The following is a 56,258-nucleotide window of genomic DNA, read 5'->3' on the forward strand; positions in this document are numbered from 1 at the left end:
CCGTGATGGGTTGCACGGACAACCCCGCGATCCAGGACGGCACGGGCGGGGGCTTCCCCTTCCCCCCGAGCACGTCGACGGTCTGGACGGGCGCGGCCAGCAGCTCGAGCAGCGCATCGACTGCCGGTGATGGCGGCGCAGGTAGTGGTGCCACCGGCAGCGGTGTGGGTGGAGGCGTGGTTGATCCGGGCGATGGCTGCCCTGGCTGCGCGCGGCTCTCCGTGCCGCTCACGAGGGCGGGGCAGGCCACGCAGTTCATGATCTTCTTCCACGACAAGGTCGACCTGACCGGCGCGACCGTCACGTTCCGCGTGAGGACCCGTGCCGGCACGAGCGGCGGTCTGCAGCCGTTCGTGCAGAACGGGGGTGAGCTCGGCTATGCGAACATCGGCTACTCGTGGAACCCGCTTGCCGAGCTGGGACAGTGGAAGGAAATCAAGATCGATGTCGATGCGCTGGCTCCGACAAATGGAAGCTTCAAAAGCACCGTGGTGGAGATGATCGGGGTTCAGGTCACGGCGGGCAACACGGGGCCCTGGGCCAATCCGACCGTTGTCGATGTCGACTACGTCACGGTCACGAGACCCGGCACAGGCGAAGGGGCTCCGAGCAGCCAGCGCTTCTTCTTTGGCCGTAGAGGGGAGCGCGGCGATGGCGGCGCCGGGGGCGATGGCGGCGCCTGGGGCGATGGCGGCGCCGGGGGTATGGGCGGCGCCGGAGGCGCGGGCGGCACCAGCGGCGATGGCGGCGCGGGGGGTATGAGCGGCGCCGGGGGCGCGGGCGGCGAAGGCGGCGGCAGCGTGAGCAGCAGCAGCGTGAGCAGCAGCAGCAGCGCGAGCAGCAGCAGCAGCGCGAGCAGCAGCAGCAGCAGCAGCAGCAGCAGCAGCAGCAGCAGCGCGAGCAGCAGCAGCAGTTCGAGCAGCAGCAGCAGTTCGAGCAGCAGCAGCTCGAGCGGCGGAGGCGGCGGAGGCGGCGAAGGCGGCGAAGGCGGCGGAGGCGGCGAAGGCGGCGGCTCCAGCGTCGATGTGATTCATGTGATGGGTCCGTACGAGTTCACGACGAGCGAGGAGCCGATGGTGGTCAACGATTACCAGCCCGTGGAAGGCTCGACGGTGACCCACGTCGCCAAGTGACCCTGGCTATCCCGTGGCGTCCGCTGTTCCCCGTCAGGGAGGTCCACGAGATGTGTTGAAGCATCAATCTGCGCTGATCTGACGACGATTCCGGGCGCGACGGCGAGGGGCTCGGCACGCTCGACGCGCCGAGCGCGCTGCCGCGTCCGGAGGTGCCTCGAATGAACGAGGTGCGCTGTCGGTGGCGTCGTCGCGGCGACGACGATCGCTGATGAAGCGATTGGCATGAGAGAGCGCTGATTTGCGCTCTCGGGATGCCGCGCTGTGCTCGGGCTCGACTCCGCAGGTGGTCTCATGTGGCTGCCGCGCCCCGCTTTGCTCGACTCCGTAGGTGGTCGTATGTGGCCGCTGCGCCGCGCTCGGGCTCGACTCCGTAGGTGGTCTCATGTGGCTGCCACGCTTGCAGCGTCGCCAGCGTCGATGAACGACAAACGCGTCGAGGCCCGGTGACGGATTCTCCCGTCCGGGCTGTTGAGAAAGTCTTCTGTCCAGGATAACGTCGCGATGTACGGGGCTGGCTCGGAAGAGCTCCAGTGCTGTAGGAGCCGCGGTGGCGAACGGCGACATTTGCCGCGCGGCCTCGCGGGGGTCTATCCAGGAGGGGTCCGAATGAGATCGGTACTTTCTTTTGCTGCGTACGGGTTGCTGGTCGGCGCGTTCGCCCTGACGGGTTGCGGTGACGACGAGTCCACTGGCAGCGGCGGCGCTGGCGGGACGGGCGGCGGGAGCTCATCCAACTCCAGCACGTCGTCGAACTCGACCAGCTCGGGCTCTGACGGCGGTGGCGGCTCGGGTGATGGCGGCTCGAACGCGGATGGCGGCGGCGGTTCGGGCGGCAGCGGCTCGAGCGACGGCGGCGGCGGTTCGGGCGATGGCGGCAGCAGCCCAGGTGTCGGCGGCGGTAGCTCGGGTGAAGGCGGCGGCAGCTCGGGTGAAGGCGGCGGCAGCTCGGTCCCGGAGGAGCATTGCTCCGGTTGCGCGCGGCTGTCCGTTCCGTTCACGACCGCGAATACGGCGACGCAGTTCTTCATCGAGTTCGCCTCGCCGGTCGATCTGACGGGGAGCACGGTCACGTTCCGCGTGAGATCCCACGCCGGCACCAACGGCGGCGTGCAACCGTTCGTGCAAAACGGGGCGGACCTGTTCTATGCGAACATCGGCTATTCGTGGAATCCGATCGCCGGGCTGGCAGACTGGCATGAGATCACGGTGGATGTCGACGCCTTGGCCCCGGCTCGTCCCAACTTCAACCGCACGCGGGTGAAGTTGATCGGACTCCAGATCACGGCGGGCGGCACCGGGCCCTGGACCAACCCGACCGTCATCTACGTCGACTCCATCACCGTAACGAAACCCGGCAGCTCGAGCGCCGCGCGGCGCGCCGGAGGCCCGAGCAGCGAGCGCGGCGAGGGGGAGGGCGGCGCCGGCGGTGCGGGCGGCGCCGGCGGGTGGAGCGGCGATGGTGGCGCTGGCGGCGAGAGCGGCGTGGGCGGCGCCGGTGGAACGAGCGGTGACGTCGGCGCCGGCGGTGAGAGCGGCGTGGGCGGCGCTGGTGGAACGAGCGGCGTGGGCGGCGCTGGTGGCGAAGGCGCCACGACCGGTGTCGGCGGCGCGGGCGGCGAAGGCGGCTCGGCCGGTGTCGGCGGCGCGGGCGGCGAAGGCGGCGGCTCCGGTGGAGAGGTGATCCACGTGGTGGGTCCGTTCGAGTTCACGACCGGTGCGGAGCCGATGGTGGTCGGCAACTACATGCCGGTGGCCGGCTCGTTGCTGACCCACATCGCCGAGTGATCCCGGGCCAGCCGGGGAGCGCGCTGCACCTCGCGCAGCGAAACGCGCAAGGCGCGCCAGAACATCGAACAGCCTGATCTCGTGACAACTCCAGCCGAGGGAGCGGGCATCCGGCCCACGTCACGGCTCACCGAGGCGAGCAAGCCGGCGATCCTGGCGCTGCTTGTGGGATGTCGGCGGATCATGCTATAGCCCGCATGGTGTGGGTGGTCCTCCTGGGTGCGCTCCTCTTCGCGAGCGCGTGCGACAGCACCGTCATCGTTCCCGAAGACGGCCATGGCGCGAGCGATGGCGGCGGCGGCGGAGGAACGTCAGCACCAGGCGCCGGAAGCAGCGACACCAGCAGCTCGTCGTCATCAGCCGTCTGGACGGTGTCGCCGGATCGGACCTACAGCCACATCGATTGCGGCGACGAGCTCGCCAACCCGACGCTCTTCGTGGAGATCTGGCCGGACGGCTCCGGCTGTCTGGCCCCGGCGAGCATCGAGGACGATGTGCTCGTGTTCGGGATCGTGAGGTGGGACGGGCAACCGGGAACGTTCACGCTCGGTGTCGAGACGCCGCACGGGGTGGCGCAGGCCGGCAGGGGCTTGCAGCCCGATCCCATCACCGGCACGCTCACGGTCGAGCCGTACGTCGGTGCGCCTTCGGCGATCGCGTGGGATCTATCCGTGGGCGCTGGCCGCACCGACCTGTCCATCTGCGGCCACTTCGACGGCTTCCCGTGCCGGTGAGCCTCACTCGCCTGTGACGCGGACGCGGCGGCGCTCTGGCGCACCTCTGCCTTCTTGCTCGCCCGAAGACGAACGGACCACGGGCAGCATGTCGGACCTCGCCTGGGGTCGTTTCTGTGTCGACTGGTTGCGCTGGCGCGAGCGTCGCGATGAGAATGGCCTCGACGCGCCGAGGCCCGGCGCTCTCGATGGACCGACCCACGGCGAGCTCAGGGCAGCGTCTCAGGGAGGATTCGAATGAGAAAGATCGTCTATGACGTCGCGGTGACGGTCGACGGCTTCATCTCGCACGAGGACGGCTCGGTGGATGGCTTGGTGATGCAAGGAGAGCACGCCATCGATTACGTCGAGCGCCTGAAGGGCTACGACACCGTCGTGATGGGGCGAAGGACGTACGAGTGGGGCTATCCCCTCGGGCTCGTCCCGGGGAAGCGAGCCTACCCGCACATGGCGCACTACATCTTCTCGAAGACCCTCCGCTTCGGCGAGGGCGCCGAGGTGGAGGTCGTGGGCCATGACGAGATCGCGGCCCTGAAGCGGCTGAAAGAGGGCGACGGGGCCGATATCTATCTCTGCGGGGGCGGCGCCTTCGCCGGCTTCCTCCTCGAGCACGACCTCATCGATCGGCTCGTCCTCAAGGTGAATCCCATCGTCTTCGGGCACGGGATCCCGCTCTTCGGCGACAGCTCCACGAAGGTCGAGCTGGCGCTCCTCGGCGCGACGTCGTACGCGAGCGGCGTGTCGCTCCTCCGGTACGACGTGAAGCGCCGGGGCGCGGCCTGAGGGGCCGCCCCGGCGAGGGCGTGTCGCACGATTTCGCCGCGGCGTGGCTGTCGAGCCCGCCGCGGCGCTTTCGTCCGGCGGACTCGACAGCTGCGCCTCGATGGGGCCGAGCTGGTTGTCGGGCTCACACGTTCGGGCTGTTGAGAAAAATTTCTGCCCAGGGTAACTTGCGCCACGCGGCTGGCTCGGAGGAGCTCGTGGGCGGTGGCAACCGCCATGGCGAACGGAGGCCCGGGCTGCGTGGCCTCGTGGTGCACATCAGGAGAGGGTCAGGATGAGATCAGTTCTTTCTTTGGCAATGTGCGGGATGTTGGTGGGCGCATTCGCCATGACGGGTTGCGGTGATGACGAGACCACCGGCAGCGGCGGTGCGGGCGGTGCGGGCGGTGGGACCGCTTCCAGCACGACGTCGAGCTCCAGCAGCAGCTCGGCGAGCACGGGCGGCGGCGAAGGCGGCGCGGGCGGCGGTGAAGGCGGCGCGGGCGGCAGCGACGGCGGCGCGGGCGGCAGCGACGGCGGTGCGGGTGGCGGCGACGGCGGCGCGGGCGGCGGCGCCCCCGACATCGGTCCCGGTCCGGACGAGAGCTGCTCGGGTTGCGCCCGGCTGGCTGTGCCGCTCACCACGGCTTCCACGGGGACGCTGTTCCAGTTCGACTTCTCTCAGCTGGTCGACCTGACCGGCGCTACCGTCACGTTCCGTGTAAAGGCTCAATCGGCCACCGGCGGCGGTCTGCAGACGTTCGTGCAGAACGGCGGTGCGCAGAGCTGGGCGGGCGTCCCCTGGGCGTGGACGAGCTTCAACGATCTGAAAGAGTGGACCGAGCTCACCATCGACGTCGATACCGCCGCTGCGGCGTCCACGACGTTCAACAAGACCCAGGTGAAGCGCATCGGCGTCAAGGTCGACGCAGGTGCCGAGGGGCCCTGGGCCAACCCGACCATCGTCTATATCGACTCCATCACCGTCACGAGGTCGGCTAGCACGAGCGGTTCGGGCGGCGCCGGCGGCGCCGGCGGCGCGGGTGGTGCCGGCGGCGAGGGCGGCTCGGGCGGCATGAGCGGCGAGGGCGGTTCGGCGGGCGCCACCGGCGAAGGCGGCTCGGCGGGCGCCACCGGTGAGGGCGGCGCTGGCGGCACGAGCGGCGAGGGCGGTTCGGCGGGCGCCACCGGCGAGGGCGGTTCGGCGGGCGCCACCGGCGAGGGCGGCGCTGGCGGCGCGAGCAGCGAGGTGGTTCATGTGATCGGTCCGTTCGAGTTCACGGACGGCCTGCAGGGCTTCCTGCTCGGCGACTACCAGCCCGTGCTGGGCTCGAGGCTGGATCCCCTCGGCGAGTGATCGACGAGGGCCTGCGGCGCTCGCTCTCGCGCTGCTGCGCGGAGCGAGCGCCCGGGCCGCCTCATCGATCATCGAGGGCGCGCTTCCCGGTGCGCTCCAGCTCGATCCGGCTCCCCCGTCTCACGTGATGGCGGGGGTGAGGGCTCTGGCCGAAGGCGGGGTCTCTTGAACCGCCAAGCGCGCCAAAGACGCCAAGCAAAACACAAAAATCATGGCGTCTCATGGCGCCTTTGCGGTTCCATCCTTCCGGCAGGGTGGGGGAATTCCCCCGCTACCCGCTACGCTGCTGCCCGGCATGATCCGAACCGTCCACACGACCCGCTACGTCACCCCGCTCCGCGAGGGCGGGTCGCTGCCGGCCCTCGTCGAGGCCGATGACGACGGGCTCTATGTCCTGAAGCTCCGCGGCGCCGGCCAGGGGCCGAAGGCGCTCATCGCGGAGCTCGTCGCGGGGGAGATCGGGCGCGCGCTGGGGCTGCCGGTGCCGGAGATCGTCTTCATGGAGCTCGACCCGGCCTTCGGGCGGGCCGAGCCGGATCCGGAGCTGTCCGACCTGCTCTCGGCGAGCGCCGGCCTGAACCTCGCCCTCGACTACCTGCCCGGGTCGCTCGCCTTCCAGCCGCTCGCCGGCCCGGCGATCGACCCGGGGCTTGCGGCCGCCGTCGTCTGGTTCGACGCCTTCACGAGCAACGTGGACCGGACGCCCAAGAACCCCAACCTGCTCCTGTGGCACCGCCGCCTCTGGCTGATCGACCACGGCGCGGCGCTCTATGTCCACCACGCCTGGACCGACGCGACCGACCCGCGCGCCGACGCCCACGACCGCTTCCCGCTCATCAAGAGCCATGTCCTGCTCCCGTTCGCGGGCGATCTCGCCGCGGCCGACGCCGCGCTGAGCGCCCGGCTCACCCCCGAGCGCATCGCGGGGATCGTCGACGCGATCCCGGACGCGTGGCTGGCCGATCAGGACCCCCGCGCCCGGTCCTCTGGCGAGCGGCGGTCCGCGTTCTCGCCCGACGCGGCCGAGGCGCCGCAGCCCGACGCCGCGCCTGTCGCGGCGCGCCGCGCGGCGTACGCCGCCTACCTGACCCACCGCCTCGCGCCGCCGCGGGGCTTCGTCGAGGAGGCGCTCGATGCCGCCCGTGCCCGGCGGTAGCCCTTTGGGCGCGCCCGCCGCGCCCGCCGCCGCCGACCCGTTCGATTACGCCGTGCTGCGCGTGGTCCCGCGCGTGGAGCGCGGCGAGCGCGTCAACGTCGGGGTGGTCCTCTTCTGCCGCGCCCGGGGCTTCCTCGACGCGCGCTTCGAGCCCGACGAGCGGCGCCTGCTCGCCCTCTGGCCCGATCTCGACCTGGAGGCGGTCCGCGGCCACCTCGACTTCATCCGCCGCGTCTGCGCCGGCGATCGGGCGTGCGGGTACGTCGCCGAGCTCCCGCAGGCCGAGCGCTTCGGCTGGGTGGTGTCCCCGGCGAGCACGGTCGTCCAGCCCTCGCGTGTCCACGCGGGCCTCGGCGCCGATCCGGCCGCGGCGCTCGATCGGCTGCTCGCGGCCCTTGTGCGGTCCGGACAGGGCTGACCTGCGCGGCGCGAGCCCGCGCTCCAGGCGGCGGGAGCCCGCGCTGCAGGGTCAGTGATCGTCCTTCTCGCGCGTCATCGCCTGCTTCACCGCGGTCACGACGCCCAGCACGATCGCGCCGGCCGCGACGCCGACGACCATGTTGGCGAGCGACGGCACCACCGCGCCGAGCACGGCGCCGGCGCCCTGGGTCATGTCCTCGATGTGGTGGTGCAGCCACGGCACGCCGTGCGTCAGGATGCCGCCGCCGACCAGGAACATCGCCGCCGTGCCGGCGACCGACAGGCCCTTCATCAGCCACGGCGCCGCCTTCAGGATGCCGCTGCCCAGCGACTGCTGCAGAGCGCCGTCCTGGCGGCTCAGGTAGAGGCCGGCGTCGTCGAGCTTCACGATGCCGGCGACCAGGCCGTAGACGCCCACCGTCATCAGCACGGCGATGCCGCTCAGCACGGCGACCTGCGTGCTGAACGGCGACGCCGCCACGGTGCCGAGCGTGATCGCGATGATCTCGGCCGACAGGATGAAGTCGGTGCGCACCGCGCCCTTGATCTTGTCGCTCTCGAACTCCACGAGGTCGATCTTCGGATCGGAGAGCGCCTGCACGCGCTCGGCGCGGTGCGCCTCGTCCTCGTGCTTGCTGTGCAGCACCTTGTGGGCGACCTTCTCGAAGCCCTCGTAACAGAGGAAGGCGCCGCCGACCATCAGCAGGGGCGTGACGGCCCAGGGCGCGAAGGCGCTGATCGCCAGCGCCGCCGGCACAAGGATGGCCTTGTTGAGCAGCGAGCCCTTCGCCACGGCCAGCACGACCGGCAGCTCGCGATCGGCGTTGACGCCCGTCACCTGCTGCGCGTTCAGCGCCAGATCGTCGCCCAGCACGCCGGCGGTCTTCTTGGCGGCCACCTTCGTCAGCACGGCAACGTCGTCCAGCACGGTGGCGATGTCGTCGATCAGGGCGAGCAGGCTGCTTCCGGCCATGGAGTGAGGTCCTCGTCGGGTGAATGGGGTGGGAGCGTGGGAGCGGGGAGCGTGGCGAACGTCACTGGCGGCGCCGCACGGCAGCCGTCGCGTGGGCATCGTAGCGGGCGTCGGCGGCCTTCGGGTCGAAGATCCTGGGCGCCCACGTCGATCGGCCAGCCTGGCCGGCGACGCTGCGCCGCGGCTCACGCGCTCTCTTCGATCCCCGACGGCGACTCCAGCCCCGGCGGCTCTTCCAGGCTGATGCGCCCGAGCCGACCGGCGCGGAAGTCGTGGACGAGGATGTCCGACGCCTTGTGCAGGTCGACCGACCCGCCGCTGCGCAGGCAGCCGCGGCGGCGGCCGATCTCCTCGATCAGCGCGGCGGCCGTCTCCGGCAGCTCCTTCAGCTTGTAGCGGGCGACGAGGAGCTCGGGGTAGCGCCGCAGGAAGTACCCCGCCGCGAACAGGGCGACGCTCTGGTAGTCGATGGCCGTATCGGGGATCGCCCCGCCCACGCCCAGGCGGAACGAGGCCGACTCGTCGTCGATCTTGGGCCAGAGGATCCCCGGGTTGTCGGAGATGGCCATGCCGGTCTTCAGCGTGACGAGCTGCTGGCTCTTCGTGACCGCGGGCTCGTCGCCGACCTTGGCCACCTTGCGCTCCATGAGCGCGTTGATGAGCGTCGATTTGCCGACGTTGGGGATCCCCACGATCATGGCCCGCACCACCTTGCCCGGGCCGTTCTTGGGGGGCGCGAGGCGCTTGCAGAGCTCCGGGATCCGGCGCCGCGCCTCGGACGACTGGCTCGCGGAGATCGCGATCGCGAGCACCTGGCCCCCCGGCGAGGCGCCGCGCTCCGCCTCGTCAGGAGGCGCGGCGCGCTCCGCCTCGAAGTAGCGGAGCCACGCCGTGGTGACGGCCGGGTCCGCCAGATCGCTCTTGTTCAGGACCTTGATGCACGGCTTCTGGCCGCGCAGCTCGGCCAGGACGGGGTTCTCGCTGGCCAGCGGCATCCGGGCGTCGAGCACCTCGATGACGACGTCCTGCGACGGCATCGACTCGGCGATCGTGCGCCGAGCCTTGGTCATGTGGCCTGGATACCATTGGATCGACATCGGCCGCGCAGCTCTATCACGCCCGGCGGCTCATGCGCACCCGTCCGGGCCGCAGGCCGCCCCCTCGGCGAACGCCTGCTCGGGCGCGTCGGCCGCCTCGTCCCACGCCTTCTGGAGCACGCCGAGGAGGGCCTCGGCCGGCTGCGCGCCGGAGACGCCGTACCGCCCGCCGAACGCGAAGAAGGGGACGCCCGTGATGCCGATCTCGCGCGCCTCGGCCTCGTCGGCCCGCACCTCGCGCGCGTGGGCGTCGCTCGCGAGCGCCGCGCGGACCTCGTCCGGGTCGAGCCCCGCCTCGCCGGCGAGGCGCGCGAGCACCTCCGGCTCGCCGATCGCCTCGCCCTCGGTCATGTAGCCGCGGAGGAGCCGCTCCTTCACGGCGTCCTGCACGCCGCGCTCGGCCGCGAGGTGGAGCACGCGGTGCGCGTCGAAGGTGTTGCCGGGCCGGACCTTGTCGAAGCGGAGATCGAGGCCGTCCGCCGCGCCCACCTCGGTCATCTGCTGGATCATGGCCTCCGCCTTGGCGACGGGCACGCCGTACTTCCTCGCGAGGCGCCCGGCGTAGGACACATCGGTGTCGAGGACGCGCTTCGCCGAGGGGTCGAGCTCGAACGCGCGCCAGACGACCTCGACGGCATCCCGGCGCGGGAACCTGGCGAGCGCGGCCTCGAGCCGGCGCTTGCCGACGTAGCACCAGGGGCACGCGATGTCGGACCAGACATCGATACGGAGCTTCTTCATGGCGATCAAGGTAGGGCGCAGGGGCGCCGACGGCCAGGCGGCGTGCGTTGCGGGCGGGAAGGGCGCCGGCGCGGCGGTCGGGGAGGGGTCGAGCTCGCCGGGGAGAGCTGAGCCATCCCGTGTGCGCCCGCCTGGGGGAGGCCGTCGCCTTCGCGGTGGCGGATTGCTCCGGGCAGTCACGCGCAGGTCGACTGGATGAATCTGGCCGGAAGGTGTTTGTGCACCCAGCCGGATCATGGCGCCGCATGTCCATAGCGGTGCTTGGCGAAGGGAATCGGATGGTTTGCACTCGCGGCGAAAGCACGTTTCTGACGCGCCACGCCCCCCTCCTGGAAAAATGACACTGCATCAACGACTTATCCATGCATTGAAGGAGCTGCCTTCTCCACAGCCTGCGGGAGCGCCCCGCTGCGCTTGTGCGCCATGGAGCACTCTGGTTGAATGCCCCGAATCTTCTCGAAGGCGGCAGGGTGTTCCGTCAGGAGTGGGGAAAATGTCCAATCGTCGACTCGCTTCGATCGCTTCGGTGGCCCTGGTGCTCGGCGCGAGCGCGCTCGCCGCGGCCGGGGACCCGAGCCCTGCCGCGCCCGCCGGGGCCGCGGCCGGAGCGGCGAGCGCCGTGCCCGCGGGGGCCGCGCAGCCGGCTGCGGCGGAGCCATCCGGCGACGCGGCGCGGGAGCCGACGGCGGAGGAGATCGCCGCGGCGATGCAGAAGTTCGATGCCGAGCTGAAGCTCCAGAGCGGGAAGGTCACGGTCGGCGACAACCTGGCCGAGCTCGACGTGCCGGAGGCGTTCCGCTTCACGGGCCCCGAAGGCACCAGGAAGGTGCTCGAGGCCTGGGGCAATCCTCCGGGGTCCGAAGCGCTCGGCATGCTGTTCCCGGCCGGCCTGAGCCCGATCGCGGACGACTCGTGGGGGGTCGTGATCAGCTACGTGGAGGAGGGCCACGTCGACGACGATGACGCGAAGGACATCGATTTCGGCGAGCTCCTGGCCGAGATGCAGAAGGACACCGGCGAGGGGAACCTGGAGCGCCAGAAGGCGGGCTTCCCCGCCGTGCGCCTGATCGGCTGGGCCGAGCCGCCTCACTACGATCCGGCGACGAAGAAGCTGTACTGGGCCAAGGAGCTCGAGTTCGTGGGCAACGAGCACCACACGCTCAACTATTCGATCCGCGTGCTCGGGCGCAAAGGCGTGCTCGAGCTGAACGCCGTCTCCGGCATGAAGCAGCTCGCGACCGTGCGGGGCGAGATGCAGAGCGTGCTGAAGTTCGTCGAGTTCAAGCCCGGCAACCGCTACGAGGACTTCGACGAGAAGATCGACCAGGTGGCCGTGTACGGCATCGGCGCCCTGGTCGCGGGCAAGGTGGCGGCCAAGGCGGGGCTGTTCAAGGGGCTGTTCGCCCTGCTGCTCGCCAGCAAGAAGCTCGTCGTCGCCGGCCTGGTGGCTGTCGCGGGCGGCGCCAAGGTGCTCTGGGAACGGATCCGCGGGCGCGCTTGACCTTCGGGGAGTTCTCGAAAGCCTTGCGTCGTTCGAAGGCGCATACGAGCAGCTCCTTGAACTTCGGGGGAACTCCCGCCATCCTGCCGGAATGATGGAACCGCCAAGACGCCATAAGACGCCAAGATTATTATTGTTTTCTTGGCGTCTTATGGCGCCTTGGCGGTCAAAAGAACACACCTTCGGCCAAAGGACCCCACCACCGGGCGACGCGGCGCCGTCTCGCCCTCGCCCGGTAACCCCCGCTTACCGCCGCTCCTCCACGCCCATCAACGTGGACAGGCTCTGCCGCTGGCGGCCCGCGCCGTCGAAGTTCGATGGATCGAGCCAGCGCTCGAACGCCGCCTTCGCCGCCGGCCACTCCTTGTCGATGATCGCGTGCCACGCGGTGTCGCGGGTGCGCCCCTTGACCACCGCGGCCTGCCGGAACACGCCCTCGAAGCGGAACCCGAGCCTCGCCGCCGCCGCCCGCGAGCCCGCGTTGAGCGCGTCGCACTTCCACTCGTAGCGCCGGTAGCCGAGCTCGTCGAACGCCCGCCGCATCATGAGGTACATGGCCTCCGTCGCCGCAGGCGTCCTCTGAAGGAGCGGTGAGTACCTGAGGTGTCCGACCTCGATGACGCCGTTCTTGGGGTCGATCCGCAGGTAGGCCGCGACGCCGATCGCCCGTCCTGTCGTCGCGTCGATGATCGCATGGAACAGCGGATCATCGCCCAGGCACGTGGCGTCCATCCAGGCGCGGTAATCCGAGAGGGTCGCGAAGGGGCCATAGGGCAGGTAGGTCCAGCCTCGCCCCTCCGCGTCCATGAGGTTGGCCGCATGGAGGTCCGCCGCCTGCCTCTCGGGATCGATCGGCTCGAGTCGGCACGTGCGCCCGAGCAGGATCTCGCGCGGCGGCAGCGGCCGCGGCGTCCAGCCGGGGAGGGGGTGGCCGATCGGCTGCATCAGAGAATTCATGTGCTCCACGGGATCGCGATCTCCGCAAGGTGGTTTGCTCACGGCGCCGGCCGCGGGCGCCACCAGCCGCGTACTACTGCGCCCGGATCGTCGCCGCCACCTTGTCCTCGATCCCTTCCCACGTCGCCGGCCGATCCGCCGTCGCGTAGGCCTGGAGCATCACCTCGCGATCCCCGAGCACGACGACGTAGCTCACCATCTGCACCCCGTTCTTGAGCCCGTTCTTCACGCTCACCGCAGGCCGCCCGCCCAGCGTGATGCGCGACGCCGGGCCCTTCGTGACGGTGTTCGCCGGCCGTTGCTCGTCGAGCACCTTGCGCTCCTGCTCGAGGAGGGCGTCCAGCTGCTCGGGCGGCACCGCGCCCTCCAGCGGGAAGACGGCGACCTGGAACACGACGGGCGTCCGGGGCAGCTGCCCGTACGCGTGGAAGCGGACGCCGGCCAGCTCCTCCACGGACGCGGCGCTCGCGAGCGCCTCCGGCAGGTCCAGGGCGACGCCCGTGTCCGCGACCGCGGTGCGCGTCAGCACCGGCGGCGCGCGGAGCTCCCACGGGCGGCCGGCGGCGAACGCCGTCGCCACGGACAGCGCCATCGCCGCGGCCGCCAGGGCGGCCGCCGCCGTGAGGAGGGGGCGCTGCCTCGGCTCGGCGTCCGCCGCGCGCTCGCGCTGGTCCACGGGCGTGAGGCCGCGGGGGAGGACCGTGACGACGAGCGCGAAGCCGACGACGCCGCCGCCCAGGTGCGCGAGCAGGTCGACGCCGGGCTGGAAGCTGTAGACGAGGTTGAGCCCGAGCGGCAGCCACGCGCGGCTGCGCATCTGCGCGATCATCGCGGGGGGCAGGAGCCCGTGCGGCCGGAGCGCGACGCCGATGCCGGCCGTCATGAGGCCCCAGATCGCGCCCGACGCGCCGACGCTCCACCGGTCCTCCAGCATCGCGCTCGCGAGCGACCCGCCCAGCGCCGAGGCCCCGTAGAGCAGGAGGAAGCGCCGCGGGCCGAAGAGCGCCTCGAGCATCGGGCCGAACGACCAGAGCGCCAGCATGTTCACGAAGAGGTGCATCGGGTCGGCGTGCAGGAACGCCGAGGCGAGGAGCCGGTAGAGCTCCCCACGGCGCACCGCCTCGCCGCTGTTGGCGCCCATGCGCCACAGCGCCGCCTCGTGGGTGCCCGAGCCGAAGGCGTAGCTCACGGCGAGGAGCGCGGCGCACGCGATCATGAGCGTCGCCGTGACGCGGCGGCTGCCCCTCAGCCGGTCGACGATCGCGCGCTCCTGCTGCGCCAGCGCGTGCCCCTCGGCGAGCGCCTCCGCGAGCGCCTCGGGCTCGATCGGGCCCACCTCGGCGAGGCGCTCGTAGGCCCGCTCGAGGGCCGGCAGGGCCTGCCCCTTCACGCGCGCCAGCTCGCCCGCCGCGTCGAGGTGGTGGAAGCCCATCCGCACGGGCTGCACGAGCGGCGCCACCTTGGCGAGCGCGGCCCGGCCTGCGGCAGCGCCGCCGCCCACGAGCACGACGTGCGTCGGCGGCCCGCCGGGCTGCACCGCCTTCACGAGCGGCTCGAGCAGGGCGTGGATCTCGTCGGCCGAGAGATCCCCTGGCGCCGTGACGAGCGCGATCTGGAGGGGCGCCGCCCTGCCGGCGAGGAGCGCCAGCCTCGCGTCGCAGCGGAGCAGCACGAGGGCGTCCGGCCCGCGGAGCAGCGCGGCGAGCAGGCGGTCGCGTCGCGCCGCCGCGTCGTCCCGGGGCGCACGGTCCATGATCGGCGGATCCACCACGCTCGCTTCTCCTCCTGCTCCCTCCTGCGAGAGGTCGCGCGGCGAGCGTAGCCGAAAGGCGGCGCGTCAGGAGAGCTCGGCGATGACCGCGTGGTGGTCGGACGCGGCGCCGACGTCGATGACGTCGGCCTGCGCGAGCCGGCCGGCGAGCCGCGGCGACAGCAGCACGTAGTCGGTCCGCGTCTCCACCTGCGCGCCGTCGCGCCCGCGCAGCGCGGTGAACCAGCGCGAGGAGCGCGGCCTCTGGAGAAGGGCGTCGGCCCAGCCGAACGCCTCGATCGAATCCATCGTGTCGAACCGCGGCGGGCTGCCGTACTTCTCGATGCCGGCCGCCGCGAGGCGCGCGCCGAGGTCCGCGGGGTAGGGGTCGCGGCGCGACAGCGCGTTGAGGTCACCCGCGAGCGCCCAGAGGCCCGCGGCGAACCGGGCGGGGGGCACGAGCGAGAGCAGCCAGCGCGCCTCGGTGAGCCGGCGATCCTCGCTGCCGGCGTTGAGGTGGGTGCCGAGCACCACGAGCGGCTCGCCGTCGAGCGAGAGCTCGACCTCGACGAGGCAGTGGGCCAGCGTCTCGGGCGCGTGCACGCGCGCGCCGGCGAGCGGCGCCCGGCTGACGACGGCGACGTGGTTGCGCCTCCCGTTCGGCCGCGGGTTGGCGTTGCCCAGGACGGCGTGCCGCTCGCCGGCGGGCGCGCCGATCGCCTCGGCGACGGCCCGGAGCCGGGCGCCGTCCTCCCAGCCCACGCACTCCTGGAGCACGAGCAGATCCGGGCCCGCGGCGGCGACGATCGCGAGGATCGCCTCGAACCGATCCTCGCCGCCGAAGAGGATGTTGAAGGTCATGATCTTCACGGTCCGATCAGGCTAGCTCTTCCGAGGTCGGGGCGTCTGCGGAGAGCAGCCAAAAGGCGCGCTGAATCGGGTGGACGCGCCGCCAGGGACGGCGCACGAAGCGGGCATGGCCGGCGACGTCCTCCCGATCCGCAGCGATTCGCCGCTCTACGCCGGCGCGCTCCGCCTCCGGCGCGAGGTCTTCGTCGTCGAGCAGTGCGTGCCCGAGGACATCGAGATCGACGAGCTCGACGCCGTCGCGCGGCACTTCGTCGTCCTCGACGGCGGCGAGGTCGTCGCGACGATGCGCATCGTGCCGTACGAGGGCGCGCTCAAGGTGGGCCGCGTGGCCGTCAGGAGAGACCTTCGCGGCGCGGGCCTCGGGCGGAGGCTGATGGACGAGGCGATCCGCGTCGCCGGCGCAGAGGGCGCGCGCGCGCTGATCCTGAACGCCCAGGTCTCTGCAGCGGCGTTCTATCGCAAGCTCGGCTTCGTCGAGGAGGGGCCGATCTTCGACGAGGCGGGGATCCCGCACACGAAGATGGTCCGACGGATGGCCTGAGCCCGCGGGCGCTGGGGATAGAGGTCCGGCCGGGGAGGGCGACGCCCATCTGCATGGTGCCTGGCGCGCCGCAGCAGTACGCGACCTCTGCCGCTCCATCTGCAGCCGGACGGACACCGCCGTTTCGCTCGGGCTGCCCCTGCACGAATCGCAGACCCGATGATGCCAAAAACTCGTAGAGCGCGGCGCTGGGAGGCGTGACGAGAGGGCAGCGGGCGACTCCTCGCACGTTGCGCATCGCGGTGTTCGAAGACAATCTACCTGATCGATGGCGTCGAAAGCGGGCGGGCGAAGCAGCGGACTGGACGAGCCTGGCTGCCCGCGCGCGCTTCGTGGTCCACCTCTGCTCGACTGGATTGGGATCATCCCACGAGCCGCGAGCGCCATCGCCGTCGTGACCGCTGGGGCCGTCCTGGTGGGCTGGTGGCTCGATGTTCAGGTTCTCAAGAGTGTCCACCCGACATTCGTGACCATGAAGGCGAACACGGCGCTGGCCTTCCTTGCCGCCGGCGCGTCGCTGTGGCTCTACTGCCGCGCGGGCTCGAGCTTGCGGAGGCGCCGGCTCTCGCGGGCGTGCGCCGGCGGAGTCGCTCTCATCGGGCTGCTCACGTGCCTGGAATACGCGCTGAACAAGCCGCTCCATATCGATCAGATTCTCTTCCGGGAAGGGCCGGGCGCCGTCGGCACCCCTCACCTCGGCAGAATGGCTATCACGACGGCCCTCTGCTTTGTCCTCCTCGGCTCGGCGCTGTGTCTCCTCGACGCGAAGGCGCGGCGCGTGCGCCGGCTCTTCTTCGCGATGGTCGTGCTCATTGCGTTGCTCGGGCAGCTGGCGGTGCTCGGATATGTGCTCGGGGTCGGGTATCTTTATGGCGTCGGAGCGACGACCGAGATGGCGTTGCATACGGCGCTGCTCTTTCTGGTGGTGTCTGCCGGCGCCCTGTGCGCGCGGCCCGAGCTGAGCGGCGTCGAGCTGTTGAACAGCGCGGGGGCCGGCGGCGTGATGGCGCGCCGACTGCTTGTCGCCGCGTTCGGCGCGCCGTTCATCCTCGGCTGGGCGATCGTGAAGGGGCGGACGCTCGGCCTCTACGATTCGGCGTTCGAGTCGTCGCTCCTCGTCGTCGGCTGCGTCGTCCTCATCGTGCGCCACATCTGGAAGAGCGCTGCCGCGTTGGAATGCATCGATCGGGCTCGGGGGAGGGCCGTAGAAGATCGCGGCCGACTCGCTCTCCGTGAGGAGGCCGCCCAGGCTGCCGTCCGAGAGAGAGACGAGTTCCTCTCCATCGCGTCCCACGAGCTCCGAACGCCGATCGCCGCGCTCCAGCTCACGCTGCAGGCGCTGCAGCGCAAGCCTGGCGGCGGCGAGCCAGCGACCCTCCAGAACGACCGCACCGCCCGAGCGGTGGAGGGGAGCCTTCGACAGGTCGCGCGGCTGACGCGGCTCGTCGATCAGCTGCTCGATCTGTCGCGCATCAAGGCGGGTCGTCTCGAGCTCGAGCCGGAGAGGGTCAATCTCGCCGAGGTGGTGCGCCAGGCCGTCGAGCCCCTCCAGGTGGTGCTGGCGCAGGCGGGCTGCTCGCTGTCTCTGCGCGGCGAGCGCGAGATCCTCGGTCGCTGGGATGCGCTGCGGATCGAGCAGGTCGTGACGAACCTCGTGTCCAACGCGCTGAAGTATGGCGCGAACGCCCCCGTCGAGATCAGCGTACAGCGGCGCGGGGACGCGGCCGTGATCGCGGTGCGCGATCACGGAATCGGCATCGCCCCGGAGAACACGGCGCGGATCTTCGAGCGGTTCGAGCGCGCCGTGTCGTCGCGCGACTACGCCGGCGTTGGCATCGGTCTCTTCGTCGCCAGGCAGATCGTCGAGGCCCACGGCGGCTCGATCCGGGTCGAGAGCGCGCTCGGCGCGGGTTCGACTTTCTTCGTCGAGCTGCCCATCGAGCACGTGGTGAGCTGCGCCGTCCCCTTCCGTGGGATGATGGCGTCATGAGATCCCTACGCCGATCCCTCACGCGCGCCCGTTCTGTCCCCATCGTCCTCGCGCATCTGGTCCTCGCGGCGTGCGGTGGGGAGCCGGGGCCAGGCGTCGAGTCTGCCGAGGAGATCGGCGTCGTCGAGAAGGGGGCGTGGATCGAAGGGCGCGACGGTGGAGACAGCGCTGTCGTGTGGGGCAAGTCGGTCTGGGTCTATGGCGATACCGTTCTCACGCAGGCTGACGAGGCCGGGACGAACTGGCACCATAACTCGTTCGACATCTCGGACGATCTCGACGCGTCCGACGGCATCGGTGGCTTCTCCTCGCCGGCCGACAGCGTCGGGGCGCCGGGGTACTTCATCGCGCCCACCGCGGACGAGCAGGCGTTCAACGACGCTCACGCCGGCGATGACTGCGCCGAGGCGCCGTGCGGCGCCCGCTGGGCCGTGTGGCCCGGGGCGCCGGTGTTCGATGCGGCGCGCGACCGCGCTTTGATCCCGTATGGCCTCATCTATGCGGAGCCGGGCGACTTCAATTTCCGCGGCGTGGGCCAGTCGTTCGCGATCTGGGAGGGCCTCGACGAGGCGCCGGAGCGGCCGATCGTGGACGCGAGCGCGGAGCACCCCGACCTGCTCTTCGGGGAAGGCGAGCCAGGCTGGGGTGCCGCGCTGGTCGCCCACGGCGACGACCTGTACACCTTCGCGTGCGACGGCAGCCTCTCCAAGCCGTGCCGCCTCGCGCGCGTGCCGCTCGAGACGCCCGTCGACCGAGGTGCCTTCCGCTACTTCGACGGCGATGGCTGGAGCGACGACGCCGGGGATGCCGCAGCGCTGTTCGACGGCGCGCCCATCATGTCCGTCTCGTACTGTGAGCACCTCGGGGCGTGGCTCGCGGTCTACTCGCCCCCGTTCGACCACCGGATCGTGGCGCGCACCGCCCCTGACCTCACCGGCCCTTGGTCGGACGAGGCCACGCTCTATACGGCCCCCGAGGAGCGCGCGCCGTACGACTCGGTTCACCACGCGGAGTACGAGGAGGACGGCGGCCGGGTGCAGTACATCACGTACTCGCGGCCGACGAGCGGCTGGTTCGGGTCGGAGTTCGCGCTCGTCCGCGTCGTGCGGAACTGACGGGGGCGCGCTCGCCGCTGTCTGCTCCAGAAGAGCGGCCTGGCTGTCCGTGGCCAGACGTCTGGCTGTCCGTCACGGCCCAGAACCTCCCATCTCCTCCGGGAGCTCAGCGGGTGAAGCGGCGGATGGCGTGCCGGATCTGCTCGGGCGCCATGGGATCCGTCGATAGGGCGCTGTGCAGCACGAGGCCCTCGATCAGCGCGTCGAGCTCCCGCGCGGTCACCGGGTCGAAGTGGATCTCCAGCGCGCGCCGGCTCCGCAGCATCCAGGCCTGGGTGACGGCGCGCAGCGCGGGTTTCCGGGCGGCGGCGACGTAGAGCTCGACGCTGAGCACCAGGTCGCGCTCCGAGCCGAGCAGGGCCGTGGTGAGGTGCTCGACGAGGAGCTCGACCGCGGCCTCGCGGTCGCACGCGGCGCGCATCTGCTGCTCGAAGCGGGTGGCCACGCCGTCCGCGTGCCGGGTGAACGCCGCGGCGAGCAGCTCGTCGATCGAGGCGAAGTGGTACGTGGTCGAGCCGAGCGGCACGTCGGCGGCCCGGGCGATCGAGCGGTGGGACGCGCCGGCGACGCCCTGCTCGGCGATCACGTCGAGCGCGGTCGCCACGAGCCGCTCCCGGCGCCCTGGGTCGTGGCGGCGGGCCCGCCGCGCGGGGGCGGCGCGCCTCGCCCTGGCAGCGCTCATCGCGCCTCCGTCACCCTCGCGCCTCGCCCGGCGCCGGCGCGGCGCCCGCGGCGTCGAGGGCGCGGATCACGCGGGCGGGATTGCCGACAGCGACCACGTTGGCCGGCAGGTCGCGCGTCACGACGGAGCCCGCGCCGACCACGGTGTTGTCGCCGATCGTCACGCCCGGAAGCACGATGGCCCCGCCGCCGAGCCACACGTTGTTCCCGATCGTGATGGGCTTCGCGGCCTCCCATTTCTGCCGCCGGGGCTCGGACTCCACCGGGTGGGTCGGCGTGAGCAGCTGCACGTTCGGGCCGATCTGCACGTCGTCGCCGATCGTGATGGGCGCGACGTCGAGCGCGACCAGCCCGAAGTTCGCGAAGCAGCGCGCCCCGATGCGGATGTGCGAGCCGTAGTCCACGTGGAACGGCGGGCGGATCTCGGTGCCCTCGCCGATCGCGCCGAGCAGCTGCTCAAGCAAGCGGCGGCGCAGCGGGCGTTGCCGTACCGACGTCGCGTTGTAGGCCGCCATGAGATCCAGCGCGGCCGCGCTCTGCTCGGCGATCTCGGGATCGTCGGCGATGTAGAGGTCGCCAGCGAGCATCCGCTCGCGCATGGAACGGGGATCGTGCGGGGTCGACATATGGACGAGTGTACACTCTATAGGAACTGGTGTCCACATCGACGGGCGGGACGAACGCGTCGGGGGCCATGCGCGGCCCTCGCCCTGCGCCTCGAGCTTCGCGGGCAGATGGGGCAAGGCTCCTCCGCGGTGATCGGCGCGCGCGCGCGCACACACCGATCACCGCGTTCCCGCGCGCTGCTTTCGGGACGCCGCGGGCCAGATGCCCTGCTTGCCCGGCGACAGGATGCCGTTCGGGTCGAGCGCGTCCTTCAGGGTCTCATTCAAGCGCCGGAGCGCGTGCTCGTTGAAGCTGAACTGATCGCCGATCAGGTCCATGAAGGCCAGGTGCGCCCGGTACTCGCCGATCCCCTGCCTCCCCATTTCCCTGATCAAGGCGTCGAGCAGCGCGGCGGCGCTGCTCGTCTGCTCCGCGTCGTGCTTCTCGTAGAGGATCGTGAAGACGTGGTTCAGGTGGCGCACGCCGGCGGTGAAGCCGGCCAGGTAGTCGATCCCGTGTTCGCGGGCGCGCGCCTTCACGTGGTTGTAAACCCTCGCCGCCTCGCGCCCGCTGGACGCCACGATCGGCGAGAAGTCGAGGTGCCCACAGTCGTCGCCGCGGAACTTCAGCGCGTTCAAGGAGAAGAACCCCGGGACGCCCGCCAGCCGGCCGGCCGGTCCTTCGACCTCCCAGGCGTGGAGGCCGTCCGAGCCCGAGGCGAGATGCTCATGCCCCGTGATCTCGGCGCCGGGAATCCTTGAAAACTCTCGCTGGACGATCCTGAACCGAGCGCCCAGCAGCTCCTTGTCGCCGTAGAGGCCGAAGCGCAGGATCCACCACCATCCGATGCCCAGATCCCGGCGGACCCCTTCGAGCACCTCGTCGGGCATGGCGCCGGGGCCGTCATACCAGCGCGAGCGCGGATAGCGGTGCGCCACGTCGCGCAGGACATTGCCCAGCTGGGCGTTGCTCTGGATGATCTCCCGGCGGCGCAGCGACGCGAGCACATCGACGGCCGCCTCGAGGTCGGACTCCCTCTGAAAGCGCACGGTGCATGACATCATGCCGTCCGGCTGAGGCATCAACCAGAGCCCCAGCTTGGTCACGATCCCCAGGTTCGACTGCAGGAACAGCCCGTCCAGCGACGGGCCATACCCGCCCTTGTACATCTGCCAGGTGGTGGCGCCGGGCAACGCTCCCATGCCGGTGCGGACGACGTCGCCGTTCGCCAGGACGACCTCCATCCCGCAGATCTGGGCGGCATGATCGCCGTACGGGGTGTAGCCGATGCCCCGCTCCAGGGCATTGCCGACGACGCTGCCCCAACCGAGCGATGGCGCGGACATCCAGAGCTTCAGCCGATGCTCGCGGAGATGTTCATAGAGGTCCACGAACCTCACGCCGGGCTCGACGAGGGCGTAGGCGTGCTCCTCGTCGACCTCCAGGATCCGGTTCATCCGCTGCATGTCGAGCACGATGGCCCCGCTCACCCGCGGCGCCGCGCCCCCGTACCCGAGGTTCCGCCCGGTGGATACGGTCCAGATGGGAATGCCGTGCTGATTGGCTATGGCCAGGACGGCCTGCACCTCCTCCACCGATCTCGGAAGCACCGCCCCGGAGCACCGGAAGTCCTCGGAGCTGCCGAATGCATAGGGGTCCTCGTAGGCCGAGAGATCCGAGCCCGGGCCGAGCACCGCGTCGTCGCCGAGCGCCGCGGCGAGGTGCCCGTAAGCCGCGTCGATCCGCCCGGATGAACCGGATGGACGAGATGCCTTGTGCGCCGCGTCCTCCCGGGGAAGGGGAGCCGCCCCCGGTGAGGAATGATGGCGTCGGGCAGCGCTCCTCATGCCCCGCTCCGCGGGCCATCGCCGTCGCCTCTGCCGCGCGCGCCCGGCCCTAGGCTCTCCTCGATCGTCACGAAGTTCAGCGCATAGAGCTTCTGCAGAATTCGACAGCAATCTCGCTCGACGGCGCGCCGCGCGGCGCTATCGGTCTGCGGCTCGATGATCTCCGCGAGGATCTCCCGGGTGGGCTTCCCGCCGACAGCGCGGGTAAGGAACGACCTAATCATCCGCCCCACGCGGGCCTTCTGCACCCGGTCGGTCACCGCGATCCTCCCGAACAGGAGCAGCGTCGGCGTGGGCTCCGGCTCGGGCGGCGCCTTGCCGTCGACGAGCGCCTGGATGAACGGCAACACGTCGCACGAGAACTCGCGCAGCGCGACGTGTCGGCCCGCGCGCACGGCGCCGTCGAGCAGCTCCTCCTCGGTGACGCTCGGCCTCGATGCGTTCCGCGACTTGAAATCGTTCGAGCTCTCGACGCACGCGGCGTCGGACCACACAATGAACTCGGCGAGCTCGCAGCGCATCACGTCCATGAGGTAGGGGAGCCCGAGCTCCCCTTGGCCGACACGCCGCTCGATGAGCTCGGCGAACCAGAGGGCGTCTCGAAACGCGCGAATCAGGTGCTCGGACCTGATGGGGCGGTAGGTCGCGATGAAGCTCCGCCCCACGCTCGACAGCGCCTTGTTGCGACGGAGCAGCGCGAACGTGGCGGGGAAGTACGTCTCGACGAGGTAGAAGCGCTTGAGGCCCAGCGAGCCCGAGATCCAGCGCAGCCGTTCCCTGTCGAGCGACTGGAGCGCGGACATCTGCCCGGCGCTCAGCGCGTTCTCCTCGGCGAAGCGCGCCGGGTCATCGTAAAAACGCTCGAACGCCTGAGGATCGGTGAGCAGCCGCGCGAACGCGGTCTGAAACGCCGATGTATCCGTGCCCGTCGCCCGCATCTCCGCTGCGCGCTCCATCGTCCGCTCCTTTGCTATGTGATTCATGACACGTTCCATGGTCCTCCCTCCGGCTGCGCGAGGAACGCCTCACGCCCAGATAGCCCTCGCGCGCTCGACCTCCGCCAGCATCTCGCCGAAGTCGTCCGGCGGATTCGCGTCGCGCTCGATGAGGACGCCGCGCACGGGCGCTCTCCGGCAGAGGTAGTCGAGCAGGTCCCAGACCTCGGGATGGCTGTCGACCGGGTGGTCGTGCGTGTCGACCCACATCCCGTCCTCGTACGTCCCGCCGGCCAGGTGGACCTGCACGACGCGCTCGAGCGGGATCTGGTCGATGAACTCATACGGATCATAGCGGAGATTCCGGGCGTTGACGTAGAGGTTCGTGAGATCGAGCAAGATGCCGCAATCGGCGTCGTTCACGACCTTGCTGAGGAACTCCGCCTCTGTCATGGCGCCTCCGGGGATCCCCATGTAATAGGCGATGTTCTCGAGCAGCAGCGGGACCCCCAGCATGTCCTGGAACTGCCGGGCCTTCGCCGCGCAGCGCGACGCGGTACGCTCGGTGAACGCGATCGGGGTGAGCTGGCCGAGCTCGATCCGGGAGACCTGCGTGAAGCAGAGGTGATCGCTGTACCAGGGGGCGCGGACCGCTCTCGCGAGCTGCGCGATATCATGGCAGTAATCCATGTCGAGCGGCGCGTCGGTGCCGATGGACAGCTCGAGGCCATGAGGCGCTATGGGCAGACGCTCGCTCAGCTCGACGGCACGGGCGACCCGCCCCTCTGTTCGGTAGATGTAATGATCCGCGCAGATCTCGATCCAATCGATCCGGTCGCGGTGTTGCTCGATCCCGCGGACGAACCAGGGGCGGTAGGCAAGCCCAACGCCGATGCACGGCAGATCGAATCTCGGCTTCGTGGACATGAAAAGCTCCTCGCGCGCAGGTAAGATGAGACGCCGAGGCAGCGCGGCGAGCGCCGCCTCGGCGCCGGCGGCGAGGGGCGCGCCCCCCCGCCGCTCATGTTACTCGTCGTTCACGTAGCCGCAGCAGTGGCAATGCAGCGCGACCTCTCTCACCTCGAGTTCGGTCGGGTCCTCAGGGGTGATCATCTCGAAATCGAATCCACTCTTGTCGGTATTCATCCTGTTTCTCCTTCATCGGAGGCAGCTTGGCCGCCTCGGTTGGTGACGCGTCGGCAGGCGTCTCATGGGGCGTGGTGTCCGCCGCGTCTCGCCCGCCGACCCGCCGTCTGCGCAAAGATCCAATCAAGAGCCGTGCCGCTCGCGCGGTCGGCAACCCAGGGTTGTCACTCGTCGTTCACGTAGCCGCAGCAATGGCAATGCAGCGCGACCTCCCGCACCTCCAGCTCGGCCGGGTCCTCAGGGGTGATCATCTCGAAATCGAATCCACTCTTGTCGGTATTCATCCCATTTCTCCTTCATCCGAGGCAGATTGGCCTCCTCGGTCATCGACGGATCGGCAGGCGTCTCATGCGGCGTGATGTCCGCCGCGTCGCGCCCACCGTTCCGTCCTCTGCGCACAGGCCTAATCAAGGGCTGTGCCGCTCACGCGATCGGCATACCAGGCGTGCGCGCGGAGCCGCGAAGACGCGGCCCTGCTCGGCGGCTCACGCACGGCGGGGCGGCGGTGAAATGGCCGGGAAACCGCTGGAACGGCCGGGTTTCACTGGCTGAGCGCGCACGAGCGACGCTCGGGCGGCGGTACGGAGGTGACGAATGTCGCTGTGGCCCGCTCGCCCGTTGGGGCCCTGTGAGAAGCGCAACGACTTGCTCCGGAAGGCAAAACCCCGCTGGCGGAAGGTAACGTGTTGCTCTGTAAGGCCGGCTGAGCGTCGTCGTCGGGGTGATCACGCGGCCGCGCGCGCATGCGTCAGCCGGACCCGGCCGCGCGAGCGCCGAGCGCGCCCGCTGCGAGGGCGCGCTTGGCGTCGCGCCCAGCGCATCGCGCCCAGCGCAGCCCGGCGGCATGGGCGCGGCCCGGCCGCGCGTGCGGCGGGAGCAGCTCCACGTCGCCCCGCGGAGGTCGGGGCCCGCGCAGGAGCGCAATCAGAGCAGATGGCGCGCTTTGATCTCGAGATACCGGTTGATGAGCTGCCCGGTGAGCTGGCCGGGCGCGACGTCGAGCACCAGCGCGCCGTGGTTCTTGAGGTCGCGCACGAGCCGGTCGCGGAAGCTCGAGAGCTCGGCGGCGGCGCCGCGCGTGTAGGGGTCGACGTCGCCGCCCTCGACCAGCGCGTCGATCTCCACGTCCCGCAGCAGCACCATGAGCGGCAGGTGGCGCGGCATCACCCCGCGCATCAGGCGGAGCAGCTCGCTCGCGGCGACGTCGTCGACGACCTGCGTGAAGAGCACGATCAGGCTCCGCTTGCGCACGCGCAGGCCCACGTGCTGGAACGCCGAGCCGTAGTTGGTCTCGACGAGCTCGGGGTAGAGGTCATACCCCGCGGAGAGCACGTGCTTGGCCGCGCCCGCGCCGCTCACCGGGGGCGCGTAGCTCTTGATGCCGTCGGCGAAGGCGAGCAGGCCAACGCGGTCGCCGCCGCGCGCGGCGACGTGAGAGAGCATCAAGCTGGCGTTGAGCGCGTGATCGAAGAGCGAGAGCCCCTGCGTCTGCGCGGTCATCAGGCGGCCCGCGTCGAGGAGGAAGAGGAGGTTCTGGTTGCTCTCGAGCTGGTACTCGCGGCTGATGATCTTCTTCTGCCGCGCGGTCGCCTTCCAGTCGATGGAGCGGAACTCGTCGCCGCGGCGGTACTCGCGCAGGCGCTCGAACTCGCTCTCGCCGCCGCGCTTGCGCGAGGCGCGCAGCGCCGCCGGATCGCGATCCTGGCGCGCCATGAGCTCGAAGGTGCGCACCGCCTGCACGTCGGGGTACACCTTGACCGGCGTCTCCGCCGGCACCGTGACCTGCCGGATCCAGAGGCCGAACGGGGAGAGGTAGCGCACGTGGTGATCGCCGATCGTGTGCGCGCCGCGGCGGGTGGGGCGCACGTGGTAGCGGGCCGTCGCGCGCTCCCTGGGCGGGAGCTCGAGCTTCACGGGCAGGTCGTCGCTCTCGGCGTGATCGAAGAGGTCGTCGGCGACCTCGATCGAGAGCTTGCGGCGGGAGAGCGAGCGGATCTCGAGCGTGATCAGGTTGGCGCGCCCGATGGAGAGCACCGCGGGCGCGTGGCGCTTCACCGTGACCAGCGGCCTCCGCGCGAGGAGCGCGTCGATCGCGGCCCAGAGCGCGATGCCCGCGTCCGCGGCGAGCATGGGCAGCAGCAGCGTGCGATCGACGAGCGTCGCCACCGCGAGCCCGAGGGGCACGATCGCGAGCAGGACGAGGGCGCGCGAGGGGATCATCGCGCTCAGGCCGCCGTCTTCGGCACCTTGGCCTCGCGGAGGATGTCGTCGACGCAGTCGTCGGCGCTCACGCCCTCGATCTCGGCGTCGGGGTGCAGGATGAGCCGGTGGCGCAGGACCGCGGGCGCGAGCGCCTTCACGTCGTCGGGGATGACGTACTCGCGGCCCTCGCTCGCGGCCAGGGCGCGCGCGACCGCGAGCAGGCCGATCGACGCGCGCGGCGAGGCGCCGAGGTACACCGAGCGGTGCACGCGGCTCCGGCCGACGATGTCCGCGATGTACTCGATGATGCCGTCGTCCACGCGGATCCGCGCGAGCCCCTCGCGCATCTCCACGAGCTCGGCGGCGGTGGCGACGCGCTGGATCTCGAAGCGATCGAGGCGCGCCGCGTGGAAGCCGTTGACGTGGTTCTTGAGGATGAGCCTCTCGACCGCCTGCGAGGGGTGCTTGACGTTGACCTGGATCAAGAAGCGGTCGAGCTGCGCCTCGGGGAGCGGGTAGGTCCCCTGCGACTCGATGGGGTTCTGCGTGGCGATGACGAAGAACGGATCCGGCAGCGCGCGCGTGATGCCGTCGGAGGTGACCGCGAGATCTTGCATCGCCTCGAGCAGCGCGCTCTGCGTCTTGGCGGGCGCGCGGTTGATCTCGTCGGCGAGGAGGAGCTGCGTGAAGATCGGCCCCTCGTGGAAGACGAAGCGGTCTTCCTTCTGGTTGAAGACGTTGCCCCCGGTGACGTCGCTCGGCATCAGATCGGGCGTGAACTGGATGCGCTTGAAGGTGGCGCCGAGCACGTGCGCGAGGGTGCGCACGAGCAGCGTCTTGCCGAGGCCGGGCACGCCCTCGATGAGCACGTGACCGCCGGCGAGGACGGCGACGAGCGTGTGCAGGATGAGATCGTCCTGGCCGAGGAGCACCTTGCCGGCCTCGCGGCGGAGGAGATCGAAGCGATCGCGGAATTCAATCGGGTTCATGTCGTCTTTCGATCGGAGGTTCGCTGACCGGTCGCGTCGAGGAAGCCCTGGAGCTCGCGCACGAGCTCGAGATCGGCGGCGGCGCCGTCGCGCGGGCGAGGCGAGGGCCGCGCGCCGCGCGAGCTCTGCGGCGCGCGGAGCGAGGAGGCGGGCGCGGCCTCGTCGCGGGCGCCGGAGGCCTCGACAAGCACGCGCATCACCTCGGGCTCGGGGCGGCCGGTGCGCGCGGCGATCGCCTCGGCGAGCGGGATGAGGCCCCGCCGGCCGGACCGGTGCACGCGCTCGCGCAGGCGATCGAGCGCCCAGCTCGCGTAGAGGCCCGCGGCGTGGCGCGAGGCGCGCGCGCGCCGGTAGGCGAGGCCGAGCGCGCGCGCGTGATCGGCGAAGGCGCGGCGGCCCGCGGCGGGCGGATCGCGGAGGCGCGCGAAGGCGCTGCCCTTCCAGAGATAGAGGAGCGCGAGGAGCAGGAAGAGCTGCGCGATCACGGGCCAGAGGTACGCCTCGCGCACGGCCGCGAAGGGCGTCTCGGCGCCGACGCCGGTCCACTCGTCGACGATCTCGACCTCGGCCGCGGGGGGCGTGAACCGGAGCAGATCGAGGAAGAGCTGCGCGTTGTCGGGGGCCGCGAGCGAGACGTTCGACACGAGGCGATCGTCCGCGACGACGACGACCTTGCCCTTGCCGAGGCGGCGGACGATGCCCGCGGTCGAGGACGATTCGCCCCGGAGGATCATGAAGGACTCGTCCGGCTCGTCGCCGTCCGCGTCGACGAGGCGCTTGCCGGGCGGGAGCGAGGCGCGGAGCCCGCGCGACCAGTCCGCGGCGAGCGCCGTCGACGTCTCGGCGTCCTGGGCCACGCGCAGGCCGAGCCCGACCTCGTCGGGCAGGCGCGGGAGCCCGGCGAGGAAGAGCGTGCCGCCCTTGTCGTCCACCCACGCGAAGAGGTCCCTCCACGTCGCGTCGTCGATCGTCGCGCCCGGCAGGACCACCAGCGCGAGCGCGCGATCGGGCGCCGCGAGCGCCTCGCCCCGGCGCCGCGCCTTGAAGTCCTGCGCGCCGAGCACCTCGAGCACCGCCTGGGTGCCCGAGGGCGAGCGGTCGCCGCCGCCCTCGTCGCCGCCCGCGTGCGGCGTACAGGAGAGCGCGGCGGAGAGGCCGAAGGCGACGAGCGCGAGCGCGAGCGCGCGGCTCACGAGCGGGACGACGCGGTCCATCACCGCGCGGAAGATCGGCTCGGAGGGCGGCGTGACGCCGAACTGCACGCCCTCCACGTCGCGCACGATCGATCGCATCGCGCCCTTGAGATCGGGCCGTTCGCGCAGGCTGCGCACGTAATCGCCGTTGGTGCGAGAGGGGTGGATCTCGATGAGACCATCCCCGTCGAGGCGGCGCAGGAGCGCGGCGTACGCGTCGTCGATCGCGCGAGCGTGGTCGCCGCGCGCCGCGTGGCCGCGCGCGCGCGCGAGCAGGCGCTGCACGTCGGTCTCGACCTCGCGCTTCGCCGCCTCCTCGGGCGTGGGGCCGCGCGCGGGCGCCTTCTCCTCCTTGGCCTCGTCGGCGGGGGCGCGATCGCGGAGCAGGTTCTTCAGCAGCGCGTGGATCACCCCTCCGAAGAAGACCACGAGCAGGCCGATGAAGAGCACCGACGCGACGACGCTCATCCCCGAGAGATCGACGCGCCTCTCGGGTCCGGGGCGGCGGCGCTCGTCCTCGCTCGGGCCGCGATCGGCCGGCTTGCCGCTGGCGGGATGGTTGCCGGACGCGTCGCGACCGCCGCGGCCGCCGCGGCGGGACACGACCGACCGCGAGAGCTCGACGGCGGGCAGCTTGCACGCGGCGGGGAGCTGCGGGCACACGTCGCTCGATCCGGCGATGATCGGGCACCACGCGTGCTCCTCGGGGGTGAGCGGGTAATCGTCCTCGTGGCAGAAGCGGTAGCGATCGTCCTCGAGGACCTCGCGCACGCTCCAGTGGACGTTTTTTTGCGCGTCCTCCGCCCGGGCGTCCCGCGCGAGCGGCGCGCCCGCGGAGAGCGCGAAGAGGGCGAGGAAGAGGCGCCTGCAGCGGATCACGCGGCGGCCCTCCTCTCGCCTTCGCGCGCGGCGATCGCGAGGAAGCGGAGCTGGATGTCCCAGCCGTCGGCGCGCGTGCGCGCGTCGATGTAGTGGAGGAAGCGCGCGGTCGCGACGTACGGGATGCCGGCGAAGAAGCCCGCGAGCGCGAAGGGCGAGCCGCCATCGTCGAGGAGCGCGCCGAACGGCTGGCCGAGCTGGAGGATCGCGTCGACGATCGACTGGCCGAGCAGCTCCAGCACGAGCGCGATGCCGGCCTGCGCGAGGAGAAGCGCGATCAGCGCGCCGAGGACCGCGGCGACGCGGCCCGCGACGAAGCGGCTGCTGCGCTGGATGGCGTCGCCGGCGCGCGCGGCTTCGAGCAAGCTGGCCTCGTGGACGAAGACGAGGCGCGGCCAGGCGAGGGGGAGGCCGAGGAGCAGCGGGAGCGCGGCCGCGATGAGCAGGAGGCGGCTCAAGAAGAGCATCCACAGGTACGACGCCAGGCGCTTTCCGAAGAGGCGGAGCACCTGGCCCGCGCCGAGCTCCTCCGAGAAGAGCAGGCGCCCCACCGCCACGGTGAACACGCCCTGCGCGACGCCGCCGAGCGCGATCGCGGCGCCCCACACCTCGGGCCACGACCAGCCCGCCGCGTACCGCAGCGCGAGGCAGCCGGCGAGCATCGGGAGGAAGAGGATCGCCGAGAGCCGCGCGTAGAGGCCGAACGCGATCGACATGCAGAGGCGGCAGGCGAGATCGAGGATCTCGGCGAGCGGGCGCGGCCGCAGCACGATCGCGGAGGCGTCGAGGTTCATCGCGGCGCCTCCTCCGCGGAGCGACCCGCGAGCGCGAGGTAGAGGACGATGAGCAGCGAGAAGACGCCCGAGGCCGCCCACTTCACCGGCGGGGGGAGCCCCGAGGGGGACCAGAAGCCCTCGATCCCCGCGGCGATCAGCAGCATCGCCGCCGCGCCGAGGACCTGGCGCACGATGGACGGCGCCGCGCGGCGCAGCGAGCCGACGCGCGTGCGGCCGCGCGTCTCGACGAGCGCGTAGCCCATCTCGAGCCCCGCGCCGCCGGCGATCACGATCGCGGTGAGCTCGAAGGGCGCGTGGCTGCACATGAACGTCCAGATGTTGCCGCCGTGGCCCACGCTCATCACGTGGCCGACGACGGTGCCGGTGAAGAGGCCGTTGTAGATGAGGAAGAAGATGCTGCCCGCGCCGAAGAGCACGCCGGTGGCGAAGCAGCGGAAGGCGATGCCGACGTTGTTGAAGACGTAGAACCCCGCCATGCCCGTGTCGGTGCCCGCGTCTCGCCCGCTCGGGCCCTCGCTGTACATCTGGGCCATGCCCTGGAGCACCGAGCTCGGGAGCACGTGGGTGGCGAACTCGTCGGAGGCGAGCGCGCCCGCGATGCCGACGAGCGAGGGGAGGAAGAAGAGGGCGCAGGCGATCGCGAAGAAGCGGGCGTTCTGGCGCAACGCGCGCGGGAAATCGCGGGTGAAGAAGGAGACCACGTCCGGCAGGCGGAAGGGCTCCGCGCCGTAGAGCGTCGCGTGCGCGCGCGCGGCGAGCGCGTCGAGGTACGCGGTGAGATCGGGCGTGTAGCGCGCCGCGCGCGCGCGCATCAGATCGGTGCAGAGCGAGCGGTAGAGCGCGGCCAGGCGCGAGATGGCGGCGCCGTCCTTCTTCGCGAGCGAGTCGCCGCCGTCGAGGAGGATGTGATCGAGCTCCTGCCAGTCCTGCCTGCGGGCCGCGACGAACTCGTCCTGGGAGCGGGCGCCGATCACGCGCTCACCTCCTTCTTGCGGCGGGGCCTGGGGCCGCTCGCGGCCCCCTCCTGACCGCGGTGCGCGTGCGCGCGGCAGTGGAGGAGGCCGAGGAAGCGCGTCGCGTCCTTGTAGCGGACGCCCATGCGCCGCGCGAACACGGGCGCGGTCATCTCGGCGAGCTCGTTGGCGCGCGCGGGCGAGAGGCGATCGAGGCGGCGGAGGAAGAGCTCGATGGCGTCGAGCTCCTCGCCGGAGAGCGGGAGGCGCGCGGGCAGGCTCGCGAGCTCCGCGGGGCTCGGCGCAGGGCGGAGGGCGAACCGGCCGGCGACGCTGTGGCGCTCCTCGACGATCACGAGCGTGCCGCCCACGAGATCGCCGAGGCGGCGGAAGCGCGGATCACGGCCCATGACGGCGAGGCCGACCGCGTACGTGCCGAGGAACGAGAGCGGCTCGATGAACGGGGGGAGCAGATCCGCGGCGCGCAGCAGGTTGCGCAGCAGGCTGTCCCCGAAGCGGAGCGGCTGGCCGCCGTCGGTGACGACGCGCAGCGAGAGAGCGCGCTTGCCGGGCGTGCGGCCGCTCCAGAGGGTCTCGAAGAAGACGTAATACCCCCACTCGATCGCGAAGAGGACCAGCAGCACGAAGCCCGTCGACGCGCCGCGCAGCGCTGGCCCCACGGCGATGCCGCCTATCGCGGCGAGCATCCCGACCGCGAAGACGATGATACCGCGCACCACCAGATCGATGAGGTACGCGAGCGCGCGCCGCGCGGGGCCCGCGATCTGGTGGCGGAACCGCACGTGCTCCGGCGTCTCGATCTCGGCGCTCGTGTCGAGCGGCTCGCGGAGCGTTTCGCGGTGGATCATGCGGCGACAGGGCGATCAGGGGCCCGCCTTGGGCGGGGCGAGGACGACCTCGGTGCCGGCGATGCGATCGTGCAGGCAGCGGCGATCATCGCTGACCCGCTCGGCGAGGATGTGCTCGTCCGGCTCGTCCTCGCCATGGGGGCGCGCGTCGTCGGTCGCCGGTGCAGCGTACGGGTCGTACTCGTGCCTGGGATCGTCGAGCTGCATGCCCCCTCCTCCTCGCCGGAATTGCATCACCCGAGCGACAGCGCGTCAATTGGCCGAGCCGCTCGGCCCCACGCGGCGCACGCGCGGCGTCGCCCGGCCACGGCCTCCCTGAGAGACGAGCACCGTCGGCGAGCCCAGGGCCGTCCCTCCGGCGGTTGCCGTGCACGACCTGCTGACTCCACCGCGTGGGATCACGTGCTGAGATCGTCGACGAGTACAGAAGGCGTCGATCGGCCCCGCCGGCTGGGGAGACTCAATGGTTCATGCAACCACGGAGTCCTTCGCGTGGAACTCCGTGCCACGGCAGCGGGAGCGCCACGCGGGCCGCAGCGTGCGACTTGCGTTCTGCGCCTGCCAGGGCGGATATCGGTCGGGCGCGCTCACCCCTTGCTCCGCCCACCCCGCGACCTCCGGTACTCGTCGAGCTCCTCGCGGCCCGCCTTCCCGTTCCGCTCGAGCGTCTTCAGCCAGCCGTCGCGGTATTCCCGCATCGTCTCCGCCACGGTCTCGGCGACGACGAGGTTGCGGTACCACTTCGCGTCGGCCGGCACGATGTACCAGGGCGCGTGCTTGGACGAGCAGCGCCGGAAGACCTCGTCGTAAGCCTCGGTGTACTCGTCCCAGCGCTCTCGCTCTTTCCAGTCGTTCACGTTGAGCTTCCACGCGGTCGACGGGTTCTCCTCGCGCTCCAGCAGCCGCTCCTCCTGCTCCTTCTTGCTGATGTGCAGGAAGAACTTGATCACGATGGTCCCGTGCTCGGCGAGCAGCTCCTCGAAGTCGTTGATGTGATCGTAGCGCTCCCCCCACAGCGACTCGGGCGCGAGGTCGTGCACGCGCACGACGAGCACATCCTCGTAGTGAGAGCGGTTGAAGATGGCAAACTCCCCCGCGCGCGGCGCCTGCCGGTGGATACGCCACAAGAAGTCGTGCTCCCGCTCCTCCTTCGTCGGCACGCCGAACGAGCTCACCGCGACGCCGCGCGGGTTCAGCGCGCCGACGACGTTCTTGATCGCCCCGTCCTTGCCGGCCGCGTCGCGGCCCTGAAGGACGATGAGGACGCTGTGCGTCCTCGCTCCCCACATGAGCTCCTGCAGCTCGAGCAGCTCGCCGCCGAGCTCCTTGAGCCGCTCCGCAGCCTCCTGCTTCGTCGCGTCTCGAGGCGGATCGGTCGAGACGTCATCGAGGCGAAACTTCGAGTCAGGCTTCGTGAGTCGCGTGATGGGCATGCCCGCGAGCCTACACGATCCCGCAGCGCCGCCGTCCCCGGAGTGACGCGCGACGTCATGGCGCCGCGGCGCGTGGACCCGTCGACGCGTGGACCCGTTGACGCGTGGCCCTGTTGACGCATGGACCCGTTGCCGTTGACGCGACAAGCAGACAGCCACATCGGCGGTGGGCGAGGAGAATCCTGTTGCAGAAATGAAATGAACTACGTACCGTCGAGGTCGGAAGGGCATCGCCGTGCGCCTGTCCTCGCCCCCTCGGGTGCCTCCGATGGTGCGCCTGGCGAAGCTCCTGCCGTGGAGGGGCGCGGATGACGCACGCTCTTGGATTCGACCATTTCTTGGCTCGGATACGGCCTGCCGCGCCGAGCGCGTGATGCTGGTCTCTGCCCCTAGTCCCCGGCCGCGCTCTGGCGTTCACCTCGGCATCGGCGTCAAGCTCGCTGCAGCGACCGTGGTGGTCCTCACCAGCGTTACCGTGCTGGTCGCCAATCAGGTGATCCAGAAGACACGGGATGACCTCGTGTCGGCGAAGGCGAACGCCGCATCGATGATGGCGGATCTGCTCTCAGGGTCCCTGACCGCGCCGCTCGACTTCGGCGATCGCGACACGGCGCAAGGCGACCTCGACCAGCTCCGGTCGAACCGCGCGCTCATCGCCGCGGTCGCGTGGGGCAGCGACGCCGAGCCCGTCGCCAAGATCGGTCAGCCGGAAGGCGGCCTGTCGGCGTTCACCGCGCGGGGCGCCGAGAACCAGGTCCTGGAGCGCGAGATACGCGTCGCCCGCCCGGTCCTGCGCGACGACGGGCGGCGCCTCGGGACGCTCGTCCTCGTCTTCTCCCTCGAGGCCGAGAACGCCGCGTTCGCCGCGGCGCGCCGCAACATCCTCGCGTTCGCGGGGATCGTCGGCGCGATGACGGCCTTCCTGCTCCTCGCGTTCGCGAGGTGGCAGATCGTGCATCCGCTCTCGCGGCTCGTCGACGCCGCGCGGCGCGTCGGGGAGGGAGACCGCGCCGTCCGCGTGAACGTCCGCAGGAACGACGAGCTCGGCCGGCTCGCCGACGTCTTCAACGCGATGAGCTCGGCCATCCTCGAGCGCGAGGCCAAGCTCGAGATGGCCACGAAGAGCCTCCGCGAGCTCTTCGACAACATGCGCGAGGCCATCGTGGCCTTCGGCCCCGACGGGCGCCTGGGCAGCGAGGCCTCGAAAGAGGCCAGGCAGCTCTTCGGCGACCGCGCCGCGGAGGGCAACCACGTCGCGGAGCTCCTCTACCGCGGCGGGCCGCTCTGCGTCGAGAGCCAGGCGCTCCGGCAGTGGGTCGACGCGGCGTTCGACGCGGAGGTCGACGCCTTCCCGGAGATCGCCGAGCTCGCCCCGCGCGAGGTGTGGTTCGAGCGCGCGCCGGGCGACCGCAGGTTCCTGCGGATCGAGCTCTGCCCCATCGTCTCCGGCCAGAAGATCGCGCGCATCATGCTGCTCGCGACCGACCAGACCGAGCTCAGGCGCCTCGCGGACAGCGTCAAGACCAAGGACGAGGAACACGCGCGCCAGATCGCCGCCATGCGCCGCCTCATCGCCGGCGGCGGCCAGGTCTTCGTCCGCTTCATCGAGATCTCGCGCGAGCGCGTGGCCCGGTGCAGCGAGATCCTGAAGCCCGGCGGGGAGCTCTGCCCCGCGGACATCGACGAGCTCCTGCAGCAGCTGCACACCATGAAGGGCGAGGCCCGGTCGTTCGACCTGGAGCGCCTCGCGGACGAGATCATGGCGCTCGAGGACGAGCTCTCCATGGTCCAGGCGCGCGCGCGCTCGGAGGACAGGCCCTCGGTCGAGGGGCACTCGGCGTCGTGGCGGTCGCGGCTCACCCGCGTCGCGGACGAGCTCACGCGCGCGCAGGAGACGTTCGTCGACGCCTCGCCCGTGGGCAGCGCGATCCTCGATCAGATCACGGTCCGCCGCACCGACGTCGCCCGGCTCGGCGAGCTCGTGGGCCCGCAGGGCGGCGAGGCCGCCGAGATCGTCCGCCGCCTCGCGGCCCGGCCGTTCGGCGAGGTGCTCGCGCCGCTCGTCGAGCGCGTCCCCCGCTGGGCCGAGCGGGAGGGCAAGCGCGCCTGCCTCGAGATCGACGGCCGCGAGGCCTCCATTCCCTCGGATCTCGCCCGCCTGCTGCCGGGCGTGCTCCTCCACCTCGTGCGGAACGCGATCGCCCACGGCATCGAGACCCCCGAGGCGCGCGTCCGGGTGGGCAAGCCCGAGGTCGGCGTGATCCGCGCCAGCTGCATCGAGGATCGGCCGCTGCCCACCCTCCTCGTCGAGGACGACGGCCAGGGCATCGACTTCGACGCCCTCGCCACGCGCGCCGGCGTCGATCCGAAGGATCTGCGCCGGACTCGCGAGCTCCTGTTCACCCCCGGCGTGAGCACGAAGGGCGACGTGAGCGACCTCGCGGGCCGCGGCGTCGGCCTCTCCGCGGTCCGCGCCGATCTCCTCTCGGTCGGCTGGCTCATCGAGGTGGACGCGTCGCGCCGGACCGGCGCGGCGTTCGTGATCCGCCCCCAGGCTGCCCCTCTCAGCAACGGAGAATGACTCGATGTCTCAAGGCGGACGCATCCTGGTGATCGATGACAGCGAGATCGTGCTGATGCGGATCCGCGTCGAGCTGGCGAGCGCCGGCTACGAGGTGGTCACGACGACGCAGCTCGTGGGCACGGCCCGCCACCTGCGCGGCTGCGATCTCGTCATCGTCGACTTCTTCATGCCGGGCCTCGACGGCGCCGCCGTCCTCCGCTCGCTCAAGGCCGCGGTGCCCGAGGGCGACAAGCCGCCGCTCTTCTACCTCTACACAACGGACGCCGAGGCCGGATCGCGGTACGCGGAGCTCGGCTTCGACGGCGTCTTCAGCAGGAAAGGCGATCTCCTCGCCCTCACCCCGCAGGTGCAAGCCGCGCTCCGCATCCGCAAGCTCGCCGGCCTGTCGCGCGGCAAGGAACGCAGGACATGACGCCTCGCCGGCGCGCCCTCGTGCTCGGCCTCTTCGTCGCCGCCGCCCTCGTCCCGTTCCATGTCATGGCGGAGCCGGCGACGGCGCCCTTCGCCGTGCAAGCGGAGATCGTCACGCGCATCCTGCCGTACGACAGGGGCTTTCCCGAGCGGGTGAAAGGACAGGTCTCTTTCCTTTTGCTCTCCCGGGCGGGCGACGCGGACTCGGCGAGCGCCGCGCTCCAGATGAGGAGGGCGCTGAACGACATCGGCAAGGTCCGTGACAAACCGATCCGCGTGGAGAGCGCCGAGTACTCGAGCGCGTCCGAGCTCGCCGCGGCGTGCCGCGCGCACGACATCAACGTCGTGTACATCTCCTCGGGGCTCGGCAGGGAGGTCGCCGCGATACGCGGCGCGCTCACGGACACTGGCATCCTGAGCTTCGCGGCCGTGGAGCCCTACGTCTCGCAGGGGGCCGTGCTCGGCGTCGACGTCGCGGACGGCAAGCCGCGCATGAGCATCAACCTCGCGCAGGCCCGGGCCCAGCACATCGACTTCCCCGCTCCCATCCTCAAACTGGCAAGGATCTATTGACGTGAGCTCGACCCGTCTCGCACTGCTCTGCGCCGCGTCGATCGCGTGGTCGACCACCTCCTCGCGGGAGGCGCGGGCCGAGGACGTCAGCTCGCTCCTCGAGATCCTCGAAGAGAACGTCGTGTCCGGCGCCTCGCGCTCCGCGGAGCGCGAGAGCGACGCGCCCGCCATGTCGTCGGTGATCACGGGCGCGCAGCTCAAGCTCTTCGGCATACGGCGCCTCGCCGACGCGCTCACCTTCCTCGCGAGCGGCGTCTTCGCGCACGACCGCATGTCGGTCCCGGAGGTCGGCGCGCGCGGCGTCGCCCTGACCCGGGACTCGAACAGCCACGTGCTGATCGTGCTCGACGGCATGGTCGTGAACGAGCAGGGCGGCGGCGCCGTCTTCCTGCACGATATCCCGATCGAGATCGTCGACCACATCGAGGTGGTCCTGGGCCCTGGCTCCGTGCTCTACGGCGCGCAGGCCATGCTGGGGGTCATCAACGTCGTCACGAAGAAGGCCGCCGATCACCAGGGCCTGCGCGCCTCCCTGACGCTCGGGGCGTCGCCGCCGCTCGACGAATCGGGCAACATCAGGGCGCCGGACGTCGAGCGCATGGGGGGCGAGGGCACGGCGGCGCTCGCCTTCGGGCGCCGCTTCACGCTGCTCGGACAGCCCGCGGGCGTGGTGGCGGCGGTCGACATGCACCGCTTCGAGGGGCCCGAGGTGAGCTTCCCGAAGCAGCGGCTCCCGGTCCTGGCGGACGGCGTGTCCGTCATGGATCTCGGCTCGCACGCCGAGCCCGGCTTCTGGGGCGGCACGGTGGAAGAGCAGTGGTTCCGCCGCAAGGCGGGCGCCTTCGTGCGCCTCGACGCCGGCGACCTGAGCGCCGTCGCGCAGGCGACGCGCTCGTCGTGGGCCGCGCCCTTCATGGATCTCCACGAGAACCGCGTCGGGGCCTTCGACGACGCGCGCAACGACAACACGCAGACGCTCGTCCTGACCAGCGTGCGTTATCGCGCCCGCCTGAGCGAGCGGCTCGAGGGCGTGGCGCGCGGGTACTTCGGCTTCAGCCGGATCGAGCGCTCGCGCTACGTGGTGGGCCACGACCCGCTCGTGCCGCACGTCCCGATCGACGTGCTCGATCCCGAGCAGTGCCCGCGCGGCCCGTCCGGGCCCTGCCGGAAGGACGCGCTGTTCCTCTCCCGCTGGGTCGGGCTGGAGCTCCAGGCGCGGTACGACTGGGCGGGCGACGGCGCCTCCACGACCATGGCGGGCGTCGATGGGCGCTTCCGCACCTCGGCCTTCGAGTTCGTCGCGTTCGACGAGCTCACGGGGAAGAGTTATGGCTCCGACCCGGCGCGCACGCGCTGGCACGGCGGCGGATACCGCCTCGAGGACGAGGCCGCCCTCGGGGCCTACGTGCAGCAGACGCTCCGCCTGTTCCGGCCCCTCTCGCTCAACGCCGGGATCCGGGTCGACCTCGACTCGCGTATCCCGCTCGAGTACGTGGCGAACGCGATCTCGCCGCGCGCCGCGCTGATCCTCACCCCGGATGAGCGCGTGTCGCTCAAGCTCATCTACTCGAGCGCGTTCCGCGCCCCCAGCTTCGTCGAGCTCTACACCGTGAGCGGCAGGCTCTTGCCGAACCCGGACGGCCTCAAGCCGGAGAAGGTCTCCTCCCTGGAGGCGGTCTCGTCGTTCAGGAGCGGCGCGTACTCCTTCACGGCCGGCGGCTTCTACTCGGACTGGCGGGACGTCATCGAGCTCCAGCTCCTGAGGGCCAAGGCGCCCAGCGTCTCGAGGTACAACAACGTGCCAGGCATCGAGAACTACGGCGCGAACCTCGGCTTCGAGACGAGCTTCCTCGAGCGGAAGCTGCGCGTCGGCGTGAACTCCACGTTCGCCGCGACGCGACGCCGCATGTCCGAGCAGCAGATCACCCGGAACGCGCGGTTCGGCACCGGCGACGACGTCCCCATCACGGTCGCGCCGCAGGTGTACGGCAACGCCCGTGTATCGTACGAGGTCGGCTCAGGGGCCGTGTCCCTGGCGGCCGCTTACATGGGCCGGCGGATCGCCGACCAGGCGTACTATGGCGGCGATCCGTCGAACATCGCCCCTCGCCCCGAGGTGCCGCCGCAGCTCGAGCTCCGCGCGGCGGTGACGGGCGCGATACCCGGGGTGAAGGGCGCCGGGTACACGCTCGGCGGGCAATACGCGTTCTCGGGCCATGAGCCCTACGTCGTCGGGCCCAACCAGGGGCAGCCGCGCTACCTCGTCGAGAGCGGCCCGACCGCGGATTTCGCGCTGAAAAACCGCCTCACGCTCTTCGCCGGGATCGAGCTCCACCTCGACGACGACGACGCCGCGGGCAGCCCGGCCGCGGCGGCCAGGTCCTCCTCCATCGCGACCGTCGGGCGCGCGAGCCACGGAGCTTCACCGTGAAGAGCACACGTTTCCCTGCGCTCCTCCTCCGCTTGTCGGCCACGACAGGCCTCCTGGCGGGGGGCTGCGTCGAGGTCGGCCACCCGATCGAGGTGGGCTGCTTCGTCGAGGCCGACAACCCGAACTGCTTCGACACGGGCGTCTCCGCGAGCTCTTCTCAGGCGAGCGGAGCCTCCTCGACCGGCGGAGGGGGCGTGAGCGCCGATGCCGGAGGCGGCGCAGGCGCGAGCGCCGATGGCGGAGGCGGCGCAGGCGGTGACGGCGGCTCCGCGGGCTCAGGCGGCGCGGGCGGCGCAGGGCTGTGATCGCGGGCATTCTCTCGCTCCATGACGCTCGATCGCGTCAGCCCGTCCGCCAGATGAGGGGCCGAATGGTCCACCGTGGAGTCATCTCCGACGGTATCCTACTGGTGACTGGCATGCTCTTCTGCGGGAACTGCCACGGTCGGCATCGTAATGAACGAGGACGGAAAAGGCATTGACAGCCGATTTTGTTTCACTTAATCGTAATAATGAAGCCGAGCTGGAGCGCCGATCGGGCTGAAACCAGAGAAGTGAACCGCCAAGGCGCCAAAAGACGTCAATAGACGTCAACAGACGTCAAGATTTTATGTTTTTCTTGGCGTCTTTGGGCGCCTTGGCGGTTCAATTTCTCGCCGTTTTGCATGCGGTTTCAACCCGTTTGTCGCTCTAGACCGTTGTAGCGCCATCATGGAGGGGGATCGTGCGCTATCGAGATTCGTCTGATGGCATTCAGGACGACCGGACGCCTCTGACGAAGTGCGACCTCTTGCCCTGACCGGGCCGAAAGCGCTCGATGGAAGTTCCTGTGAAGCCCGTGATGAAGGATACCGAGGCCAGCCGGACGCAGAGCGCGACGATCTCGCGAGCCCAGCGGATACTCGACGCTTTGCCGGCGATGGTGTGTGTCCTGGACCTCGCGGGACCGCGGCTCACCGGGCACAACGCCGCGCTCGTCCGGGCGCTCGGCTGCACGGGTGAAGAGCTCCTCTCGCGGGGCGTCGAGGCGCTCTCCGCGCGCATTCACCCCGACGATCTCGCCGGCCTCGCCGCGCGCGCGGCCGAGCTCGCCGCGGCGCGCGACGGCGGGGTCGTCGAAGGCGAGCTGCGGGCGCGGACCGTCGAGGGAGGGCAAGAGGAGCGACTCTTCGCCGTGCGCGCGGAGGTCTTCACGCGAGGGGACGACGGCGCCGTGCGCGAGGTCGTCGTCTTCGCCGAGGACGTGACAGCGCGAAGGCGCCGCGAGCAGGGCGGTCCCAGGAGAGATGCGGTGCTCGCGGCGCTCTGCGACCGCGCCCCTGTCATCATGTTCGCGAAGGACCGTGACGGCGCCTTCCTCCTGGCGAGCCGCTCGATGGAGGATCTCGTCGGGGCGACCCCGGGCAGCATGCTCGGAAAGACCGATGGCGACTTCTGTCCGCCGGAGGTTGCTTCTATTTACAAAGATGTCGAACACCTGGTGCGCAGGACCGGGGCCCCGTTCGAGGCCGAGGAGATCGTCCCGCAGGCCCAGGGCGATCGGACCCTGTACACGATCAAGTTCCCCCTCCGCGGCGAGGGCGTCCCGGAGGGCGCGGTCGCCGGCATCTCGCTCGACATCACGCGGGTCAAGGCGGCGGAGCGCGAGCGGGAGGCGGCGCGGGACGAGCTGCTCGCGGCGCAGCAGGACACGATACGTGAGCTGGTGACGCCGCTGTTGCCGATCGCCGAGGGGGTGCTGGTGATGCCGCTCATCGGCTTCTTCGACAGCGCGCGGGCGAGCCGGATCATCGAGACGCTGCTGCAGGGCGTGGAGAGGCACGCGGCCCGCATCGCGATCATCGATATCACCGGGGTCAAGGCGGTGGACGTCCAGGTGGCCGAGATGCTCGTGCACGCCGCGCGCGCCGTCGGGCTGCTCGGTGCGCAGGTGGTGCTCACCGGCATCCAGCCGGCGATCGCGCAGACGCTCATCGAGCTCGACGTCGACCTCCGGGGCCTGGTCACGGCGGGGACGCTGCGGAGCGGCATCGCGTATGCGTATCCGGTCGGGCAAGCGCGCGGTGGACAGGAGCCGCGCCACGTGCGCCGTGAATGAGGGCGAGGCGCGCCGAGCGCGCGCCATCGCAGGGTGGTCCCGGATGTCGGCGCGCGCACAGGCGCGCTGAACCGTCAGGGGACGGTGAAACGGGTCGAGCTAGTTCGAGAAAGAGGAGGGGATTCATGGTCCATCGCGCCATCTTGGGGGGCATCCTTCTGGCGACCAGCGTGCTTGCCTGCAGCTCCAGCGAGAGCACGGCGGAAGCGCCGCTGACCATCGCTTACATCACGCACAACAAGTGCAATCGGTTCCACGATCTGGGTCGCGCGGGCGCCGCGCAGGCGCAGAGCGAGCTGTCGACGACGAGCACGCGGCCGGTCAACGTGATGATCCTGGACCCTGAATGTCCGGAGCTCACCGAAGACGGCAAGCCGCTGGACCCCGACGACGCCTGCTACCTTGCCCGGCCGCAGATGGATGTGCTGCAAGAGGTCATCGATATGAAGGTGGACGCGATCTCCGTCGACGTCTTCAGCGGGGACTGCGAGACCGACCTCATCAACAGGGCGGTGGACGCCGGAATCAAGGTCGTCACGTACGGCGGCGACGCTCCGGCCAGCAAGCGCCACACCTACTACGGCATGGATAACAAGGCCGCTGCCTCGTTCCTCATGGATGCGCTCGCGACCATCAACGGGAAGACCGGCAAGATCGCCTTGCAGACGATGATGGATGATGACGGTAATGGAGTCTACACCCCCACGCCCGCGGGGACCTTCATCGACCGGCTCGCCGGCTTCTCCGAGACGCTGAAGAAGTACCCGGACATGGCGAACGCGGTGAGCCTCCCTTGCGTGTGCTGCGATTATGCGGTCCCTTTCTGCGCGGAGACCGCGGAGGAGGCCCTGGAGAAAGACCCGGAGATCACGGGCTTCTTCTTCTCCTACAGCAAGCTCCTCGGCGAGCCCGACCTCGCGGCGAACGCGCCGATGCTCACCGCGAGAGCGAAGGAGAAGACCATTCACTCGGTGGCGTTCGATACGCTGCCGGAGTACATGGATCGCATGCGCGCGGGGTACGTGGACGTGCTCCTCGGTCAGAAGCTGTTCGGCTGGGGCTACGATACCGTCATGCTCGCGTACGATCTGGCCACCACCGACCGCCAAGTGAGCGCCTTCACCGACGCTGGCTGGTACGTCGTCTGTCCGAACAACCTGGAGGAGTTCGAACGCAACACCCAGGCCATGGACTACCGGACGCCGCTGTCGAAGTGCAGCTTGCTCCCCTGAGCCCGGCGTTGCTCAGCCTGGCAGTCCGCATTGCGTGACGCGCGCCGCGATCGTCGCTTGCGCGGGTAGGCCAGACTACGGCGCCGCGCCGGGCGGCCGCGACAGGGAGGTGATGTCGCGTCTTCGATTTCGCCGCGCGCGCGCCGTGCGTATGTATCATGGATAGAGCTCAGGCCCGCGCGTCCGCCGCCCGGGCCTGGAAGGAGCCACCATGAGGAGAGGCCTGCCGCGATGAAGGAGACCACGGCCAAGGAGCAGCAGGACGTGCTCGGCGCGCGAGCCCGGAGGATGCTCGACGCGGCGCCGACGATCCTGTGTGTCGTGGGCCTCGACGAGCGGCGGCTCATAGAACACAACGCCGCCCTCGCTCGCTCGCTCGGCTGTACGGAGGAAGAGCTCTCGACACGCGGCGTCGAGGCGCTCTCGGATCGGATCCACCCGGGCGACATGGCCGGCCTCGCCGCGAGCGCCGAGCGGCTGAAGCGGGCGCCGGACGGCGAGGTGATCGAGGGCGAGCTCCGGGCGCGAGGCCGCGAGGGAGACGAGCGCATCTTCGCGGTGCGCGCGGAGGTCTTCGCGCGAGGCGAGGATGGATCCGCGCGCGAGATCTTCCTGTCGGCCGAGGACGTGACAGAGCGAAAGCGCCGCGAGCAGCGCCTCCACAGGAGCGAGGCGCTGCTCGCGACGTTCTGTGATCACGCGCCCGTCCTCCTGTATGCAAAGGACCCGGAAGGAGCCTTTCTCCTTGTGAGCCGCTCGGTGGAGGAGCTCGTCGGGGCGACCCCGGGCAGCATGCTTGGAAAGACCGACAGCGACTTCTTTCCATCGGAAGTTGCGTCTATTTACAATGACGTCGATGACCTGGTGCGCAGGAACGGCGCTCCGTTCGAGGCCGAGGATCCCGTCCCTCACGCCCGAGGCGAGAAGACGTTCTACTCGATCAAGTTCCCCCTCCGCGGCGAGGGCATCCCGGAGGGGTCGGTCGCCGGCATCTCGGTCGACATCACGCGGGTCAAGGCGGCGGAGCGCGAGCGGGAGGCGGCGCGGGACGAGCTGATCGCGGCGCAGCAGGACACGATACGTGAGCTGGTGACGCCGCTGTTGCCGATCGCCGAGGGGGTGCTGGTGATGCCGCTCATCGGCTTCTTCGACAGCGCGCGGGCGAGCCGGATCATCGAGACGCTGCTGCAGGGCGTGGCGAGGCACGCGGCCCGCATCGCGATCATCGATATCACCGGGGTCAAGGCGGTGGACGTCCAGGTGGCCGAGATGCTCGTGCACGCCGCGCGCGCCGTCGGGCTGCTCGGCGCCCAGGTGGTGCTCACCGGCATCCAGCCGGCGATCGCGCAGACGCTCATCGAGCTCGACGTCGACCTGCGGGGCCTGGTCACGGCGGGGACGCTGCGGAGCGGCATCGCGCACGCGCTGAAGCGGACGTGACAGCAGACCGCCCCGCGCCCGCAGGCGCGTCGCCCCGCTGCGCGGGCGCCTGCGGCGGGCTGGATCCGCGCTGCGCGCGAACCGAGCCGCGCGGCCGACGCGTCGGATTTTGTTGACGCGTCGGAGATTCCCGACATATTAAGGACATGGCTGAAGTCGACGTGTTCTCGGCGCTCGCCAACCCGGTGCGGCGCGAGATCCTGATGCAGCTCCGCATGGGACCTCGCGCCGTGAACGACCTCGCGCGTGGCTTCGACCTGGGCCGCCCCGCGGTGTCCGAGCACCTGCAGGTGCTCCGCAAAGCTCGCCTCGTGCGCGAGGAGCCGCGCGGACGCGAGCGCTATTACCACCTCGATCCGCGCCCGCTGAGCGAGGTCGACGAATGGCTCGACACGTTCACTCAGTACTGGAAGAAGCGGCTCACCGCCCTCGAAGATCTCCTCGACGAAGAAGGAAAAAAATGAACGCCCCTGCAGTCATCCACCTCGAACATCGTTACACAGCGCCTCCGTCCGCCGTCTGGCGGGCGCTCACGGATCCGGAGCTGCACGCGCGCTGGTGGGCTCCGGGTGACGTCAAAGCCGTCGTTGGACACCGCTTCGAGCTCGACATGGGGCCCTGGGGCAAGCAGGCTTGCGAGGTGCTCGCCGTCGAAGCGGAGCGGCTCTTCTCGTACCGCTTCGCGATCGGCCAGCTCGACACCATCATCACCTGGCGCCTCACGCCCGAAGGGGCGGGGACGCTCCTCACGCTCACGCACGAGGGCTTCAACCTCGACTCGCCGATGGGCAAGACCGCTTTCGAAGGCATGAAGCCCGGGTGGCCCAAGCTGCTGGAGAGGCTCGGAAGGACGCTCTGAGCCTCGGCCTGGGCACTCTTACGTGCTGTGACGATGGCGAGCCAGGTGAGAATCGTGGACGGGTCGCGAAAGGACGCGCGCTCCCGAGGGGCTCCCGCCGACCGACGGGGCGCTCCAGCTGGCCGCGCCGGTCGGCGCGTCATTGCAGCGTGCAGATGAGCCGCTGACCGCGCACGGAGTAGGCGCCCTCGCGTTGCTCGATCCAGGCGACGAGCAGCTTGACGCCGAGCTGCGCGACGGTCGAGCCGAGGATCTGCGCGCTGCTGCCGTCCGGAAGGGAGAAGATGAGCTGGTTGGGGAGCACGTTCTCACCTGTCCGCGTGAACCAGCCCAGGTTCACGCTCTTTCCAGGCGGCGGCACCAACGCCAAATACACGTTTTCGCCGTCGCTCGCGACGGGGCCCGGGGGGTTGTACTGGCTCACATTCTGGAGCTTGAAGACAGGGGTGAAGCCGGGCGGGGGAACCTGTCCGAGCGACAGGAAGTCCCTTACGACGCCCACCTCCGCCGAGAGGGCGAGCCTCGGCGGAGGGACGAGGTGCACCATCAAGAGCGTGACGCCATCCCCCTCGGGCAGCGGGAACGCCCCGAAGAAGGACTCCACCTCGTCAGGAGACGGGCTGAACTGGATCCGGTGCGCCGCGCCGAGATCGGCGCGCGAGGCGCCCGCTCTGAAGAACGCTTCTCCGGTCGCGTTGTCATCCAACAAGAGGAGGTGCTGGCCGTTCGTGACGGTGTAGTAGTGAACGTTGAGCGAGGCATCGGTACGTGGGCCCTGGGCCACCAGGGTCGGCGCAGGCTCGGCCGATCCACCGACGACGAGCGCTCGCGTCGAGCCGCCGGGCGCCGCGCAGGTCGCGGCATAAAGGGTGCTGTCGCCCGCCTGGACGAACGCCATCGACGCTGCCACGCTGGGGCTCGAGCACTCCGGTGCGAGCGCGGGGAACCGGTGGAACGTCCCCCTGGACGAGACGCCGTCGGCGGTCGTGGGGAAGACGAGCTGCCCGATCTCGTACCCCACCCTGCCCTGGAGGATGACTTGCCCTCCCGATTCGCGGCCGGTGACGAAGGCCGCGCCGTCGGTGAAGGGGAACTCCGTCTTCGACCCGACCGGCTCCCCGATCTCGTGCACCGTCCCTATCACGAGCCGGCTGGCAGCCTTGTCGATGACCGAGACGAATACGCGATCGGGTCCGCTTGCCAGCACGAGCGAGGAGGTGTCGACCTCATGGCCGCCGAGGTCTCCGGACGTGAGGATGTCGAACGGCTCGAGATCGAGCGCGCACTTCGCCTCGGCCGGCTTGCAGACGCCGTCCTGACAGACGCCGCTCTGGCACTCGGGAGAAGCGCTGCACGCTTGGCCGCCGCTGCCTCCTTGGTTCAGCTCCGCGTCGGCGCGCACACCCGCGATGATCTGGCAGCCGGAGACGAGCAATGCGCCACCGGCGATGACGAGCCTCCATGGTCGCATCGGGTGCATGTCAAAAGCTACCTCGCAACGACAGCCCCGCTGCTCCCGCCCGGGCCGGAGGCTCCAGGCGCACCTCCAGCGCCGTCGACGGCACGGCGTCGCTCGACGGCGCGGTCAGGAACACGACAAGGCCTGTGACGAGCGCCGCGCCCCCCGCCGCGAACGCGACATTCGAGATGTTGGCGGTCGTGTTCGCGTCCTGATGGAGCTTGACCCCCTCGGCGTCACAACGGGGAGGGTCGTCGTTGGTACACCCGTGCTGGTTGCGCGCCTCGCTCATCTTCGAGAGCGTCTCGACACCGAACACAGCGCCTACCGCGATCCCGGCCAAGCTCACCCCGCCCAGCACGAGCCCAACGGTCCGCTGCGCGCTCCACGAGCTCGCCGGGGGCGCGGCGCTCGCCGCCGCAGGCGCGCGCGCTGCCCGCCCTGGCGCGGGCGCGTCCTCGAGCAGAGGGACGCGCACCGTCCTCTGCCCTGGCTTCGGCTCGACGACCACCTTCGTGCTCCATGCCTTTTTGCCAGGCGCCACCGCCTCGATCGTGTGCTCGCCCGGATCGACCGGGATCGCCGAGCCGAACATCGCCGCATCGAGCGGCTTCGCGTTGCGCCGCACCTCGATCCCGTCGACCCGGGCCTCCGGCGCCACCTCGATGACGAGCCTCGAGAGCTGCGGCTCGAGGAGGCCCGCCCGCCGCCCTGCTTCCTTCGAGCGCCGCCCATCGCCCGCTTTGCGCGCCGTTGCCTCGGCGTCGTTGAAGGTCGCCCAGGCGCTCGCCGTCGCGCCATCGAGCTCGTAGCAATCCGCCAGGGCGAGCAGCGTCCCGGCCATCGGGTCCAGCTTCTGGCTGGCGACGAGCTTCGAGCACCCCAGGGCGTAGCTGCCCTGCTTGACGAGCGCGCGCCCCTCGCGGAAGAGCACATCGGCGGCCGCCCGGTCCTCGGCGGTCGGGTCCGCGAGGACGCGCGGCGCGACCGATAACGATAGGATCAGCGCACCCGCAGCGGCGACGCTGCGCTTCCCACGCATCGGTCCTGGGCCACGCACCGATCCCATTCTATGGGCACCCCTCGCCGTTGTCCCAGGATTAGCGACGCTCGTCGTACGAGAACGCCGGCTCAGGCTTCGGGGGGAGAAGGCTTTTGGCCGGAGGCTTTGCCCGCAGGGAGGGCTTCGTCGCCTTGAGCGTGTCCGTCGCCGCCGGCGAAGGCGAGGTGGGCTCCGCCTGCGCTTTCGCGCTCGCGTCGGGAGGGGCGGGCGCGGAGGGGAGAGCTCGGGGTTCGACGGGCGCGGACGGGACCGCGCTCGGCGCCCCGAAGGAGGCCGCCGCCGGGCCTGTCGGTGCCGGGGATCGCGCCCCCTCCTGCCCCCCCCAGGCGATCACCGCCAGCGCAGCGCCCGCGACGAACGCACCGCCGAGGAGAAGGGGAGCCCGATAGCGGGGCTTCGACAGCAGCACTCCGAAGGACGATAGGGATCCATGGGGCCAGGACGCGGTGGGCGCCGTGTCCGCCATGGCGTCCGGCGGGCGCGGCGCGATCGACCCTGCTGCCCCGGCGCTGGCCGGCGGGGAGGAGGCCGCCGCGCGGCGCGGCTCCGGCGCGTCTCTGGCTCCCGGCGAAGACGACCGCGACAGGTTGAGCACCCGCCAAACCCGCTCCGGATAGCCCCGCGCTCGCGCGGGCGCATGAGGCGCGAGGGCGCCGGCGAACGCCGCCACGTCGTTCCAGCGCTGCTCGCGATCGTGCATCATGCACCGCTGGATCACCGCGTCGATCTCCGGGGGTACGTCGCTCCGGCGCTCGTGGAGCGGCGTCGGCTTCGCCGCGAGCATGCGCCCATAGAACTCCGCCAAGGTCTCCGCGTGAAACGGCGTCTGCCCGGCGATGAGCTCATACAAGAGGACGCCGAGCGCCCAGAGATCGCTGCGCGCGTCGACGTCCTTCGGCGAGCTCATCTGCTCGGGCGACATGTAGAAGGGGGTGCCAAGCTGCTGGTCGTCGTCCGTGAGGGCGAGCTCCGCGCCGCTCATCTTCGAGATCCCGAAGTCGAGGACCTTGATGCACGGCGCGCCGCTGACGTCCTGCGTGACGAAGAGATTCGCCGGCTTCAGGTCGCGGTGCACAATGCCGGCGGCGTGCGCCTCGCCGACGGCTTCACACGTCTGGAGAACGTACTCCACGGCGTCGTCGAGCGAGAGACACCCACTCTCCTTGAGCAACGCGGCGAGATCGCGCCCTTCGAGGAATTCCATGACGATGTACGGCGCGCCGCCTTCGAGGGTGCCGACGTCGAACGCGCGGGCGACGTGCTGGCTGCGCAGCCGTACCGCCGCGCGCGCCTCGCGCAAGAAGCGCTCGCGTGCGTCGGCGGAGACGTGGTGGGCCGAGCGCATGAACTTGACGGCGACGCGCTGGCCGAGCTCGACGTGGACCGCCGCGACGACGACCCCCACGGCCCCCGCGCCGAGCAGACGCTCGACGCGGTACTTGCCCGCCACGACGTCGCCGGGCCGGACCGGGGCGTTGATCATGGCATGCCATGTGGTCTCAGCGGCTCCGGGAGGTCAAGCGTCGCTTTGATGGGCTCGCACGCGTGCCGCCCCCCTATCATGGATGCTCGCTGGCAACCCCCGGCAGGCCCAGCGCGCCGCCGCGCGCTCGCTCCCGGGCCTTCCCGTCAACCGAGCTGCGGCGTGGCTCCGCGTCAGCGAGGCGAAGATCGCAGGATGAGCAGGCGGCCGTCTTCCTTCCCACCTGCGCCAGCGTCGTCGAACTCGGTGAGGAGCAGCGTCTCTCCATGGCGCCGGGCGTCGTGCGGCGACCGCACCCCATCGGGGGGAGAGAGGATCGCGCGGATGGTCAGGTTCTCCGGGTCGAGCAGCCACGTGCGGCCCGATTCACCCACGGCGATGACGTCGTCGCCCATCTGCCGCAGCACAGAGACGGCCTCGCCCAGCGCGACCTCGTGCGTGGCTCTGCCGCTCATCGGATCCAGGCGGGCGACGCCGGAGCGCACGTCCGTGAAGATCGCGTCCGGGCCGGCGGCGATGCGCCGGTGGAGGTCGCCGATGTGGAGCTCGTCGCGCGGCTCCAGCGAGGTCTGGTCCACGACGCTCACCTTGCCATTGCCGTGCGCCACCCAGATCCGGCCGTGCCCGACGGCGAGCGCGAACGCGTCCCGGCCGAGCGCGGGCGAGCGGCGTTGACCTCCCGTGGCCGGATCGATCCGCACGACCGAGGAGTTTGCGGAGCTCCCCTTGCTCCAGAGCAGCACCCAGAGCGCGCCGTCCGCAACCACCATGTCCTCGGGGGAATCGGGCAAGCGCGCCAGCGCGCGGGCGCGCGCCGTCTGCCCGTCGATGGCCCAGATCGCTCGATCGGTGTGCGCCAGCGTGTAGATCGCCCCCTCGGGGGAGGCGACGACCTGCACCGGGAGCCGGCCGACCGCCACGCGCGACACCACCTCTCCGCGCTTCAGGTCGACGCGCGCGACGCGCCGGTTCCCGCTCTCGGCGACCCACGCCGTGTCGCCGACGACGGCGATCCCTTCAGGCCACTTGCCGATGGTGATCGCCTTATCGATGGTGAGCTGCGCGGCGACGTGCGCCGCTGCGCGCGGCGGCTCCTCCGGGGCGGCGGCGGACGCGCCCGGCGCCGCAGCGGGCGGCGGCGCGATCGCCGGTGGCGCCGGCGGCCGGGCCTCCTGGGACGCAGCCGACGGCGGCGGAGGCGCTGTCGCGGGCGGCGCGCCCGAGCAGCCCACCAGCGTCACGACGGTGATCGCGAGGGCTCCCGGCCATCGGTGCAATGGGCGGTGAGCCGCGCGTGTACGAGCCATGAGTTGGCGCTCTCCTTTTCTTTGCGTCGACAATCGGGCGTCAGTCCATGCCAGAGCTCTCGCCTGTGTCAAAGGTGTTCCCTATCGAGCGGCGCGCGCAGCAAGGAAGGGCCGCTCTGGCAGCTTCCATCCTGTGGAACGCCGCGCCGGACGCGGTTCATTCCGTCGTGAACTCGCCGCAGCGGCCGCTCCCGCGGCAGACGCCGCTCGCGCAGCTCTCGTCTCGATGACACCGCCGGCCGGGCGCCAGCTTGCAAGCGCCCATGCCGTCACAGACCTCGTGCTGGAGCACGCAGTCCGGCTCGTCCTCGACTCCGGGGCCGAGGGGCGAGCACGTGCCGACCGACCGCTCGACGTTGCAGGCCATGCAGGTCTCGTCGCAGGCTGTGTCGCAGCAGACGCCGTCGACGCATTTCCTGCTCGCGCAGTCCCCCGGACCGGCGCACGCCCGACCGTTCGCGCCCTTGCACGCGCCCGCTGCATCGCAGACGAGGCCCTGGCCGCACGGCGAACCCGCAGCCACGACGTGCGTGGCGACCCCGCGTCGACACGCGTCGCTCGTGCATGGGTCGCCGTCGTCCTCGGCGTCGGCGTCGTCCGGCGCAGGATACGGCTGGCCCGCAGCGCAGGTGAGGATCTGGCAGTCGCCCGCGATCTGCCCGGACGGCAGCGCCGGTACGCCGTCGAGCGGGACGTTGACGCATGCGCCTGCGGTGCACGCGTCCGCGGTGCATGGATTGCCATCGTCGCAGTCGGCCGCCTGCGTCTCGGCCGCGCACGCAGGGGCCTCTCCGTCCCAGCCAGCGCCGGGGTCACCCGCCCCGACCCCCTGATCCCCGTCGCCGCCGGCGCCCGCGCCGCCCGAGCCCTGGAAGCTGCGGGCCTTGGGCGAACAGCCCGCCAGCGCGACGACGAGGCACAGCGGCACCGAGGTCGCCTGCACGCGGCTCGTGCGGCGGAGCGGAAATGCTGAGATGTGAAATGTCCACATGCGCCGAACTCTACTGTCGGTCCAGCTCACCCGCTAATCAGACTTCATCTTTCGAACGGCCATGGACGAACGGCGCGCTCGGTTTGCTGGCGGCGGATACCCCAGGTGGACTCACGCTCCGTTCGAGGCGAGACACCGCCGTCCGGCTCACCACCTCACCGCATCTGCCCGCCGTACACCCGCGCTCCGCGCGCAACACCGCTTCTCCTGATCTTCTCTCTGACGTACGAGAACGGAGAGCTTGATGAAGGCCCTCAGGCCAGGCGCGGCGCCTCGCCGATCACGCCGCCGCGCCGCGCCGCGCCGCGAGCGCCTCGAGGAACGCGATCCACGCCTCGGGCCCATCGAGCGTCAGGTGGGGCTCGACCGCGGTGTCCGGCCGCTCGGACGAGGCGATGTAGACGCCCACGCCGCCGATCTCGCGGGCATGGGCGATCGCCGGCTCGTCCGTCGTGTCGTCGCCCGCATAGACCACCAGCGTCCCCTGCGGCAGCCGCGCCAGCAGGAACGCGAGGGCGCGGCCCTTGTCATGCGCGGCGTCCCGGGCCTCGTGGATGCTGCGCCCCCTCATGACCACGAACCCCCGCCGCGCCGCCGCGTCCTCCCACGCCCCGAGCGCGTCGAACGCCGCCGGCCGAGCCTCCGCCGGGACGCGCCGCCAGTGGAGCGCGATCGAGCAGCGCTTGCGCTCGATCCCGAGCGCAGGGATCCGCCGCACCGCCTCCTCCGCCTCGCGCTCCAGGGCGTCGAGCGCCTCGGTCGGCGCCTCCGCCAGGTACACGAGCTCCCCGCCCGGCGCCGCGATCTCCGCCCCGTGCTCGCCCACGCGCCACACCGCGCCGATCGCCGCCGTGCGCGCCGCGATGTCGTGGATCGTCCTCCCCGTGACGATCGCCACGGTCGTGCCCGGCGCCCGCGAGAGCGCCCCCAGCGCCCCGAGGGCGCCCGGCGCCGCCACCGCCCCGCCCGAGACCGCGGTGATCTCGGAGATTGTCCCGTCGAAGTCCGTCGCGAGCAGCAATGACGGCGCGGCCGCCGCACGCTCGACCCATTGAAGAACGTCCATGCTGCACCAGATCTACCACTGGGCAGGCCGAGAGCACGATGGCAAAGCCGGCGCGACCGGGAGCGACCCTGTGGCCGGCTCTGCTGCTCCAAGGCGGACAGGTCACCGCCGCGCGCGGAGACGCGCGTCAGAACCGGATGATCACCTCGTGGACGCGGCGCCCCTCGGTCTTGCCCTCGGTGGGCTCGGCGGGCGCGGCGTCGCCTGCGGGCGCCCCCTCCGCGGCGGCCGCCGGCTCGTCCTTCTTGCACTCGTACTTCACGCGCCACTCGGTCTTCTGCACCGTGTGCGTGCTCTCCTGCTTCCGCTTCTTCGGCCCGAAGAAATCCTTCTCGCGGCGCTCGTTGGACTCGGACACGGTGTCTTCCCCGACCACGGTCTCGCCCTCTTCGACGATCTCGTAGCTCTCGGGTCCGCCGCAGGTCGTGGCCATCGTCTGGCTCGCCTTCTGCATGGCCACCTCGCGATCGCCCAGGATCGCGAGCTCGCCGCCGACCTTCGTCCGCCTCACGACGCGAACCTCGCCATACGGCTGCCACGAGCACGCGGCCGTGGAACAGAGCGCGCACGCGGCGATCAGTGCATGAATCGCAGGGAATTTCATGCCTTGCACCAGTACCACCCTCGAAATGGCGCGGGCAACAACAAAGCGCGGGCGGCTTCGTGCAAAACCTGCTACCGGCGGCGGGCGGGCGCGTGGTGGTTTGGTCTCAGCGTCGTAGCTTCGCAGCGTCGTAGCGTTCCACCGCTGCGTGGTCGCTCGAGCGCGCGCGCCTGCTCGCGCCGGGGCACCGGATCACCACCCGCTGCTGCCACGGCAGCAGCGCGGAAGCTCTCGGTCCCGCGTTCCGGCCCGCTCCGGCGCGGCATGGGGGTTGCTGACCGCGGGTGTTCGCCGGCGCGGATCAACAGGCTTGATCCGCGCGGTGCCCCGAGGTCCAACTGCGCTCCTTCATCGACAAGAACCGCTTTCTGCTGATGTTCGCGGCGCTGTCCTCGGTCATGGGCCTCAGCGTCGGCGTGGCCAAGGTGAGCACGACGCTGTATGCGCTGGAGCTCGGGGCGGACGAGGCGCTGCTCGGGCTGATCTCCGGCTCGCAGAGCGTCGGCGTGCTCCTGATGAGCATCCCCATCGGGCTCCTCGTCGATCACCTCGGGCCCTCGCGGCTGTTCGTGCTGGGGAGCCTCGTCGCCGGGTCGCTCTACATGGCCTTGCCGGCGGTCCCGTCTCCGGTGTTCCTCCTGGCCTGCACGACGGCGATCAGCTTCTTCATGCCGATGCGCTTCGTCTCGCTGAGCACCGTGTTCATGCAGCAGCTCGAGACGGTGGGAGAGGCCAAGGCCGGCTGGTACCGCGGCACCCATATGGTCGGCATGTTCCTGCTCGGCCCCATGCTCGCGGCCGGCCTCACGAAGGCGCTGGGCTTCTCGGGCACGTACCGGCTCATCGGCGTCTCGTTCCTGATCACCGTGCTCATGTCGCCGATCGTCTTCGGCCGCTACACGGCGCGGTCTTCACCTCGTGGAGCGCTGCGCCTCTCCGGCGTCCGGTCCGACCTCGCCCTGCTCGCGCAGGACGTCGAGCTGCGCAGCGTGTGCCTGATCGAGTTCGCGGCCCAGTCGATCAACTCGTTCTTCATGTTCTTCATCATCCCCATCGGCGTCGCCGTCGCCGACCTGACGCCGGCCGAGGCGTCGGGGCTCCTGGCCTGGCAGGGCGTGACCTTCATCTTCGCGCTGTTCTCGCTGGGCGGCCTCGTGGGCCGGGTGGGGCACGAGCGCGTCTATCTCGCGAGCCTGGTCCTCGTCCCGAGCGCGCTCCTCTTGCTCGGCCTCTCGCGCGATCTGACGCCGCTGCGGGCCGGCGGCCTGCTGCTCGGCCTCGGGCTCGGCGTCCTCCAGATCGCCAACCTCACCCGCATCGCCCGGATCGGCGCCCGGGCGGGGCGGGGCAAGGTGGCCGGCCTGCAGGCCCTCGTGGGGCCGTCAGGTGGCCTGTTCGGCAGCACCGTGGGCGGCCTGATGGGCCGGAGCCTGGGGCTCCAATCGATGTTCCTGCTCCTGTCCGTGTTCTTCGGCGTGCTCCTCGCCGTGGCGCGCAGGACGCCCAGCGCGGCGGCCGTGAGCCCCACGCCCGCCGAGCCCGCGGCCGCCGAGTAACGGCCGAAAAGAGACATTCACCATGCGAGAGCTCGACAAGTCATCTTCGATCGCCACGACCCGCCGTAGGCTCGTAGCGGCCCTCTGCGCCGCGCTCGCGCTCGCGGCCTGCTCGAAGGTCGACCACGGCAACGGCGACAGCGCCGCCGGCGACTACGAGGTGCTGGAGCTGCGATATCAGGGGTTCTCGGGCATGGTCTCGGTGCCCGAGCTGGCGGAGGACCTGGGGTACCTCGCCCCGATCCGGCTGAGCTACGTCGGCAACACGATCAGCGGGCCGCAGGACATCCAGACCGTGGTCACCGGAGACACCGATCTGGGGCAGGCGTTCAACGGCGCGGTGATCAAGCTGATCGCCGCCGGGGCGCCGCTCCGGGCGGTGGTGGGCGGCTACGGGATCGACGCGAAGCGGTGGGCCGGCTTCTACGTGACCGAGGACAGCCCCATCAAGGCGGCGCGGGACCTGATCGGCAAGAAGGTCGCGATGAACACGCTGGGCGCGCACTACGAGCTGATGCTGAAAGAGTACCTGTCGCGCCAGGGGCTGACGAGCGCCGAGATCGCGCAGGTCACGCTGGTGGTGCTGCCGCCGGTGAGCGCGGAGCAGGCGCTTCGGCAGAAGCAGGTGGACGTCGCCGTCCTCGGCGACATCCTGCGCGACAAGGCGCTGGAGCGCGGCGGCGTCCGGGCCCTGTTCTCGGATCACGAGCTCTTCGGCGAGCTCACCGCCGGCAGCTACGTGATGAGCAAGCGATTCCTGAAGGAGAGCCCGAACAGCGCCCGCAAGTTCGTGGAGGCCGCGGCGCGCACCATCGAGTGGGCCCGGAGCACGCCGCGCGAGGAGGTGGTGGCCCGCCTGCAGCGCATCATCGAGCGGCGGGGCCGCAACGAGGACGCGTCGCTGGCCAAGTACTGGACGAGCCTGGGCGTCGCCGGCAAAGGGGGGCTCCTGTCGGCCGGGGAATACCAGATCTGGATCGACTGGCTTGTGAAGGACGGCGACCTCAAGCCGGGGCAGATCAAGGCCGAGGACCTGTTCACGAACCAGCTGAACCCGTTCGCGGCGGCTCAGGCGCAGTGACGACGCCCGCCCTCGCGCGGCGCCGCGCGAGGGCGCCGGCCCAGGTGATGCGCGTCGGGGTGCGGCTCGGCCCGCGCGTCGTCTCCGCGGGACGGGTCACCAGGCGAGGGACCCGTAGACCTTGGTCATGACCTCGTTGGCCCGGATGTCACCGAGCATCCAGTCGAAGTCCTCCCAGGACATCTTGCCCGTCACCGGGTCGACGGTGAAGTGCTCGAAGCTCGGCAGCCCGTGGTTCGTGAGCAGGATCGCGAACATCTCGCGGCTCGGCTCGGGATCGAGCACCATGAGCGTCCCTGCAGCGCCTGTCTTGCTGTAGGCGACGGTCGATGTCGACTCCCCGCCGGGCCACATGCCTGCGTCCCACATCTCCCAGCCGTACCCCTTGCGCGAGTAGAGCAGGTTCTCGGAGTACGTCCAGGCCGACCTGTTGAGATGGAGCGAGCCTGTCTGGTTCGTGGTCATGTCGAACACGGCCTGGGCAGGGAGCATGGTGTTCGCGCAGAAGGGGAAAATGGAGTTGTTGCAGCTGTACATGTGCCTGCCCCGGTTCAACATCATCTGGGCGAACTTCGCCAGATCGCTCGCGGTCGAGAAGAGGCCGTC

General features: G+C 70.8%; 50 protein-coding genes (2 of these 50 only partly in view). 23 read left to right on the plus strand and 27 right to left on the minus strand.

Annotated features, from left to right (window positions below):
• The 7 genes from WMF29_RS07195 to WMF29_RS07225 form a co-directional block, all read left to right on the plus strand.
• Positions 1–1,133: the 3' portion of a hypothetical protein gene (locus tag WMF29_RS07195; protein ID WP_437328127.1), read on the plus strand. 52 nt of this gene lie to the left of the window's left edge; only the last 1,133 of its 1,185 coding nucleotides appear in the window; the start codon falls outside the window, past its left edge; the stop codon is at positions 1,131–1,133.
• 609 nt (positions 1,134–1,742) lie between these two features.
• The gene (locus WMF29_RS07200) at positions 1,743–2,921 is read left to right on the plus strand and encodes a hypothetical protein (RefSeq protein WP_437328128.1); all 1,179 of its coding nucleotides are present in this window, start codon (positions 1,743–1,745) and stop codon (positions 2,919–2,921) included.
• Between the two features lie 206 nt (positions 2,922–3,127).
• The gene (locus WMF29_RS07205) at positions 3,128–3,655 is read left to right on the plus strand and encodes a hypothetical protein (protein ID WP_437328129.1); all 528 of its coding nucleotides are present in this window, start codon (positions 3,128–3,130) and stop codon (positions 3,653–3,655) included.
• 237 nt (positions 3,656–3,892) lie between these two features.
• Complete coding sequence (locus WMF29_RS07210; RefSeq protein WP_437328130.1) at positions 3,893–4,438, plus strand: dihydrofolate reductase family protein; 546 nt, start codon at positions 3,893–3,895, stop codon at positions 4,436–4,438.
• A 307-nt stretch (positions 4,439–4,745) separates the two neighbouring features.
• On the plus strand, positions 4,746–5,774 hold the full coding sequence (locus WMF29_RS07215) for a hypothetical protein (protein WP_437328131.1): 1,029 nt from the start codon (positions 4,746–4,748) through the stop codon (positions 5,772–5,774).
• Positions 5,775–6,069: 295 nt separating this feature from the next.
• Complete coding sequence (locus WMF29_RS07220) at positions 6,070–6,930, plus strand: HipA family kinase (RefSeq protein ID WP_437328132.1); 861 nt, start codon at positions 6,070–6,072, stop codon at positions 6,928–6,930.
• A complete protein-coding gene (locus WMF29_RS07225) occupies positions 6,908–7,348 on the plus strand; it encodes a DUF3037 domain-containing protein (protein ID WP_437328133.1) in 441 nt (146 codons plus the stop codon). The genes WMF29_RS07220 and WMF29_RS07225 overlap by 23 nt, the downstream gene beginning before the upstream one ends.
• Positions 7,349–7,399: 51 nt before the next feature.
• Here the strand turns inward: WMF29_RS07225 and WMF29_RS07230 are convergent, their stop codons facing one another.
• The 3 genes from WMF29_RS07230 to WMF29_RS07240 all read right to left on the minus strand — a co-directional run bounded on the left by WMF29_RS07230 (position 7,400) and on the right by WMF29_RS07240 (position 10,161).
• Positions 7,400–8,323, minus strand: coding sequence for a DUF808 domain-containing protein (locus tag WMF29_RS07230; protein ID WP_437328134.1), 924 nt, complete (start codon positions 8,321–8,323; stop codon positions 7,400–7,402).
• Between the two features lie 185 nt (positions 8,324–8,508).
• Entirely contained in the window at positions 8,509–9,420 is a 912-nt protein-coding gene (gene ylqF, locus WMF29_RS07235) for a ribosome biogenesis GTPase YlqF (RefSeq protein ID WP_437328135.1), read from the minus strand.
• A 30-nt stretch (positions 9,421–9,450) separates the two neighbouring features.
• The gene (locus WMF29_RS07240; RefSeq protein ID WP_437328136.1) at positions 9,451–10,161 is read right to left on the minus strand and encodes a DsbA family oxidoreductase; all 711 of its coding nucleotides are present in this window, start codon (positions 10,159–10,161) and stop codon (positions 9,451–9,453) included.
• 493 nt (positions 10,162–10,654) lie between these two features.
• On the opposite strand from WMF29_RS07240, the gene WMF29_RS07245 reads away from it, so the two are divergent.
• The gene (locus WMF29_RS07245; RefSeq protein WP_437328137.1) at positions 10,655–11,662 is read left to right on the plus strand and encodes a DUF2167 domain-containing protein; all 1,008 of its coding nucleotides are present in this window, start codon (positions 10,655–10,657) and stop codon (positions 11,660–11,662) included.
• 246 nt (positions 11,663–11,908) lie between these two features.
• Here the strand turns inward: WMF29_RS07245 and WMF29_RS07250 are convergent, their stop codons facing one another.
• From WMF29_RS07250 to WMF29_RS07260, 3 genes are all read right to left on the minus strand, one after another.
• Positions 11,909–12,619: a GNAT family N-acetyltransferase gene (locus WMF29_RS07250; RefSeq protein ID WP_437328138.1), complete on the minus strand. Its 711-nt coding sequence runs from the start codon at positions 12,617–12,619 to the stop codon at positions 11,909–11,911.
• Positions 12,620–12,692: 73 nt separating this feature from the next.
• On the minus strand, positions 12,693–14,372 hold the full coding sequence (locus WMF29_RS07255) for a rhomboid family intramembrane serine protease (protein WP_437328139.1): 1,680 nt from the start codon (positions 14,370–14,372) through the stop codon (positions 12,693–12,695).
• Positions 14,373–14,456: 84 nt separating this feature from the next.
• On the minus strand, positions 14,457–15,230 hold the full coding sequence (locus tag WMF29_RS07260; protein ID WP_437331093.1) for an endonuclease/exonuclease/phosphatase family protein: 774 nt from the start codon (positions 15,228–15,230) through the stop codon (positions 14,457–14,459).
• 115 nt (positions 15,231–15,345) lie between these two features.
• Here WMF29_RS07260 and WMF29_RS07265 point away from each other — a divergent pair, with 115 nt between their 5' ends.
• The 3 genes from WMF29_RS07265 to WMF29_RS07275 all read left to right on the plus strand — a co-directional run bounded on the left by WMF29_RS07265 (position 15,346) and on the right by WMF29_RS07275 (position 18,885).
• Positions 15,346–15,780 (plus strand): GNAT family N-acetyltransferase, encoded by a 435-nt coding sequence (locus WMF29_RS07265; RefSeq protein WP_437328140.1) that lies wholly within the window; start codon positions 15,346–15,348, stop codon positions 15,778–15,780.
• A 472-nt stretch (positions 15,781–16,252) separates the two neighbouring features.
• Positions 16,253–17,770, plus strand: coding sequence for a sensor histidine kinase (locus WMF29_RS07270; RefSeq protein ID WP_437328141.1), 1,518 nt, complete (start codon positions 16,253–16,255; stop codon positions 17,768–17,770).
• Positions 17,767–18,885, plus strand: coding sequence for a DUF4185 domain-containing protein (locus WMF29_RS07275; RefSeq protein ID WP_437328142.1), 1,119 nt, complete (start codon positions 17,767–17,769; stop codon positions 18,883–18,885). Before WMF29_RS07270 ends, WMF29_RS07275 begins: the two co-directional genes overlap by 4 nt.
• A gap of 106 nt (positions 18,886–18,991) precedes the next feature.
• On the opposite strand, the gene WMF29_RS07280 is transcribed toward WMF29_RS07275, so the two are convergent.
• From WMF29_RS07280 to WMF29_RS07340, 13 genes are all read right to left on the minus strand, one after another.
• On the minus strand, positions 18,992–19,567 hold the full coding sequence (locus WMF29_RS07280; protein ID WP_437328143.1) for a TetR/AcrR family transcriptional regulator: 576 nt from the start codon (positions 19,565–19,567) through the stop codon (positions 18,992–18,994).
• Between the two features lie 10 nt (positions 19,568–19,577).
• Positions 19,578–20,192, minus strand: a complete 615-nt coding sequence (locus WMF29_RS07285; RefSeq protein ID WP_437328144.1) for a sugar O-acetyltransferase — start codon at positions 20,190–20,192, stop codon at positions 19,578–19,580.
• Between the two features lie 159 nt (positions 20,193–20,351).
• Positions 20,352–22,019: an FAD-binding oxidoreductase gene (locus WMF29_RS07290; RefSeq protein WP_437328145.1), complete on the minus strand. Its 1,668-nt coding sequence runs from the start codon at positions 22,017–22,019 to the stop codon at positions 20,352–20,354.
• Positions 22,016–23,002 carry a hypothetical protein gene (locus tag WMF29_RS07295; RefSeq protein WP_437328146.1) on the minus strand — a complete coding sequence of 329 codons (987 nt, stop codon included), beginning with the start codon at positions 23,000–23,002 and terminating at the stop codon, positions 22,016–22,018. Before WMF29_RS07295 ends, WMF29_RS07290 begins: the two co-directional genes overlap by 4 nt.
• 42 nt (positions 23,003–23,044) lie before the next feature.
• The gene (locus tag WMF29_RS07300) at positions 23,045–23,881 is read right to left on the minus strand and encodes a DUF692 domain-containing protein (RefSeq protein WP_437328147.1); all 837 of its coding nucleotides are present in this window, start codon (positions 23,879–23,881) and stop codon (positions 23,045–23,047) included.
• 1,143 nt (positions 23,882–25,024) lie between these two features.
• Positions 25,025–26,320: a DUF58 domain-containing protein gene (locus WMF29_RS07305; RefSeq protein ID WP_437328148.1), complete on the minus strand. Its 1,296-nt coding sequence runs from the start codon at positions 26,318–26,320 to the stop codon at positions 25,025–25,027.
• A gap of 5 nt (positions 26,321–26,325) precedes the next feature.
• A complete protein-coding gene (locus WMF29_RS07310; RefSeq protein WP_437328149.1) occupies positions 26,326–27,291 on the minus strand; it encodes an AAA family ATPase in 966 nt (321 codons plus the stop codon).
• Positions 27,288–29,363 (minus strand): DUF4350 domain-containing protein, encoded by a 2,076-nt coding sequence (locus tag WMF29_RS07315; protein ID WP_437328150.1) that lies wholly within the window; start codon positions 29,361–29,363, stop codon positions 27,288–27,290. Before WMF29_RS07315 ends, WMF29_RS07310 begins: the two co-directional genes overlap by 4 nt.
• On the minus strand, positions 29,360–30,157 hold the full coding sequence (locus WMF29_RS07320; protein WP_437328151.1) for a hypothetical protein: 798 nt from the start codon (positions 30,155–30,157) through the stop codon (positions 29,360–29,362). The genes WMF29_RS07315 and WMF29_RS07320 overlap by 4 nt, the downstream gene beginning before the upstream one ends.
• Entirely contained in the window at positions 30,154–31,134 is a 981-nt protein-coding gene (locus tag WMF29_RS07325; protein WP_437328152.1) for a stage II sporulation protein M, read from the minus strand. The genes WMF29_RS07320 and WMF29_RS07325 overlap by 4 nt, the downstream gene beginning before the upstream one ends.
• On the minus strand, positions 31,131–31,982 hold the full coding sequence (locus WMF29_RS07330; RefSeq protein ID WP_437328153.1) for an RDD family protein: 852 nt from the start codon (positions 31,980–31,982) through the stop codon (positions 31,131–31,133). Before WMF29_RS07330 ends, WMF29_RS07325 begins: the two co-directional genes overlap by 4 nt.
• A 15-nt stretch (positions 31,983–31,997) precedes the next feature.
• Complete coding sequence (locus WMF29_RS07335; RefSeq protein ID WP_437328154.1) at positions 31,998–32,189, minus strand: hypothetical protein; 192 nt, start codon at positions 32,187–32,189, stop codon at positions 31,998–32,000.
• Positions 32,190–32,569: 380 nt separating this feature from the next.
• Positions 32,570–33,415, minus strand: coding sequence for a PPK2 family polyphosphate kinase (locus tag WMF29_RS07340; RefSeq protein ID WP_437328155.1), 846 nt, complete (start codon positions 33,413–33,415; stop codon positions 32,570–32,572).
• Between the two features lie 451 nt (positions 33,416–33,866).
• Here WMF29_RS07340 and WMF29_RS07345 point away from each other — a divergent pair, with 451 nt between their 5' ends.
• The 10 genes from WMF29_RS07345 (at position 33,867) to WMF29_RS07390 (ending at position 45,042) form a co-directional block, all read left to right on the plus strand.
• Positions 33,867–35,996 (plus strand): HAMP domain-containing protein, encoded by a 2,130-nt coding sequence (locus tag WMF29_RS07345; RefSeq protein ID WP_437328156.1) that lies wholly within the window; start codon positions 33,867–33,869, stop codon positions 35,994–35,996.
• Between the two features lie 4 nt (positions 35,997–36,000).
• Positions 36,001–36,411 carry a response regulator gene (locus WMF29_RS07350; RefSeq protein WP_272101069.1) on the plus strand — a complete coding sequence of 137 codons (411 nt, stop codon included), beginning with the start codon at positions 36,001–36,003 and terminating at the stop codon, positions 36,409–36,411.
• On the plus strand, positions 36,408–36,983 hold the full coding sequence (locus tag WMF29_RS07355) for a YfiR family protein (protein ID WP_272101070.1): 576 nt from the start codon (positions 36,408–36,410) through the stop codon (positions 36,981–36,983). Before WMF29_RS07350 ends, WMF29_RS07355 begins: the two co-directional genes overlap by 4 nt.
• Position 36,984: 1 nt before the next feature.
• The gene (locus WMF29_RS07360) at positions 36,985–39,414 is read left to right on the plus strand and encodes a TonB-dependent receptor plug domain-containing protein (RefSeq protein ID WP_437328157.1); all 2,430 of its coding nucleotides are present in this window, start codon (positions 36,985–36,987) and stop codon (positions 39,412–39,414) included.
• Positions 39,411–39,719, plus strand: coding sequence for a hypothetical protein (locus tag WMF29_RS07365; protein ID WP_437328158.1), 309 nt, complete (start codon positions 39,411–39,413; stop codon positions 39,717–39,719). The genes WMF29_RS07360 and WMF29_RS07365 overlap by 4 nt, the downstream gene beginning before the upstream one ends.
• Before the next feature lie 535 nt (positions 39,720–40,254).
• Positions 40,255–41,511, plus strand: coding sequence for a PAS domain-containing protein (locus tag WMF29_RS07370; protein WP_437328159.1), 1,257 nt, complete (start codon positions 40,255–40,257; stop codon positions 41,509–41,511).
• 125 nt (positions 41,512–41,636) lie between these two features.
• Positions 41,637–42,743, plus strand: coding sequence for a substrate-binding domain-containing protein (locus tag WMF29_RS07375; protein ID WP_437328160.1), 1,107 nt, complete (start codon positions 41,637–41,639; stop codon positions 42,741–42,743).
• A gap of 231 nt (positions 42,744–42,974) precedes the next feature.
• A complete protein-coding gene (locus WMF29_RS07380) occupies positions 42,975–44,183 on the plus strand; it encodes a PAS domain-containing protein (RefSeq protein ID WP_437328161.1) in 1,209 nt (402 codons plus the stop codon).
• Between the two features lie 146 nt (positions 44,184–44,329).
• Positions 44,330–44,647: an ArsR/SmtB family transcription factor gene (locus WMF29_RS07385; RefSeq protein WP_437328162.1), complete on the plus strand. Its 318-nt coding sequence runs from the start codon at positions 44,330–44,332 to the stop codon at positions 44,645–44,647.
• A complete protein-coding gene (locus tag WMF29_RS07390; RefSeq protein WP_272101077.1) occupies positions 44,644–45,042 on the plus strand; it encodes an SRPBCC family protein in 399 nt (132 codons plus the stop codon). Before WMF29_RS07385 ends, WMF29_RS07390 begins: the two co-directional genes overlap by 4 nt.
• Before the next feature lie 139 nt (positions 45,043–45,181).
• Here WMF29_RS07390 and WMF29_RS07395 read toward each other — a convergent pair whose 3' ends face one another.
• The 7 genes from WMF29_RS07395 to WMF29_RS07425 all read right to left on the minus strand — a co-directional run bounded on the left by WMF29_RS07395 (position 45,182) and on the right by WMF29_RS07425 (position 52,922).
• Positions 45,182–46,513, minus strand: coding sequence for a hypothetical protein (locus tag WMF29_RS07395; RefSeq protein ID WP_437328163.1), 1,332 nt, complete (start codon positions 46,511–46,513; stop codon positions 45,182–45,184).
• Positions 46,514–46,523: 10 nt separating this feature from the next.
• Positions 46,524–47,543, minus strand: a complete 1,020-nt coding sequence (locus WMF29_RS07400) for a hypothetical protein (RefSeq protein WP_437328164.1) — start codon at positions 47,541–47,543, stop codon at positions 46,524–46,526.
• A 58-nt stretch (positions 47,544–47,601) separates the two neighbouring features.
• Positions 47,602–49,047, minus strand: coding sequence for a serine/threonine protein kinase (locus WMF29_RS07405; RefSeq protein WP_437328165.1), 1,446 nt, complete (start codon positions 49,045–49,047; stop codon positions 47,602–47,604).
• A gap of 173 nt (positions 49,048–49,220) precedes the next feature.
• Entirely contained in the window at positions 49,221–50,354 is a 1,134-nt protein-coding gene (locus WMF29_RS07410) for a hypothetical protein (protein WP_437328166.1), read from the minus strand.
• Positions 50,355–50,511: 157 nt separating this feature from the next.
• A complete protein-coding gene (locus tag WMF29_RS07415; RefSeq protein ID WP_437328167.1) occupies positions 50,512–51,345 on the minus strand; it encodes a hypothetical protein in 834 nt (277 codons plus the stop codon).
• Between the two features lie 280 nt (positions 51,346–51,625).
• Positions 51,626–52,411 (minus strand): trehalose-phosphatase, encoded by a 786-nt coding sequence (gene otsB / locus WMF29_RS07420; RefSeq protein WP_437328168.1) that lies wholly within the window; start codon positions 52,409–52,411, stop codon positions 51,626–51,628.
• Positions 52,412–52,538: 127 nt separating this feature from the next.
• Positions 52,539–52,922, minus strand: coding sequence for a hypothetical protein (locus WMF29_RS07425; RefSeq protein WP_437328169.1), 384 nt, complete (start codon positions 52,920–52,922; stop codon positions 52,539–52,541).
• Between the two features lie 467 nt (positions 52,923–53,389).
• Here WMF29_RS07425 and WMF29_RS07430 point away from each other — a divergent pair, with 467 nt between their 5' ends.
• Complete coding sequence (locus WMF29_RS07430) at positions 53,390–54,571, plus strand: MFS transporter (RefSeq protein WP_437328170.1); 1,182 nt, start codon at positions 53,390–53,392, stop codon at positions 54,569–54,571.
• Between the two features lie 22 nt (positions 54,572–54,593).
• On the plus strand, positions 54,594–55,652 hold the full coding sequence (locus WMF29_RS07435) for an ABC transporter substrate-binding protein (RefSeq protein WP_437328171.1): 1,059 nt from the start codon (positions 54,594–54,596) through the stop codon (positions 55,650–55,652).
• Positions 55,653–55,748: 96 nt separating this feature from the next.
• On the opposite strand, the gene WMF29_RS07440 is transcribed toward WMF29_RS07435, so the two are convergent.
• Positions 55,749–56,258: the end of a serine hydrolase domain-containing protein gene (locus WMF29_RS07440; RefSeq protein ID WP_437328172.1), read on the minus strand. It continues 909 nt past the right edge of the window; only the last 510 of its 1,419 coding nucleotides appear in the window; its start codon lies beyond the right edge, outside the window — the gene reads right to left on this strand; the stop codon is at positions 55,749–55,751.

The organism is Sorangium sp. So ce381, assembly GCF_051473845.1.
Taxonomy (GTDB): Bacteria; Myxococcota_A; Polyangia; order Polyangiales; family Polyangiaceae; genus Sorangium; species Sorangium atrum.

What these genes read in the sequence shown, in the direction of transcription:
- WMF29_RS07200 (WP_437328128.1), top strand. Translation starts at nt 1,743, where the DNA reads ATGAGATCGGTACTTTCTTTTGCTGCGTACGGGTTGCTGGTCGGCGCG.
- WMF29_RS07210 (WP_437328130.1), top strand. Translation starts at nt 3,893, where the DNA reads ATGAGAAAGATCGTCTATGACGTCGCGGTGACGGTCGACGGCTTCATC.
- WMF29_RS07215 (WP_437328131.1), top strand. Translation starts at nt 4,746, where the DNA reads ATGTTGGTGGGCGCATTCGCCATGACGGGTTGCGGTGATGACGAGACC.
- WMF29_RS07220 (WP_437328132.1), top strand. Translation starts at nt 6,070, where the DNA reads ATGATCCGAACCGTCCACACGACCCGCTACGTCACCCCGCTCCGCGAG.
- WMF29_RS07225 (WP_437328133.1), top strand. Translation starts at nt 6,908, where the DNA reads ATGCCGCCCGTGCCCGGCGGTAGCCCTTTGGGCGCGCCCGCCGCGCCC.
- WMF29_RS07230 (WP_437328134.1), bottom strand. Translation starts at nt 8,323, where the DNA reads ATGGCCGGAAGCAGCCTGCTCGCCCTGATCGACGACATCGCCACCGTG.
- ylqF (WP_437328135.1), bottom strand. Translation starts at nt 9,420, where the DNA reads ATGTCGATCCAATGGTATCCAGGCCACATGACCAAGGCTCGGCGCACG.
- WMF29_RS07240 (WP_437328136.1), bottom strand. Translation starts at nt 10,161, where the DNA reads ATGAAGAAGCTCCGTATCGATGTCTGGTCCGACATCGCGTGCCCCTGG.
- WMF29_RS07245 (WP_437328137.1), top strand. Translation starts at nt 10,655, where the DNA reads ATGTCCAATCGTCGACTCGCTTCGATCGCTTCGGTGGCCCTGGTGCTC.
- WMF29_RS07250 (WP_437328138.1), bottom strand. Translation starts at nt 12,619, where the DNA reads ATGAATTCTCTGATGCAGCCGATCGGCCACCCCCTCCCCGGCTGGACG.
- WMF29_RS07255 (WP_437328139.1), bottom strand. Translation starts at nt 14,372, where the DNA reads ATGGACCGTGCGCCCCGGGACGACGCGGCGGCGCGACGCGACCGCCTG.
- WMF29_RS07260 (WP_437331093.1), bottom strand. Translation starts at nt 15,230, where the DNA reads ATGACCTTCAACATCCTCTTCGGCGGCGAGGATCGGTTCGAGGCGATC.
- WMF29_RS07265 (WP_437328140.1), top strand. Translation starts at nt 15,346, where the DNA reads ATGGCCGGCGACGTCCTCCCGATCCGCAGCGATTCGCCGCTCTACGCC.
- WMF29_RS07270 (WP_437328141.1), top strand. Translation starts at nt 16,253, where the DNA reads ATGAAGGCGAACACGGCGCTGGCCTTCCTTGCCGCCGGCGCGTCGCTG.
- WMF29_RS07275 (WP_437328142.1), top strand. Translation starts at nt 17,767, where the DNA reads ATGAGATCCCTACGCCGATCCCTCACGCGCGCCCGTTCTGTCCCCATC.
- WMF29_RS07280 (WP_437328143.1), bottom strand. Translation starts at nt 19,567, where the DNA reads ATGAGCGCTGCCAGGGCGAGGCGCGCCGCCCCCGCGCGGCGGGCCCGC.
- WMF29_RS07285 (WP_437328144.1), bottom strand. Translation starts at nt 20,192, where the DNA reads ATGTCGACCCCGCACGATCCCCGTTCCATGCGCGAGCGGATGCTCGCT.
- WMF29_RS07290 (WP_437328145.1), bottom strand. Translation starts at nt 22,019, where the DNA reads ATGAGGAGCGCTGCCCGACGCCATCATTCCTCACCGGGGGCGGCTCCC.
- WMF29_RS07295 (WP_437328146.1), bottom strand. Translation starts at nt 23,002, where the DNA reads ATGAATCACATAGCAAAGGAGCGGACGATGGAGCGCGCAGCGGAGATG.
- WMF29_RS07300 (WP_437328147.1), bottom strand. Translation starts at nt 23,881, where the DNA reads ATGTCCACGAAGCCGAGATTCGATCTGCCGTGCATCGGCGTTGGGCTT.
- WMF29_RS07305 (WP_437328148.1), bottom strand. Translation starts at nt 26,320, where the DNA reads ATGATCCCCTCGCGCGCCCTCGTCCTGCTCGCGATCGTGCCCCTCGGG.
- WMF29_RS07310 (WP_437328149.1), bottom strand. Translation starts at nt 27,291, where the DNA reads ATGAACCCGATTGAATTCCGCGATCGCTTCGATCTCCTCCGCCGCGAG.
- WMF29_RS07320 (WP_437328151.1), bottom strand. Translation starts at nt 30,157, where the DNA reads ATGAACCTCGACGCCTCCGCGATCGTGCTGCGGCCGCGCCCGCTCGCC.
- WMF29_RS07330 (WP_437328153.1), bottom strand. Translation starts at nt 31,982, where the DNA reads ATGATCCACCGCGAAACGCTCCGCGAGCCGCTCGACACGAGCGCCGAG.
- WMF29_RS07335 (WP_437328154.1), bottom strand. Translation starts at nt 32,189, where the DNA reads ATGCAGCTCGACGATCCCAGGCACGAGTACGACCCGTACGCTGCACCG.
- WMF29_RS07340 (WP_437328155.1), bottom strand. Translation starts at nt 33,415, where the DNA reads ATGCCCATCACGCGACTCACGAAGCCTGACTCGAAGTTTCGCCTCGAT.
- WMF29_RS07350 (WP_272101069.1), top strand. Translation starts at nt 36,001, where the DNA reads ATGTCTCAAGGCGGACGCATCCTGGTGATCGATGACAGCGAGATCGTG.
- WMF29_RS07355 (WP_272101070.1), top strand. Translation starts at nt 36,408, where the DNA reads ATGACGCCTCGCCGGCGCGCCCTCGTGCTCGGCCTCTTCGTCGCCGCC.
- WMF29_RS07370 (WP_437328159.1), top strand. Translation starts at nt 40,255, where the DNA reads ATGAAGGATACCGAGGCCAGCCGGACGCAGAGCGCGACGATCTCGCGA.
- WMF29_RS07375 (WP_437328160.1), top strand. Translation starts at nt 41,637, where the DNA reads ATGGTCCATCGCGCCATCTTGGGGGGCATCCTTCTGGCGACCAGCGTG.
- WMF29_RS07380 (WP_437328161.1), top strand. Translation starts at nt 42,975, where the DNA reads ATGAAGGAGACCACGGCCAAGGAGCAGCAGGACGTGCTCGGCGCGCGA.
- WMF29_RS07385 (WP_437328162.1), top strand. Translation starts at nt 44,330, where the DNA reads ATGGCTGAAGTCGACGTGTTCTCGGCGCTCGCCAACCCGGTGCGGCGC.
- WMF29_RS07390 (WP_272101077.1), top strand. Translation starts at nt 44,644, where the DNA reads ATGAACGCCCCTGCAGTCATCCACCTCGAACATCGTTACACAGCGCCT.
- WMF29_RS07395 (WP_437328163.1), bottom strand. Translation starts at nt 46,513, where the DNA reads ATGCGACCATGGAGGCTCGTCATCGCCGGTGGCGCATTGCTCGTCTCC.
- WMF29_RS07400 (WP_437328164.1), bottom strand. Translation starts at nt 47,543, where the DNA reads ATGCGTGGGAAGCGCAGCGTCGCCGCTGCGGGTGCGCTGATCCTATCG.
- WMF29_RS07405 (WP_437328165.1), bottom strand. Translation starts at nt 49,047, where the DNA reads ATGATCAACGCCCCGGTCCGGCCCGGCGACGTCGTGGCGGGCAAGTAC.
- WMF29_RS07410 (WP_437328166.1), bottom strand. Translation starts at nt 50,354, where the DNA reads ATGGCTCGTACACGCGCGGCTCACCGCCCATTGCACCGATGGCCGGGA.
- WMF29_RS07415 (WP_437328167.1), bottom strand. Translation starts at nt 51,345, where the DNA reads ATGTGGACATTTCACATCTCAGCATTTCCGCTCCGCCGCACGAGCCGC.
- otsB (WP_437328168.1), bottom strand. Translation starts at nt 52,411, where the DNA reads ATGGACGTTCTTCAATGGGTCGAGCGTGCGGCGGCCGCGCCGTCATTG.
- WMF29_RS07430 (WP_437328170.1), top strand. Translation starts at nt 53,390, where the DNA reads ATGTTCGCGGCGCTGTCCTCGGTCATGGGCCTCAGCGTCGGCGTGGCC.
- WMF29_RS07435 (WP_437328171.1), top strand. Translation starts at nt 54,594, where the DNA reads ATGCGAGAGCTCGACAAGTCATCTTCGATCGCCACGACCCGCCGTAGG.